We start from the raw sequence: 56,343 nt of genomic DNA on the forward strand, positions 1-56,343 counted from the left end.
TCAAGCAGGCGCAACGCGTAATCGCCTTGGCCGAAGCGCACGGCTGATCCCGCCATGTCGGACCGCGTCACGCTGACCATCAAGGACGGGATTGCCGACGTGCTCCTGTCCCGTCCGGACAAGCGCAATGCGCTCGACATGGCGATGTTCGAAGCGATTGCCGACACGATCCGGACGCTTGAGGACGCAGACGACCTGCGCTGTGTCGTCCTGTCCGGCGAAGGCGCGGACTTCTGCGCGGGGCTGGACCTTTCCTTGATGCAGGACGCGCAGGCCGTCGCGGGCAACCTGATCGAGCGGACCTACGGCGACGCGAACCTGTTCCAGTATGTCGCATGGGGTTGGCGCATGCTGCCGGTGCCAGTGATTGCGGCAGTGCGCGGCAATGCGTTCGGCGGCGGCTGCCAGATCATGCTGGGCGCCGACATCCGCATCGCCGCGCCCGATGCAGCGGTCGCGCTGATGGAAATGCGATGGGGCATCATCCCGGACATGGGGGCCTTCCCGATCATCCGGTCGCTTCTGAAAGACGACGATGCGCGTGAACTGGTCTATACCGCCAAGGTGCTGCAGGCGGACGAGGCGGTGAAAGTTGGCCTTCTCACCCGCATTGCCGACGATCCGCTGACAGAGGCGATGACGCTGGCCGGAACGATCGCGGGGCAGTCGCCAATGGCCATCCGCGCTGCCAAGCGCATGCTGAACGCCATGCACGACAAGTCCGCCGCCGAATTGCTGCACGCGGAATCGGAAGAGCAGATCGCCCTGCTTGCCGCGCTGGGGCAGCAGAAGCGCTAGCGCAAAGCGTCAGTCCGCGCCGGAAACGTACTTGCCCAGCGTATCCTGGAACTGCCGGATACGGATTTCCTGGTAGTTCGCGAGATTGACCTCGCCCGTCTTTGACGCGTGCAGCCCTTCCTGCACTTCGGGCAGGTTCTCCATGTCCTGTTCGAACACTTCGCCCAGCATTCCCAGTTCGGGCGCCTCGGTCCATTTCTGGTCGATCGACAGCTTCTTAACCGGAACGCCTGCGGGCATTGGCTGCCCCTTGGGCACGCGGGACAGGACCCGCACTTCCATCACGCAAGTGTCGGGCGTGTCGCCGGGGAACCAGCGATATACGATGTTGGGCATGTACCCGCCCCACGGCGAGAAGTTGGGAAAGACGTTGTAGACCAGCCCGTCCAGCACTTCACAATCGCTTGCCTCGGAATGGTCGTACCCGGTCTGTGCCGTGTAGGCCGCCCGCATCGCATCACCCAGCGCCTGCCGGGCGGTCATGCCTTCGGGCACGGTGATCGCCATCGGGTCCGCATCGGCGTCGTAGTTGTCCGAACTGCGCCCGTTGTATTTCACGAACTCGTCGACGATCCATTGCTCGCTGCGGGTCTCGGTGATGTGCGGGCTGACGATGCCGAAGGGCACGAGGTTCACGTTCACGTTGTCGCCCCACGTCCGGTATCCGGCATTGCAGTCGCCGGTGAAGGGCAGCAATTGCGGGTGGGTGACGATCGTGTGCCAGGCCTCCATGAAGGCTTCCATCACGATCTTCCAGTTCGCCGGAACCGCCTTGGCCACGCGGACTACGGTCGTGCATTCCTCGTGCCGCCAGCGTTTGAAATGGTCCGGCAGCGGGGCGAGATATTCCTCGATCGTCGGGCCTTCGGCGGCCTCGCGGATGAAGATGTAGCCCTGCCAGCGGGCGACTTGCGCTTGCGGCAGTGCCATCTTTTCGTCCGTCAGGTGCGGGAAGTCCCACTTGCATGGCATGGCGTCGAAACTGGCGTCCTTGTTCCAGGCAAAGCCATGGAAGGGGCAGACGAACCTGTCGGCATGGCCGTCCTCACTGCGCAGCTTGCGCCCGCGGTGAAGGCAGACGTTGTGGAACGCGCGGACCGATCCATCGTCCTGCCGGCTGACGATGTAGCTGCGACCGACGTTTTCATAGACGACGAAATCGCCGGGCTCGTGCAGGTCTTCCTCGCGCGCGGCGAACTGCCAGACGAAGGGCCACATCCGCTCCCGCTCAAGCTTTGCGAATTCCCCGGACGTATAGCGCGAAGCCTCGATCGGGTCCGAGCCGCGATAGGTATAGCTATCCTCGGTCAGGAACTCGGGCACGTCCTTTGAATCGAGCGCCATGAGCCCGTTCCAGTCCAGCCCTTCGCAGCGCGCCGTGCCATCTACGGGCATCCTCGTCTTGGCGTCCATCTCAGGTCCTCTCTCTATCCTCTCGGGACGCGGGCGCGGTCAGTCCAGCCGCACCAGCTTGCGTCCCTTCGTCCCCCCGCTGAACCCTGCCAGCGCCGCATCGGGCGTGGCGTCGAAGCCTTGGGCAATGTCCAGCCACTCGCGGATGCGGCCGCTCTTCAGGAATTCGCCCAGCCGCGCCCGCGCCTCGCCCCACAAGTCGACGTGGTCGAAATAGAAGAAGCCGCGCATGTTTACCGAGTGCATGGCAAGGTGGATGTGGTTGTAGATCGGCGCCGGCTGCGCGCCGTAATGCGCCGTGCCGCCGCAGATCATGATCTGCGAAAAATGCGCCATGTTGACGAGCGCGCTGCTGAGCAGGTCTCCGCCGACATTGTCGAAGAAGATGTTCACGCCGTCGGGACACGCCTTCGCGATCTGGCCGACAAGGTCGGGCGCCTTGTAATCGACCATCGCGTCGAAGCCCGCATCGAGCGCAGCGGCGCATTTTTCGGGCCCGCCCGCGATGCCGATCGCGCGTCCGCCGACAAGAGGAACGAGCTGCCCGACGATCGAACCGATGGCTCCAGATGCACCGGAAACGAGGATGTCATCGCCGGGCTTGGGGTGGCTGAAATGAAACAGGCCCAGCCATGCGCAAACGCCGCTCATGCCAAGCGTAACAAGGCCGCTATGCGTCTCGATCCCCTCGGGAATGACCTGCAGCGGCACGCCCATGTGGTCGGTGCCGTCAGACAGCGAATAGTCTGCCCAGTCGAGAAAGCCGGTTACCCGCGTCCCTTCCGGAAACGCGGGGTTGCGGCTTTCGACCACCGTGCCGGCAACACCGCCGCGCATGATCGTACCCGGGGCCAGCGGGTCGAACTTGCCCGGCATTCCGCGCACCCATGCGTGGTTCATCGCATCGGGTGAGAAATACTCGGCCTTTACGACCAGTTGCCCTTCGCCCGGAGACGGCTTGTCCGCCTCCGACCGTTCGAAGTGCCCCCTGACGAGAGCCATGCCCCCCACGGTGTCGTCATTAGGCTGGCCGACGCGCCATGCGCGGTTGGTATTGCTCATCTCGTTATCCTTAGGGCCCGTTATCCTCAGGGCAGTGTGTGCATCCCGCCTTCAAGCATGAAGGTCTGGCCGGTGATGTAGCTTGCTCCCTCGCTTGCAATAAAGACCGCCAGCGGACCGGCATCGCGTTCGGGTTCACCAAGACGCCGCATCGGGATCTTTTCCTTCAATGCCTCGACAAATTCGGGGCGTGCGGCCTTCCACTTGTCGAAAGCGCGGGTTTCCAACGCAGGATTGATGATGTTGACGGTGATCCCGTACTGCCCCCACTCGCGCGCGGCGGTGCGGGAAAGCGAACGGATCGCCTCTTTCGTGGCGTTGTAGCAGGTGTTGCCTTCAAACCCGATCTGACCCGAGCTCGATGCGAAGTTGATCACGCGGCCATATCCCGACTTCTTCATGTGCGGGAACGCCGCCTTCATGAACCACAGGCTGGCCGTCGCGCCGGTGCGGAAGGTATATTCCCACTCGACCTCGTCGGTATCCTCACAGGCGACGAACACGGTCGAAGGCTGGGGATCGGCCTCTGTCCCGAAACCTTGCGCGTTGTTGACGACGATGTTGACGGTGCCGAACGCCTCGACCGCCTTGTCAACGCAGGCAAAGACTTCGTCGCGGTGGCCGACATCGCAGGCAACGCCGATTGCCGTGCCGCCGGCATCGTTGATTTCCTTCGCCACGTCATCGACCGTGGACTGCGTGCGCGATGCCACGACGACTTTCGCACCTTCGCGGCCATAGGCCAGCGCAATGGCCCGCCCGATGCCGCGACCGGCGCCGGTGACGATTGCGACCTTGTCCTTGAGAACCTGACTCTCCATGCCCATCCATCTCCTGTTTCCGGCCCGGTTTCTTGTCGGCGAGCCTTGTCTTGCTGCACTACGCTAGGCTAGTGAATTGGCAGCGTAATACTAGCCTATGTTGTAGTTTAATTCAGGTTTCAGGATATACCCAAAAAGCGTGCCGACACGCCGACCGACCCTGATAAAACTGATCATCATATTGATTTGAAAGTGCTTGTTCGATGGCCGACGCAAAAGTCGCTCAAAAAATTGGGAAGACCGCGACTGACCGGCTGGGCCGAAAACTCAGCAACAACCGGCTCATGCGCCGCGCCAAGATGATGCTCTCGACACTCGATCTCGTGGCAGAGCGCGGGTACGAGGCGGTGACAGTCGATCAGCTTGCCGCAGCGGGCGGGGTCAGCAAGAAGACGATCTACGACATCTACGGCAGCAAGCAGGGTCTTGTTGCCCAAGCCGTCGCCCTGCGCCTCGATGACCTTGTCGAACGGTTCAGCGAGGAGCTGACCGGAAGCGGGCTCAACCGCCTGCTTCGCTCGGTCGACCTGACTTGCGATGCCGTGCTGCACACCCCTGCCCTGTCGCGCGCGCTGGCCCCGATGCTGGTCAAGTCGGCGGAGGAGTTTCACCTGACGTCCTTCTTCGAAAGACTGCACCGGGACGCGATCATTCGCATGAAGAAGGAACGCCAGATCCACCCATGGGTCGACATCGACTTCACCGCCCGTTCGATCATGCTCGACCAGGTCGCGGTTCAGAACATGTGGGCGGGCGGCAGTATCGACGATGACAGCTACCCCTCCTTCGCGCGGCTCAGCGTGCTGCGCATCATGACGCCGCTGGCCAAGGCCTCGGTCCGCAAGGACCTGGTGGAGGAAATCCGCCAGCTCCAGGACCAGTTGTGCTTCGCCTCCGCAGGAAGAGATGGCGGAGACGAAGCACAATCCTGAGCGCCTAGAATTCGAACCCGGCCGAAGCGCCCCAGAAGCGCGGCTCCCGCGGGACGCCGTAGTGCCAAAGGTTCGGATAGGCCGCGACGGCGAAGGCGAATGACGGCCCCCGGTCATCCAGAAGATTGCGGACGAACAGGCTGAAGTTTGCCATCGCACCACTGTCGTTCATCGGCACTTGCGCCGAGATCGAGGCGTCGAGCAGGTTCTGCGCATCGGACCGGACCCGCGGATCGTTCTGCGGCACCACGAAGGGCGTTGCCGAGAAGTCCTGCGCCAGAAGTGCCCCGTAAAGTGCGGGGTCCGGCGCGATCTGCTGGTCGTATTCGGCCAGATAGCGATAGCCCGCCGAAAGCGTGACGTCCGCCTCGCCCACCGGGATCGTGTACGATCCGTTCAGCGAAAGCGTCCACTTCGGCGCGAAGATCGGATCAACATCCGAATAGTCGAGCTGCTGCAGGAAGATTGTTGCGTCGGGACGCGTGATCGGCTGGCCGATGATGAAGCCGTTGAACTTGGAATCGGTATAGCCAACCGCCGCGCTGAAGTTCAGGCCGTCGAGAGGCTCGAACGACATGTCTGCCTCGACACCCTTGATCTTGGCACCGGCCGCATTGACCACGATCGTCTCGTTACCCTGCGCGTTGTCGGCGGTGATAACGGTGCTCTGCTGGATGTTCTTGTAGTCGGTATAGAAGCCGGCAACATTGAACGTTCCGCGCCCGTTCAGCCATTCGGTCTTGGCGCCCAGTTCAAAGCTGTCGACCGTTTCCGGATCATAGGGCGTCTGCGCAGAGAACGGCGTACCCGCACGGCCGCTGAAGCCGCCCGAACGATAACCGCGCGACCATGTGCCATAGAGCATCATGTCCGGCGTGGGGCGCCAGTCGATCGTCAGCTTGGGCGTGAACTTGCTCCAGCTTTTCTTGACGCTGTCGGACAGGATCAGCGGGAACTCGTACTCCTTCTTGTCCTTGGTATAGCGGCCGCCACCCGACAGGCGCACGTCCTGGAAAACTTCCCAGTTGAAGTCGAGGAAGGCGGCGTAGCTTTCCGAATGGCCGATCACGCCGATGCCGCCGGCAGGCGCGCCGAACACGAACGTCGACTGGTCAAGCTCGTAGTCGCTTTCGAAGTAGTACAGCCCCGCGACATAGTCGAAGCCACCGAACAGGTCGCCGGCAAAGCGCAATTCCTGGCTGAACTGTTCGTAGGTTTGCGGACGCTGTGCGATGAACAGGCCGGCGGTGCCGAAGTCGGCATAGAAGCTTTCGTCACTGTCACGATATGAAGTGATCGAATTGACCGTCACCGCGCCCAACCCGACCTCCATGTCCAGCGTGACTCCGTCCGCCTTGTAGAAGCCGCTGTGTTCGGCAACCTTGTAAGCGGTGTAGAGATCGTCGGTCAGGTTGCCGCCGCATGCGCCGGGCGGAACAAAGCCGCAGAACGCATCGCCCGGCACCATGGCCGAAGCGAAGTAAGGCTTCGAAGTCTGGTCCTGCCGCTCCAGCGTCAGCGTCGCGTCGAAAGTGGCCGACGGGTTGTAACGAACCGCCAAGCCGAAATTCTCGGAGTTGGAACTGTTCAGGCGCTGGCCCGTAAACCCGTCGCGCATGTAGCCATCGGTCTGCTGGTGAAATTCGAAGAACTTCACGCCCAGCTCGCCCTCGATGATGGGGACGTTCAGCACGCCGCGCATGCCCCACGTGCCAAAGCTTCCCACGGTCGTCTCGACCTTGGCGCCAAATTCCATCGTCGGCTTGGTGCGACGGATGCTGATGACGCCCGCGATCGTGTTGCGGCCGAACAGGGTGCCCTGCGGTCCGCGCAGCACTTCGATGGATTCGATGTCGAAGAAGTCGAGATACTGGCCCGTCGAAGTGCCGATGTAGACGCCATCGACATAGATGCCGACAGCCGGGTCGAAGCTCTTTTCCACGTCGGCAAAGGCAATGCCGCGGATGGAGATGTTGGCCGTGGCCGAACCGGTCGGCTGCTGCGTGATCAGCAGGTTGGGCGCCGTGCCCTGAAGGTCGCCGATGTCCAGCGTACCCTTGGCCTCCAGCGCAGCAGGCTGGATCGCGGTGATGGCGACAGGCGTATTCTGCAGCGTTTCGGAACGCCGCCTTGCCGTCACGATAATTGCATTAGGGTTGGCAGCAACTTGATCACCGGCTGCCGGGGGATCTTCACTTTCCTGCGCCAGGCCGGGCGTCGCCCAGGCTATCGCGGCGATCGCGGTCGTGGTGGCAAGACCGCGCAGGACGCACTTCGGGTATAAAGTCGATTGCATTGCCCTCTCCCATATTCGTCCCCCCTGAACCTGCGAGCCTTCCCTTTGGGATAGACTTGCGAGAGAACTTCAACGTGGTTTAGTTATATAACGTCACCATGGCAATCGTCGCAGGGCCGGTTCTGCACGTAATCTATCACTTCGGATAGTGGACCGACGATCAGGCATCATATGGACTTGGCCCAAATACGAATAATAAAACTATTATTTTTCAATGCCAAATTTCCGCGACCGACACGCGGACAGAGGAGAGGGCAATGACCGGCAACATTTACAACGACGTGGAAAAGGTCATCGAATTCGAAGCGGCCCGTTCCGGACCGCGCCCCGATTTTCCACCCCTTCCGGAGATTCCGGGCGGCCGTTACACCAGCGACGAATTCTTCGAGCTTGAGAACGAGTACGTCCTTCGCAAGTCATGGGTCTGCGCCGGCCGCGATGAAGACCTGCGCAATGTCGGCGACTATCGCCTGTGGGAACGGCTGGGCGTTCCGCTGCTGCTGATCCGCGGGCGGGACGAAAAACTGCGCGCCTTCTACAACACCTGCCGCCACCGCGGCGCACCCGTCGTGCGTGACGAGGCAGGCAATACCAAGCTGCTGCGCTGCCAGTACCATTCCTGGTCCTACGGCCTCGACGGGACGCTGAAAGGCGTGCCCGACGAACGCGACTTTCCCTGCCTCAACAAGGCCGATCGCGGATTGATCGAGGCAAAGTGCGAAACGTGGGGCGGCTGGGTCTTCGTGAACCTCGACCGCGATGCAGGTCCCTTGCAGGAATACCTTGGCCCGCTGGTCGACGAACTCGAATGTGTCGGCATGGAAAAGCTGCGCACCGTTCACTCGCAAGATTACGAGATGAACTGCAACTGGAAGGTCGCGATGGATGCCTTCCTGGAAGTTTATCACATCAATACCATCCACCCGACGAATGCCGGCATCATGCTGGACAGCAAGGCCGCGGCGATGGGCCTGATGGAGGGCGGACATTCCCGTATGGCCACCCGCAAGAAAATGAACGAAGGGCTGAACTTCGTCGAATACGAAGGCGCGCCCGACATCCCGACGATGCCGGACTTCTACCGGCTCAACAACGTCGCCTACATGTCATTCCCGAACCTGATCACGCCTGTGGAACCGACCGGCTTTCCGGTTCTGCTGTTCTGGCCCAAGGGCAAGAACAAGTGCACAATGCAGGCGATCTATATCGCGCCGGACTGGGGCGACGGCGAACTTCCCGATTTCTGGAACCGCTTCCTGCCGATCTTCGATGCCGTTCTGGAAGAGGACATGATGAACCTCGAACCGATCCAGAAGAGCCTGGAATCCGGCGGCTTCACCGGCATGCTCGTCAATTACCAGGAACGTCGCATCTACTGGTTCCACGAACAGGTCGACCGCCTGATCGGCAATGAGAACATCCCCGAAGGGCTGGCGGTCGAACAACTGCTGGAACCGTTCACCGAACAACCGATGGACGAGGCGGCGGAGTAAGCGGGATGAGCAAGACCCAACCGCTGTTCCAGCAAGCCTACTTCGTCAAAAGCATCGACGAGGCTGCGCAGAAATGGTCCGACAGCCTTGGCGCCGGCCCGTTCTGCATGGTTCGCCATCACCACTGCGACGAATTCACTTATCGCGGCACGAAAGAAGAGGCCGACGTCTCCTACGCCTTCGGTTATCTGGGCGACCAGATGATCCAGTTCATCGAGCAGCATGATGACAAGAATTCGATATATCGCGACATGTACCCCGATGGCGGCGAAGGCTTTCACCACATCGCCTACCTCGTCACCGACTTCGCGGCAGAGCGTCAGCGTTGGCTCGACATGGGTTATGACTTGGCGACCGAACTCTATGCCGATGAAGTGAACGCCGCCTATTTCGATACCCGTTCGCTGAACGGCGGCTTCACCGAAATCCACGGCGATCCGCCGCACATCATGGGCCTGTTCGCGCACTGGAAGCGCCTGCACGAGGCGCGCAAGGAAGGCGATCCGGCGACTTACGAGATGGAAGACCTGTCGTTCTACAAACGGGTGCCGCTACTTTGAACCAAAGTTCGCAAGGCGACGCCTTCGATTACATCGTCATCGGAGCGGGCTCGTCCGGCTGCGTCGTGGCCGAGCGTTTGAGCGCGGATGGCAAGTCGCGCGTGCTCCTGCTGGAAGCGGGCGGCGGCAACGGGTTCTGGAACCGGATGCCCAAGGGCGTCGCCAAGCTGGTCACGAACCCGAAGAAGGTCTGGCTCTACAACGTCGATCAACCGCGCGAGGAAGGCGCAGAGGGCGGCGAGTTCTGGATCCGCGGCAAGGGGCTTGGCGGCTCCTCCTCGGTCAACGGCATGATCTGGAGCCGGGGCGAACCGGCGGACTACGACGCTTGGGAACAGGAACAGGGCGCGACCGGCTGGAACGGCGCGACAATGACTGCCGCCTTTCGCGAGCTTGAAGACCATGCGGCGGGCGCATCGGACCTGCGCGGATCGGGCGGGCCTGTGCATGTCGATCCCGCCATCTACACCTACCCGCTTGCCGAACGCATGATCGAGGCGGGTGAGACCCTTGGCCTGAAGCGCGTGTCGGACCTCAACGGCGCAACCGGCCCGCGCGTCGGGCTTTACAGCCACAATATCAAGCGCGGTAAGCGACAGAGCGCCGCGGTAACGTTCCTTGATCCGGCGCGAGGACGCCCCAACCTCGACGTCATTACGGGCGTGCTTGCCAAGCGCATCGTTTTCGAGGGCAAACGCGCGGTAGGCGTGGAAGCGAGCATTGACGGCGAGGCACGCACGTTCGCTTGCCGCGGCGAAGTCATCGTTTCGGCAGGCACGCTTGAAAGCCCGCTGATCCTGCAGCGCTCAGGCATCGGAAATTCCGACACTCTGCAAAAAGCAGGGGTCGAGACCGTCGCCCACTCCCCCAACGTCGGCGAACGCATGATCGAGCATCTTTCGATCTCGATGCCCTATCGCCTCGAAAAGGGTCGCGGATCGCACAAGAGCTTTTACGGGTTCGGCCTTGCTCGAGCGATGGCACGCTATCTTCTGACCGGGTCGGGCATCATGGCGACTGGTCCATTCGAAGTCGGCGCCTTCTGCAACGTGCACCATCCTGATGGGCGGACCGACGCGCAGTTCTATCTTGGCGGATATACTTTTGCAGTCGGGGACGAAAACAACCCCGTCCCGCTCGACCAGATCGATCGGCGCCCCGGCATCACGATCTATGGGCAACTTCTCAGGCTGACGAGCGAAGGCAGCATCGCCATCACGGGGCCGGACACAGGCGACACGCCAGATATACGCCCGAACTTCCTGACGACCGAATTTGACCGCAAGAGCGCCGTCGCACTGGTCCGCAAGATGCGCGACTACATGGATGCAGATCCCATCGGTTCGATGCGCGGGGAAGAAGCGCTACCCGGCCGCGACGCTGATAGTGACGAGGCGATCCTCTCGGCCTTCCGCCGATACGCCCAGTGCGGGTTACACGCGATCGGCACCTGCCGGATGGGACGCGACGAAGACGCGGTTACCGATCCGCGTCTGAAAGTACGCGGCGTCGATGGCGTTCGTGTCGTCGATTGTTCCGTGATCCCGGGGCACGTCACCGGCAACACGAATGCGCCCGCCATGGCGATCGGGCTCGTTGCCTCGCGCCTGATCCTTGAAGATCGGCCCTGAAACAGAAGAGCCGGCGACCCGTAAGCCGCCGGCGCAAGGATCAGTACTTGTTGGACTGTCCACCGTCGATCGGCACGGTGGTGCCATTGATGAAGGGGGATTCGCCAGACAAAAGGAATGCGACCAGCGCCGCAACTTCCTCGGTCTTGCCGAAGCGCTGCATCGGGTTGTTCTTCACGAATTCCTGCCCGACTTCTTCCCAGTTGTCGCCGCCGATCTGCCGCAGCGAACCTTCTACCATGGCGGTCATGATCGCACCTGGCGCAATGGCGTTGATCTGCACGCCGTACTGGCCATACTCGACCGCGCTGTTGCGGGTCATGCCCACAACCCCGTGCTTGCTGGCAGCATAGCCTGACTGGTTGCCGATGCCGCGAATGCCGCCCACGGACGCGGTGTTGACGATCGCGCCGCTACCCTGTTCACGCATTACCTTCAGAACGTGAGACAGGCCGAAGAACACACCGTCGAGGTTGATCGAGACAACGCGGCGAAATTCCTCTGCTCCGAAGTCTTCCGTCGGGTTCTGTTTCCCTTCGATGCCCGCATTGTTGAAAAAGCCGTCGATGCGTCCGAACTTGTCCATGCAAGCCTTCACATAGGCGGCGACCTGCTCTTCCTTCGAAACATCGGCGGTCACGGCAATGGCCGGGGCGTTTGCGGACAATTCTTCAGCCAGTGCCTGCAGCTCCGCTTCCTGAAGATCGACAAGCACAAGGCTCGCGCCCTCCTTGGAAAGCCGCTCCGCAGTTCCCCGCCCGAGACCCGATGCGGCCCCCGTGATAATGACAACCTTGTCCGCGAACCTACCGTGCATGTCTAATTCCTCTGCTTTAAAGACCAGAGGTGGTAATCGCAGCCCCGCACTCCAACCTCTCCGTTCCGACAGGTTGAAGTCCAACTATCGAAGCCGGTCGGCACAGTTCGCACCAACGCCGATCGCGCAGCGCCGTGAAGATTGAGGATCGTGCTTGGTTGAGATCCCGATCCGAAGACCGGGAAGTGGCGGAGCGAGAGGGATTCGAACCCTCGATACGGGGTTACCGTATACACACTTTCCAGGCGTGCGCCTTCGACCACTCGGCCACCGCTCCGCATGCCTGACGGCAGAGGGGGCGAACTAGCGCCACGCGCGTAACAAGGCAAGGCAATCGTGACGCTTTTTGCGCCATACCCTGCCCCGCCCTGCACAAGCGACCATCAGACCACCGCAGCACCGTTGTCGAGACGGTGAAAATAGGCCGCCATCGCATCTGCCGCCTTGTCGCTGAGTTCAATGAATGCGCGGCGACGATCCTGTGGATCGCGGACGCGGTCGAGCAGGCCAGCCTCCGTCATCTGCCCGATCCAGCGCAGCGCCGTGGTCGGCGGAACGCAGGCAGCGATGCACAGGCTGGAAACGCTGACCTGCTGCCCTTCCACCTTCGCTGCGGTCAGGTCGAGCAGGATGTCCCATGCCGGATCAGCGAAAAGGTCGCCTTCGAAAAATTGCGCGCGAAGCTGACGCTGTCGCAGTATCTCGCGTACGAGGACCGGAGAGGGCAGAGAAGGAGCACCCCCCGAAACCGAAACAGCCTTCTGGCTGGGGGGTGCCATGTAGGACAGACCCGGCGAGCGGACTGCACGGGTATCATCCTCACGCTCCCCGGGAAGCAGTTCTTCGTGACTTGCGAACCCTTCCATCTTGCGCGCAAGCATCTGGACCTGTTCGGTCAGGCGGACCAGCGCCATCCGGTCCTCACCCGTCAGTTCATTGACGGTACCCACCGGCAGCCGAGCAAGTGCGCTGCCCAAGGCGAGTGCCCGCTCACTCTCGCTGGGCGAGACGAGGATCTGTGCCGAGGACTGGTCAACACATCCGAACACGCTGTCGAGTGCGTCTCCAGACGTGGACACGATCATCTCGCACCCACTGCGCGCAGGGCGCATGTCGAGGCGCGCGAGCGAGGCAAGCAGTTCCGCATCCATGATCGGTACATCGACGATAACGATGTCGCCCAGCACCAATGCGTCCCCGCCCGTCAGCCGGGCAAGCGGTTCAGCCTGTCGCAGCACGAGACCCAGTTCGAGCGCATGATCGGACAAGGATGACCGCACCGCATCGCGGCTGGCAAAAATGGAGATGCTGGCCGCGGCGGAACGCGAAGGGCGTTCGGCCGGAGCCGCATCGTCAAACCGGAACGCTTCTACAACTTGCGCCATGGACCTGTTCTCCCCTTTTCCAGACGAGGAACAAGTTGAGAACAAATTGAAAACAAGTCAAGTATGTTTCCGATCCGTTCTGGATCGAAACACGTTTCCTCAGTCCATGAAAGGATCGCGCACGAGGATCGTGTCCTCACGTTCGGGGCTGGTCGAGACCAGTGCGACCGGCGTTTCGATCAGTTCCTGCACGCGCTGGATGTACTTGATCGCCTGTGCCGGAAGGTCGGCGTAGGAACGCGCACCCGCGGTCGTTGCCTGCCAGCCGTCCATTTCCTCGTAGATCGGCTCTACCCGTGCCTGATCGCCGGCGTGGCTGGGCAGGTAGTCGAGGATCTTGCCGTCGAGACGGTAGCCGGTGCAAATCTTCACGGTCTCGAACCCGTCGAGCACGTCGAGCTTGGTCAGCGCGATGCCGGTAACGCCCGAGATCGCACAGGTCTGGCGCACCAGAACCGCATCGAACCAGCCGCAGCGGCGCTGGCGGCCGGTGACGGTGCCGAATTCATGGCCACGCTCGCCAAGGCGCTGGCCGTCGGCGTCTTCAAGTTCGGTCGGAAACGGGCCCGATCCGACGCGGGTGGTGTAGGCCTTCACGATACCCAGCACGAAGCCGGTCGAATTGGGTCCGAGGCCCGAACCGCTGGCCGCCGTGCCCGACACCGTGTTCGAACTGGTGACGAAGGGATAAGTGCCGTGGTCGACGTCGAGCAGGACGCCCTGCGCACCTTCGAACAGGATGCGCGCGCCGGCCTTGCGGACCTTCTTCAGGCGCTTCCACACCGGCTGTGCGTATTGCAGCACGAAAGGCGCGATTTCCCTGAGGTCTGCGATCAGCTGATCGCGGTCGATCGGGTCCTGCCCGAATCCTGCGCGCAGCGCGTCATGGTGAGCGCAAAGACGGTCGATCTGCGGCGCAAGATCGTCGAGGTGGTCGAGATCGCAAACGCGGATCGCACGGCGGCCGACCTTGTCTTCATAGGCAGGGCCGATGCCGCGCCCCGTGGTGCCGATCTTGCCCTTGCCTGCGGCCTGTTCGCGCAGACCATCAAGGTCGCGGTGCAGCGGCAGGATCAGCGGGCAGTTGTCGGCAATGGCAAAATTCTCGCCATTGATTTCGACGCCCTGGCCTTCAAGCTTCTCGATCTCGGCCTTCAGGGCCCAGGGGTCGAGCACGACGCCGTTGCCGATCAGCGAGAGCGTGCCGGTAACGATGCCCGAAGGCAGCAGCGAGAGCTTGTAGACCTTTTCGCCCACGACGAGCGTGTGGCCCGCGTTGTGGCCGCCCTGAAAGCGGACGACGGCGTCGGCACGGCTGGCCAGCCAGTCGACGATCTTGCCCTTGCCCTCGTCGCCCCACTGAGCGCCGATCACGGTGACGTTTGCCATGGATAGAGTCCTTCCCCCTGCCCGGTGGATCCGCTTCGCGCCCTTCGACAGGACTCGGCGCGAGGGATGGACGGTCGGAGGCAAAAAGGAACGCCTCCGGATGCGCCGCGCGCGTTAGAGGCAGGGGGCGCGTCTAGTCAAGCGGCAAGCGCATGATCGTTTCGTTCGGGAGCGGTAAAGCTTTGCCATTCTATCGAGAGCGCCATGCGTATCGCTGCCCTTACCCTCGCCCTCGGCGCGCTTGTCGCCGCCCCGCTTGCCACCTCGATCCCGGCAAAACCCGCTGCTGCGGCCACTGCAACGACGATACCGGGCGAAGTCATCGACTATGGCTCCCACCCCTTGCAGGCGATGGATTTCTATCCCGCGTCAAAGGATTTCTCGGGGCCCCGCCCGCTGATCGTCTTCGTCCACGGTGGCGCATGGGCGGGCGGCGACAAGTCCGATTCGACCGGTGCGGCAAAGATCCGGCACTACACCCAAAACGGCTATGCGCTGGCCAGCATCAATTACCGCCTGCTGCCCGAAGTCGATATCGAGGACCAGGCCCGCGACGTTGCCGCCGCCATCGCGCGGCTTCGCGACAGTTCGGCAGACCTGGGCGTCGACAAGCGGCGCATCGTGCTGATGGGGCATAGCGCGGGCGCGCACCTCGCGGCGCTGGTGGCGACCGATCCGCAGTGGCTGGACGGCGTCGACATGCGCCCCGGCGACATCGCGGGCGTCGTCTTGCTCGATGGTGCGGCCTACGACGTTCCGGTGCAGATCCGCGATGCGGGGCCGCTTCTGGGCTTTGCCTACCAGATCGCGTTCGGCAGCCGCCTCGCGCGTCAGGACCAGCTTTCCCCGACCTATCACGCGGCGGGAGAAAACGCGCGACGGTTCCTCCTCCTCCACGTCGAACGCGCCGATGCGAAGCGGCAGGCAGAGATCCTTGGCGAAGACCTCAACGCCGAGGGCACAGACGCGCAAGTCATGGCCTTTCCGGGCCGCGGGATGGAGGGGCACAACCTCATCAACGCCATGCTGGGACGCAGCGATTCCCCCGCTACCGTGCCGGTCGACGAGTGGCTGGCCGCTACGGTTGGAAAGGCGCGCTGATCGTCGCCATCGGGCCGATCTTGGCCCCGAAGGCGGCGAAACGGTTGAAATTCAAGGATCGAGGGCCAGCTAGAGAGGCGAACCCGGCGTTTCAGGCGGCAATCGCCCCTGCGCCACCTATCCACGATCCATTGGAGTCTTGATGCCTCAGCCAGTTCAGACAGCTTTTCCCACTGCAATCCTCAACGACGGTCGCGAGATGCCGCAATTCGGTTTCGGCACTTACGGTATCGACAACGACCAGGCCGAAGACAAGGTCGCCGAAGCGATCAAGCGGGGCTACCGCCTCGTCGACACCGCGTCGATCTATGACAACGAGGAGGGCGTCGGCAAAGGCGTCGGTTCGCGGCACGATGTTTTCCTGACGACCAAGATCTGGAACGACCGTCACGGTCACGCCGAGGCCAAGGCCGCCTTCCGCGAAGCGCTGGCCCGCATGGGGCGTGACGAGGTCGATCTCCTTCTCATTCACTGGCCCGCGCCGGGCAAGGACCTCTTCGTCGATACGTGGAAGGCCCTGATCGAGCTTCGCGAAGATGGCCGCGTTAAATCGATCGGCGTCGCAAACTTCATGCCCGAACATCTTGATCGCCTGATCAAGGAAACCGGTGTCACTCCGGCCGTGAACCAGATCCAGGTGCACCCGATGTGGCAGCAGCGCGAAGTGCGCGCCTACAACCGCGACAAGGGCATCATAACCCAGTCGTGGAGCCCGCTGGGCGCCGGACAGCTTCTGCGTCATCCGGTTTTGGTCGAGATTGCCGAGGAGTTGGACGTGCCCGTCGCTTCGGTCATCTTGCGCTGGCACCTTCAGCATGGCCTTGCGCCGATCCCGAAGACCGAAAATCCCGAGCGGATGAGCGACAATCTCGATGCCATGCGCGTGGTCCTGAACCGCGACCACATGGCCAGGATCGACGCGCTCGATCATCCCGAGGGCAGGCTTGGCCCGGACCCGATGGTCCACGGCAACGACGCCTGATACCAGACACGAAAAAGGGGCCGTTTCAGCGGCCCCTTTTTTCTTGTGACAAAGATATGGCGCTTCAAAGAGCGCGCGGCTCCTTGCCGTCGAGAACGTGGGTGCAACCCAGCGCCTTGGCATCGTCCGATGCCTCAAGCGCAGCAACGGTCTGCCAGCCGATCGTGCGCAAGCGCAGTGCCGCGTCGCGGTCATGGCCCAGCGGCAGGAACAGGCGTTCGATCTTCGCGCTGCCCGCGCCGCGCGCGATGAGCGGATCGGGATAGAGCGAAAAACCGGTCGCAACTTCGTCGTGGCCGCCTTCGCTGGTGATGCGATAAGTACCGCCACGCCCCAGCGCGCCGCGCACGCCGGCGGCATAGATCGTGAAGCCGAACCACGACTGGTATTCGAAACCATGACGCTCGGTCGGGTCCAGCGTCAGACGCGCGGCACCGTCGATGCGGGCTGCGATCTCTTTCAGGCCTTCGATACGCGAGGCAACGGCATCGCCCGCGTCGAGTGCGGCCAGTTTTTCGATGGCGCTGTCGAAGGGGCCGGTTGCGTAGAGCAGCGGCAGGTAAGCCTCGCCCCCTGCGGCGACGAGCGAACCGGCATCCTTGGCATCCAGTTCGCGGCGCACGGCAGGAACGGCAGTTTCGGGCAGCGGCAGGCTGCTGGTAGCCAGCGTGTCGACAAGATCTGGCAGCGTGAAGTCGACCGAGATGTCGCGCGCACCTGCGGCCTTCAGCGCCTCGATCGCCAGTGCGACCGATTCGGCGGCGGCGGCGACGGTGTCGTTGCCGATGATTTCCGCGCCCACCTGCAGGCGTTCGCGTTCAGGCTCCAGCCCGTTGCCCTTCAGGAACAGCACTTGCCCCGCGTAGGACAGGCGCAGCGGTCGGGCCGCGTCCTTAAGGCTGGTGGCGGCAATCCGGCCGACCTGCACGGTCATGTCCGACCGCAGCGCCAGTGTGCGCAGCGAGGCGGGATCGACGAAGCGGACCATGCGGTTGCGCTTCGTGCCTGCCATGCGGCTGGCGAGAGAGCGTTCGAATTCCACCATCGGTGGCTGGACCGGATCGAAGCCATGGCCTGCCAGAACATCGTTCATCGCGCGGGTCACGCGCATGGCTTCGGCCGCCAGCGGCGGCAGGCGGTCTGACAGCCCCTCGGGCAGCAGGTCGGGATCGGCCTCTTCGAACATCGCGGCTTCGCCTAGATGGCAATCGGGGGAGAGGCAAGCGCCCCTCCCCTTGATTGGGTCAGAAGGGTTGTGATTAGAAGGTCAGGGCCTTCACGGTCTTCACGCCCGGGCAATCGCACGCGGCCTTCAGGACTTCCTGCGGGATTTCCTGGTCGACCGAGAGCAGCAGCACCGCCTCACCGCCGGTTTCGCGGCGGCCAAGGTGGAACGTGCCGATGTTGATGCCCGCTTCGCCCAGAAGCGAGCCGATGCGGCCGATGAAGCCCGGTGCGTCCTCGTTCACGATGTAGAGCATGTTGCCATCGAGATCGGCTTCGATGCCGATGCCGAAGATGTCGACAAGACGCGGCTGGCTCTTGCCGAACAGCGTGCCGGCAACGGTGCGTTCACCCGCATCGGTATCGACCTTGATCCGGATCAGCGTGCTGTAGGCGCCTTCACGCTCGTTGCGGATTTCGCGAACTTCCATGCCGCGTTCCTTGGCGAGGAACGGCGCGTTGACCATGTTCACGGTGTCCGAATAGCGGCGCATCAGGCCTGCAAGCACCGCGCCGGTGATCGGCTTGATGTTGAGCGTTGCGGCATGGCCTTCGACCTCGATGCCGATACGCTTGAGATTGCCGTGCGCCAGCTGGCCGACAAGGCTGCCGAGCTTTTCGGCGAGCGCCATGTAGGGCTTGAGCTTGGGGGCTTCCTCTGCCGACAGCGACGGCATGTTGAGCGCGTTGGTGACGCCGCCGTTGACGAGGTAGTCGGAAAGCTGTTCCGCCACCTGCAGCGCGACGTTGACCTGTGCCTCGGTCGTCGAAGCGCCAAGGTGCGGGGTGCAGATGAAGTTCGGCGCGCCGAACAGGACGTTGTCCTTGGCCGGTTCCTTTTCGAACACGTCGAGAGCAGCGCCGGCAACGTGGCCGCTTTCCAGCATCTCGCGCAGCGCAGCCTCGTCGATCAGCCCGCCGCGTGCACAGTTGACGATGCGGACGCCCTTCTTCGTCTTGGCGAGATTTTCCTTCGAAAGGATGTTCTTCGTCTCTGCCGTCAGCGGGGTGTGCAGCGTGATGAAGTCGGCGCGCGACAGCAGGCCGTCCAGTTCGACCTTTTCGACACCCATTTCGACGGCGCGTTCGGCCGACAGGAACGGATCGAAGGCGATGACCTTCATCTTCAGGCCCTGTGCGCGGCTGGCGACGATCGAACCGATGTTACCTGCGCCGATGAGGCCGAGCGTCTTGCCCGTGACTTCGACGCCCATGAAGTCGTTCTTCGGCCACTCACCCGCCTGCGTGCGCGTGTTCGCGGCCGGGATCTGGCGAGCGAGCGCCATCATCATCGCGATCGCGTGTTCGGCCGTCGTGATCGAGTTGCCGAACGGCGTGTTCATTACGACAACGCCCTTGGACGAAGCGTAGGGGATATCGACGTTGTCGACGCCGATACCGGCGCGGCCGATGACCTTGAGGTTGGTCGCGGCGTCGAGCACTTCCTTCGTCACCTTCGTGGACGAGCGGATGGCAAGGCCGTCATAGTCGCCGATGCGGGCGATCAGCTGTTCGGGGGTCTCGCCGGTGATGACGTCGACGTCGCAGCCGTTCTCTTCGAAGATACGCGCGGCGTTGGGGTCCATCTTGTCGGAAATAAGAACGCGGGGCTTGCTCATGGTAGCCTCCTTCAATCTTGGAAATTTGCAGGGTGATCCGGCGGGAACGGAGTCCCGCCGGTCAGAACAGGATCAGGCCGAAAGCTGGGAATATGCCCAGTCGAGCCACGGGCCGAGAGCCTCGATGTCCGCCGTGTTCACGGTCGCGCCGCACCAGATACGCAGGCCCGCCGGGGCATCGCGGTAACCCGCAACGTCGTAGGCAGCGCCTTCGTCCTCGAGCAGCTTGGCGAACTTCTTGATGAAGTCCGTGTCCGCGCCCGCAACGGTCAGGCAGACCGAGGTGTTCGAACGGATCGAGGCATCGGCAACGAGATGGCCCAGCCACTCACGCTCTTCCACGATTCTATTCAGTGCGGCGGCATTGGCATCGGCACGGGCGCGCATTGCATCTGCACCGCCAAGGCCCTTGCCCCATTCCAGCGCGAGGATCGCGTCCTCGACCGCCAGCATAGACGGGGTGTTGATCGTCTCGCCCTTGAAGACGCCCCCGATCAGCTTGCCACCCTTCGTAAGGCGGAAGACCTTCGGCAGCGGCCACGCAGGGGTGTAGCTTTCCAGGCGTTCGACGGCGCGGGGGCCGAGGATGAGCACGCCGTGCGCACCTTCACCGCCCAAAACCTTCTGCCAGGAGAAGGTGGCGACATCGATCTTGGTCCAGTCGATCTTCTGCGCGAAGACCGCACTGGTCGCGTCGGCGAAGGAGAGGCCTTCGCGGTCGTCGGCGATCCAGTCGGCGTTCGGAACGCGGGCGCCCGAAGTCGTGCCGTTCCAGGTAAAGAGAACGTCGTTCGACCAGTCGACCTGCGAGAGGTCGGGGATTTCGCCATAGGGCGCTTCCATCACGGTCGGGTCGACCTTGAGCTGCTTCACGGCATCCGTGACCCAGCCCGAACCGAAGCTTTCCCACGCCAGCGTCGTCACCGGGCGCGCGCCCAGCATCGTCCACATCGCCATTTCGAACGCGCCGGTATCCGAACCCGGCACGATGCCGATGCGGTGCGTTTCGGGCAGCTCCAGCAGTTCGCGCATCAGGTCGATGCAGTACTGCAGGCGTGCCTTGCCGATCTTGGAGCGATGCGAGCGCCCAAGCGATGCGGTGTCGAGTTTTTCGGGAGTCCAAACCGGGGGCTTGGCGCAGGGACCGGACGAGAAGTAGGGACGCTCCGGCAGCGTCGGCTTTGTATCAGTCATTTAAGACTCTCCTTGCAGAGAGCACGCGCGGCGTTGGGACCGCGTGGCCCGTCGGCCGCTCTAAAGATGGCGCGCGCGGTGTCAATCGATCTTTGGGCCCATTCACGCAACTTTCGAAAAAGATTGGACGATTTCGTGAAGGGATATGTACGCCAAGCCATTTGGCGGCGGCGGCATGGACCCGTAGAGTGCATATATGTCGAACCGAATCCGACGCCGCCCGTTCCTCCGCCTGCCGCGCCGCAGCACCGCCGTGGCGGTTCCGGTGTTTGCACTGATGCTCGCGGCCTGCGCATCGGACCGCCCTGCCCCGCAGCGCACGACGACCAGCGCGCCCATCGCGCGCCCCGTCACGACGGCAGAGGCGCGGATGTGCCGACGCGAACTGGCCGAACAGGGCGCGGACTTCGTGCCGCTGGATGACTTGCTGACAGGTGGCGGCTGTTCCAGCACCAATGCGGTTACGCTGTTCCACCTTGCCGGCGACAGCAGCCGCTTTGAAGTTACGAACGCCAAGCGGATCGCCTGCCCGCTGTCGCAGACTGTGGCATCATGGGCTCGCTATGGTGTGGACCGCGCCGCGCGTCAGATGCTGGGCAGCGGGATCGTGCGGATCGAGACTTTCGGATCGTACAACTGTCGCAACGTCGCCGGATCGTCACGCCGGTCGGCCCATTCGAACGCCAACGCGCTCGACGTGTCGGGCTTCGTGTTGGCAGATGGCCGCCGCATCACGGTGAAGGACGACTGGGACGGCGGGACCGAGATGGAACGCCGCTTCCTCCGCGTTGTCCAGGCCAGCGCCTGCAAGCGGTTCGGCACCGTCCTCGGCCCCGAATACAACGCCGCGCACGAAGATCACTTCCACCTCGAACTGGGCGAAGGCAGCTTCTGCCGCTGACCGGCTTGCCACTGGCGGCCGATTGCCCTACCTCGCCCACGTCATCCGGGGAGTAGCCACCTGCGCCATGTAGCGCAGGCCCGCCGTCGACATACTGGGCCGAGAGGCTCCGGCGCGTGGGGATTTAATTCCGGCGAGACTGCGTGACACCGAACCTCCTGTCCGGCCGGGCGGGGGTGCGGTGTTGCTCATGTCTGCTGCGAATGCCCGGCCCGGAGAATTTTTGCATGGAAGCCCTCTTCACCTCCACCGCCGTCGTCGCGCTGGCCGAGATCGGCGACAAAACGATGCTGCTCGCCATGTTGCTGGCGGCCAGGTATCGCCAGCCATTGCCCATCGCCTTTGGCATCCTGCTGGCGACATTGGCCAACCATTTCCTTGCCGCGCTGATCGGCGCGCAGGCAGCCGCATGGTTCGATGGCGAGCTGTTCCGCTATCTCGTCGCGGCGGGGTTTGTCGTCATGGGACTGTGGACGCTGATCCCCGACAAGTTCGAAGAAGACGACAAGCCTAAGTCCCGCGGCGGGGCTTTCCTGACCACGCTGGTCGCATTCTTCCTTGTCGAAATCGGCGACAAGACGCAGGTCGCGACGATCGCGCTGGGTGCGCGCTTCTCCGACGCGGTCATGGTCACCATCGGGACGACGATCGGCATGATGCTGGCCAATGCTCCGGTCCTGTGGCTGGGTGACAGGCTGGCGAACCGGCTGCCGCTGGCGAAGATCCGGATTGCGGCGGCGCTGCTGTTCGTCGTGGTCGGCCTGTGGCTGGCGGCGGAAACGGCGGGTCTGCTGGGCTGAGCAAACAGGGTTTGCCCGCCGCGACAAGGACACATTGTCGCGGCGGGCCCCCACCAGGTCCCAACCGGACCTTCTGCAGTATCAGTGCAACCAGTCGCCCATCGATGCTTCGAGGCGCAGGCGAACAGCCTCTGCCGCGTGGCGTGCGCCAAGCTTTTCCATCATGTTGCCGCGGTGGATTTCCACGGTGCGCGGGCTGATATCGAGTTCGCGGGCAATCGCCTTGTTCGAACAGCCCTGCGCCAGCCGGTCGAGCACTTCGCGTTCGCGGTTCGACAGCATCGAAATCCGCGTACGCGCGTCGAGCGACCGTTTGCGATATTCCGCCTGTGTCGCCGCCTCGCGAGAGACGCGTTCGATCGCCAGTTCCAGTGCCGGGGGGTGCAGCGGTTTCGACAGGTAATCGAACGCACCCGCGCGCATGGCGGCGACCACGTGGTCGATACAGGGGCGATTGGCCATGGCGATGACCGGCAGCCAGGCCCCGCGTTCGGCCATGGCATCCACCAGACCCGCGATCCCGCCCGCTTCCGGATCGTCATGCGCAAGGACGATGCCCTGACGCGGCATGTGCGATGTCAGTTCGAAGGCATCGTCATAGACTTCGGCGTGGTGCCCCATTTCGAACACGGCACGGGCGAATTGCGCCCGGTTGCGCGGATCGACGTCGACGATGTGAATGATGCTGCGCTTTTCCATGTCCGGGACGATGCCCCGGAAAACTGCGTAAGCGCCATTAAGGACGATTCCGAAACGGAGGGAATGATTGCGTTAACCACCTGAAACAGCGGAAAACTCTCATCGAAAAGCCGCCGTTTCGGACCAAGGGCACGAAGCCCTTTACCTTTTCCTCACTCCGGATCGTCGATTTCGTCCAGGGAATAGGACGGCAGCGAATGGAACGCGGTGCGTAGTGCCTCGCTCCACCCCGTCGAGATCGACTGGAAGAACGGATCGCTGGCATGGATGCGGCGTTCGTGCAGCGGATCGAAATTGTCCCGCTCTATCACCATGAGGTCAAGCGGCATGCCGACCGACAGGTTCGCCGCCAGCGTCGAATCCATCGACACCATCAGCAGCTTCACCGCGTCTTCGAAATCCATGTCGCGGTTGTAGGCACGGATGATGATCGGGCGGCCATATTTCGTCTCACCGATCTGGAAGAAGGGCGTGTCCATCGAAGCTTCAATGAAGTTGCCTTCGGGGTAGATCAGGAACAGGCGCGGCTCCATCCCCGCGATCTGGCCCGCCACGATGATCGATGCGGTGAACTTGGGCCCGCCCGACATGTGGTCGTTCGATTCCTGCCGCTTGCGGATCGTTTCGGACAGAAGGTCGCCGATCATCGAGGCGACGCGGAACATCGTGGGTGCGCGCAGGATCGAGGGTTCGCGGTCTTCCGGCGCCTTGGTGCGTTCTTCCAGCAGGCTGATAACCGCCTGCGTCGTGGCGAGGTTGCCCGCCGTCATCACCGCGATCACCCGCTCGCCCGGAACGGACCAGCTATGCATCTTGCGGAACACGGAGATGTTGTCGACGCCCGAATTGGTGCGGGTGTCGCTCATCAGCACCAGCCCCTTGTCCAGCATCATGCCGACGCAATAGGTCACGAATGTCGCCCTTTCATGGCAAGTCCGGGCGGTGGGCAGTCCAGTTGCCGCACCGCGAATCCAGCCCGCTTAGCGCAAATGCGCCCTATTGTTCCACTGTCTGCTGCGAAACTTCGAGTTCGACGCTCATCCGGTCGCTCGTCCCACCGAAGCTGATGCCGGTAATCGGCGCGGCTTCGGAATAGTCCTTGCCGGTCGCGACGCGGACATAGCGGGCATCGGGGCTGATCCCGTTGGAGATGTCGAAACCGACCCAACCCAGGTCCTTGATGAACGCTTCGGCCCAAGCGTGCCCTGCTTCCTGCATGACGCGGTCTTCCATCATCAGGTAGCCCGAGACATAGCGCGCAGGAATGCCGAGATGGCGCGCGCAGCCGATGAAGATATGCGCGTGGTCCTGGCAAACGCCGTGCCCGGCCTCTGCCGCTTCCTCTGCCGTCGTCTCGCTAGTGGTGCGGCCGGTTTCGTAACGCACGGTATCCAGCACCTTGGCCGACAGTTCGTGCAGCATGCCCAGCCGGTCGTCGCTGTCGGCCATGCCGGACACGATCGCCTTCATGGCAGAGCCGGGCTTCGTCATCTTCGACTGGCCTGCGAAGTGCCAGATCGGCAAGTGACCTGCATGGCGGCCGATGATGCCGGAATTGTCGTCCGTGTCGACAAGTCCGCGGCATTCGATCTTCACTTGCTGGATGCCGGGTTCGACGCAGACCAGGGTGGTCGTGTTGCAGTTGTGGTCCTCGTACTCCAGCTCGCGGTGCGCGCCTTCCATGTCCATCTGCCATTCGATGACGGACTGCCCGCTCGTGCTCTTGGGCGTGAGGCGCAGGCGTTGCAGCGCGTGGACGACCGGCTCTTCGAAATCGTACCGGGTGCGATGGGTGATTGCGATGCGCATGGGCAGCTCCGGTCAGTCGGTAAAGCGGTAGTCGGTTTCGACGGCGCGGGCGATGTCGTTGTTGCAGGCGATGAAGTCGCTCAGAAACTCGTGAAGGCCCATGTCGATGACAAGGTCGATGTCCTTGTCCTGCAGCTTGAGGTCGGCATTGCGCATGACCTCGTGCGCGTGGACTTCCTCGCCATATTGCAGCGCGAGGCTGTGCAGGTTGGACCTGATCTTCGAATAGCAGAACGAGAGCGAGCGCGGAAAACGCCCGTCGAGGATCAGGAAATCGGCAATGCCGCGCGCGTCCAGCTGGCCTGCATTCAGCCAGCGATAGGCCCGTTCCGCCCCCAGCGAGCGCAGGATCGTCTCCCACTGCACGTTGTCGAGGCTGGACCCCACGTAGGACAGCGAAGGCAGCAGGACGTAGTACTTTACGTCGAGAATGCGGGCGGTGTTGTCTGCACGTTCGATGAAGCTGCCGATGCGTGCGAAGTTGTAAATGTCGTTGCGCAGCATCGACCCGTCCATCGCGCCGCGCACCAGCGTCGATTCCCGCTTCACGGTATTGATCGCGTCGGCAAGGCCGGACTGGTTGACGGGGCGGGCCAGCAGGTCGTTGAGCTGGAGATAGCTCTCGTTCACCGCTTCCCAAAGCTCGCTGGTGATGACGTTGCGGGCCGAGCGCGCATTGCTGCGCACCGCGCCGATCAGCGAGCGGATCGAGTTCGGATTGTCGCGGTCGCGCAGGATGTGGTTCCACACCTGGATCCCGGCGTAAGTGCCGTGCTGTTCCTGGTAGGAATCGCGCATCCCCGCGGTTTCGATGACCGAGCGCCATTCCTCTTCGGCGGTAAGGTGATCGCGGGTGAGCGCCATGCGGAAGCCGGTGTCGAGCAGGCGGGCAAGGTTCTCCGCCCGCTCGAGATAGCGGAACATCCAGAAGACGGCGTTGGCTGAGCGTCCGAGCATCGTCCTTACTCCTCCAGCACCCAGCTGTCTTTCGTACCGCCGCCCTGGCTGGAATTCACCACCAGGCTGCCGCGTTTCAGCGCGACGCGGGTGAGGCCGCCGGGGGTAATTTCGATACCGTTGGGGCTCATCAGCACGAAGGGACGCAAGTCGACATGGCGCGGGGCGAGACCTTTCTTGGTCAGGATCGGAACGGTCGAGAGCGAGAGCGTGGGCTGCGCGATGTAATTGTGCGGATTGGCCTTCAGCTTCTCGGTGAACTTTGCGATTTCACGCTTCGACGAAGTCGGCCCGATCAGCATGCCGTAGCCGCCCGAACCGTGCACTTCCTTGACGACAAGATCGGCAATGTTGTCGAGGACGTACTTGAGCGCATCCTCCTCCATGCAGCGATAAGTCTCGACATTGGGAAGCAGCGGCTTCTCGCCGGTATAGAACTCGACGATTTCGGGCATGAAGGAATAGAGCGCCTTGTCGTCGGCGATGCCGGTGCCCGGCGCATTGGCGATCGTGATGCCGCCGGCGCGATAGACGTCCATGATGCCGGGGACGCCCAGCATGGAATCGGCGCGGAAGGTCAGCGGATCGAGGAAGTCGTCGTCGACACGGCGATAGAGCACGTCGACAGGCTTGAAACCGCGGGTCGTGCGCATCTGCACGCGCCCGCCGATCACGCGAAGATCCGATGCCTCCACCAGTTCGGCGCCCATCTGGTCGGCGAGAAAGGCGTGTTCGTAATATGCCGAATTGTAGATGCCGGGCGTCAGCACCGCGACGACGGGGCGACCTTCGCAGGCCGGCGGCGCGCAGGCGGCAAGGCTGCGTGCAAGGCGGCGCGGATAGTTCGACACAGGCGCGACCTTCACCCGCGTGAACAGTTCGGGGAACATCGCCATCATCGTTTCGCGGTTTTCCAACATGTAGGAAACGCCGCTGGGCGTGCGGGCATTGTCTTCCAGCACGTGGAAGTCGTTGGGGCCGGTGCGCACGAGGTCGATGCCGGTGATGTGGGTGTAAACGCCACCGGGCGGGGTGAACCCGCTCATGTGCGGAAGGTATGCCGGATTGCCGCGCAGCAGCCATTCAGGCACGCGGCCCGCCTTGATGATTTCCTGCCGGTGGTAAAGATCGTGCAAGAAAGCGTTGAGCGCCCTCACCCGCTGTTCGATCCCGCGTGACAGGCGGCGCCATTCTTGCGCGGTGACGATGCGCGGCACCGGATCGAAGGGGATCAGCCGTTCCTCGGCATCGTCCTGACCATAGACGTTGAAGGTGATGCCGGTTTTGCGAAAGAACGCCTCGGCTTCCTGGTGCTTGCGCTTCAGACCTTGCGGGTCCTGTTCGTCGTACCAGTCCCGGTATCCTTCGTAGGCAGCGCGTACCCCTCCTTCGGCGTCGATCATCTCGTCGAAATTGTCGGGGCTATGTGCGCTCATGCCGGGTCCGTTTGTTGTGTTTCGGGAATGTCGGGATTGTCGAGATCGCAGGGCGGGTCGGCCAGTACGCTTGCCACCGCCTCGATCGCGGCGGGGTGCCATGCAAAACCCATGTGCGTGCAGCGAACATGCATCGCGAGATCGCGTTCGCCCGGGCGGCCGCAGGCGCAGTGGCGATGGACGATGCCGTCCTGCGCGCTCCACAAGGCGACGGTCGGGACGGCAGGCTTGGCCGCGAAATCCTCACCCACCGGCGGTTCGTCGACCGGGTGGCCGACCAGCCAGTGATAGATGCGCCATGCGTTGTTGCCGTGCATGTCGCCGGAAAAGGGCGAACCCATCGTCACGACCATTTCGACATGGTCGGGAAGCTGCTTCGCCACTTCACGCGCGAAGACGCCGCCAAGGCTCCATCCCACCAGCGTGATCTTGCGCCCCTCGGCGCGGGACACGCGTTCGATACGGGAAAGGAGCCGGTCAAACCGGTCTTCGCTCGCCCCGAGATTCCAGCCAAGCCCCCAGTCGGTTACCGAGTGCCCAGCCTTGTTCAGCGCGTCGCGCATCGCGGCCATACGCCACGGGTGCGATCCAAAGCCGGGCAGCAACATGACCGAGCGCGGGTTCGATACTTGGGCAATCTGTGGCTTGCCATGGATCGCGGAATAGAGGTGCGGAAAGGCGAGCGAGGCGAATTCGGAAATCAGCAGGCGCGAAGGCGGCGTCGACACGCCATCGGGCTGCGGGCGCGAGGCCAGCGAATGACGGCGGCGAAATTCGGCAAGCAGGAGGCTGAACCCCCGGCCCGGCTTTTTCGGCCCCTTCGCCTTTTCCGAAGCGACTGATGAAGTACCCTCCGCATCAGGCAGCCGAGCTTCGACCACGGCGCTAACGCCGCGTTTCGAAACCTTGCTGTCTTGCGTGGTCGCCATGGTCATCCCGTCAGTCTTAGCAAAAGCCTTCGCAGGTGCAAAACGATTGAATTGCAGTTGCGAAATTGCCGCCCTGTTCTCCCAACGCGCCGGATTGGCAGTAGTTTCCGCTTTTCCCGATCAGCCAATCCCAATCAGCTTGGGCACTCCCCCGTGCGCTTGCTGGTCACGTGCATCTTCATGGCCATGCGTCCGCCCGGCAGGTTCGCCGATGTCATGTCCATCGCCATGTCCATTTCCGAACTGGTTTCGGTGCCGGTGCCGCTCATCGTCATCGTGCCGCTGGCGTCGGGATTGTCACAAATCATCTTGCCGGCGAACTTGCCGCCATCGACCTTGAAACTGTCGACCGTGCAGCCTTCCTGCTGCGCCTTGGCCAGTTCCTCGAAGCCTTTCTCCGCCTCGTCCGGCGTCAGGCAGCGGCTGGTCGTGCGCGACAGCGATGCACGCATCATGTCCTTCATCTGCTGCGCCTGGGCGGCGGGAACGCCCGGAATTTCAAGCTCCACCAGTTCGGCGGTCGAAGTGTACTGGCCGGGCTTGGGAAGGATCGCCTTCTTCATCTCGGCGGCGATCTCGTCCTCGCTCATGCCCTCGGGCGCGACCATCGCTTCTTCCGCAACGGTTTCGTCTGCCTGCTCTGCGGGTTCATCCGAACCGCAGGCAGCCAGCGCAAACGGCGCAAGGCACAGGACAGCAAGCCTCGATGCGGGGCGGATATGCATTTGGTTCTCTCCGAAGGACTGGACAGTCGTTGACGGTGGGCACGCTAGACCACGGCCCCGCGATTGCAACAGTCGTTGGAGGGGCCCGCGCCGGTGCGAGCGCCCGAAGCGCCGGATCTACAGGTGTCCCGGCCCCGGTGAAACGATCGGCTTCTGCTGGATCATCAGCGTTTCCGCTTCACGCGACCGCGACATCGAGATCACGTGGTCGACGCCCGCGATGGTCACCGCGATCGTGCCCTGTTCGGTCACCTCGATGAAGCCCTTGTTCTTGAGGTACCAGACGTGAAACTCGAAGTGGTCCTCGGAACAGCCGAGCATTTCCTGCAGCAGCCAGCCGATCACACCTGCATCGGAGGCATGTTCGCGGCGGCGCTTGTATAGGAACGACAGGATCTTGGCGTGCGTCTCCGCATCGGAAAGCGCCGACTTCTCGTCGATGGCAAGCTCATCGCTTTGCGGGAATTCGTAGGCAGGGCCCGCACCGCGGTTGTAGGTGCGGTCATAGGCAGCGCGCTTTTCGGGATCGCGCAGGACGCCATATGCCTCGATCGTTTCGGCAAAGCGGTCCGGATCGGCGGTGGCCGCATTGTCCGGATGATACATCTTGGCAAAGTAGTGGTACGCAAGTTCAAGTATTCTTGCGTCGCAATCGGGATTTACTTTCAGGACCTTGTAGTAATCCGTGTATTGGTGCCCATTCTCCATGGCCTGAAAACCCCCTTGGCACCCATCGACGATTGGCGAAAAATCGACGGATGCGCTGCCCCACCAGCCCCGTCAACCACAACGGGAAGCGTCACGCCTAACGCACAGTAATTGTCACTTTGTTAAGGCCGTTTGTCAAAGCGCCCGGCGCGGATTTCCCGAAGGTGTGGGCAAGTTCGTGCCAACGCCTTGCAACCGTGCACGCGCCGCGCCTGCCCGCGATTGCATCTGGCCCTACCCGTTCCCATATTCGCGCTCATGGCAGAACTCGTGATCCGTCGCGGCCTTGAAGAGCCGGATACTTCAGAAGGCTTCGTCCCCCACAAACCGCAGCGCCCCGAAAAATCCATGCCGGGCAAGCGCTTCGAGCTTGTTTCCGACTACCAGCCCGCCGGCGACCAGCCGACCGCGATCGCCGAACTGGTCGAGGCGGCGAAGGAGGACGAGAAGACGCAGGTCCTGCTTGGCGTCACCGGTTCGGGCAAGACGTTCACGATGGCCAAGGTGATCGAGGAGATGCAGCGCCCCGCGCTCATCCTCGCGCCGAACAAGATCCTCGCCGCGCAGCTCTATGGCGAATTCAAGAGCTTCTTTCCGAATAACGCGGTCGAATATTTCGTATCCTACTACGATTATTACCAGCCCGAGGCATATGTCCCGCGGTCCGACACCTATATCGAGAAGGAAAGCTCGGTAAACGAGGCGATCGACCGGATGCGCCACTCGGCCACGCGCGCCTTGCTCGAACGCGACGACGTCATCATCGTCGCCTCGGTCTCGTGCCTCTACGGTATCGGCTCGGTCGAGACCTATTCGGCCATGATCTTCGACATCAAGAAGGACGAGACCGCCGACCAGCGCGAGATCATCAGAAAGCTCGTCGCGCTCCAGTACAAGCGCAACGATGCTGCGTTCGCCCGCGGCAATTTCCGCGTGCGCGGCGACAGTCTCGAAATCTTCCCCTCGCACTATGAAGACATGGCCTGGCGCATCTCGTTCTTCGGTGACGAGATCGAGGAGATCAGCGAGTTCGACCCGCTGACCGGCAAGAAGGGCGCCTCGCTCGACAAGGTGCGTATCTACGCCAATTCGCACTACGTGACGCCCGGCCCGACGATGAAACAGGCGAGCGAGGCAATCCGGTTCGAACTGTCGGAGCGGCTGAAGGAGCTCGAGGCCGAGGGCAAGCTGCTGGAACACCAGCGGCTGGAACAGCGCACCAACTTCGATCTCGAGATGATCGCCGCCACCGGCAGCTGCGCAGGGATCGAGAACTATTCGCGCTTCCTGACCGGCCGTCTTCCGGGTGAGCCGCCGCCGACCCTGTTCGAATACCTGCCCGACAATGCCCTGTTGTTCGTCGACGAAAGCCACCAGACGGTGCCGCAGATCGGCGCGATGGCGCGGGGCGACCATCGGCGCAAGCTGACGCTGGCCGAATACGGGTTCCGCCTGCCCAGCTGTATCGACAACCGCCCGCTGCGCTTCAACGAATGGGACGCGATGCGCCCGCAGACCATCGCCGTGTCCGCCACCCCCGGCGGGTGGGAGATGGAGCAGACCGGCGGCGTCTTTGCCGAACAGGTCATCCGCCCCACCGGCCTGATCGACCCGCCGGTCGAGATCAAGCCGGTCGAGGACCAGGTCCAGGACTGCATCAACGAATGCAAGGCCACCGCAGCCAAGGGTTATCGCACTCTCGTCACCACGCTGACCAAGCGCATGGCCGAGGACCTGACCGAATTCATGCACGAGGCGGGCGTTCGCGTACGCTACATGCACTCCGACGTCGAAACGCTGGAGCGTATCGAGCTGATCCGCGACCTGCGGCTTGGCGTCTATGACGTGCTGGTCGGCATCAACCTGCTGCGCGAAGGGCTCGACATTCCCGAATGTGGGCTGGTCTGCATTCTCGATGCCGACAAGGAAGGCTTTCTGCGCAGCGAAACGTCGCTGATCCAGACCATCGGCCGCGCCGCGCGCAACGTCGACGGGCGGGTCATCCTCTACGCCGATCGCATGACCGGTTCGATGGAGCGGGCGATCGCCGAAACCGACCGCCGCCGCGCCAAGCAGGAGGAATACAACCTCGAACACGGCATCACGCCGCAGACGATCAAGCGCAACATCCACGACATCGTCGCCGACACCGCCAGCAAGGACGGCGTCACCGTCGACACCGGCGATGACGAGCGTAACAACCTCGTCGGACATAACCTGCGCGCCTATATCGAGGACCTCGAAGCCCGCATGCGCGCGGCTGCCGCCGACCTCGAGTTCGAGGAAGCGGGACGGCTGCGCGACGAGATCCGAAGGCTGGAGAACGAGGAACTCGGCCTGCCCGATGGCGAGAAGAAAGCTCCGATTGTCGGACGCAGCAACGAGGGCAAGCCGGGGACGCGCAAGACGCGCTATGGCAAAGTGCAGAAGAAGTGGAAGCGTTAAGCCGGTTGCCGGGCCGTGAAGAGCTTGGCATATCGGCGCCATGCGATTTCGTCTGAAACCGGTTTGCACCGCGCCCGCACTGGCCCTGGCCCTCGGCATCCTTGCCGCCCCTGCCACCATTTCCGCCGCCGACAAGGACGGTGAAACGGCCGCAAAGCCTGTCACCGATTATACGCCGCTATCGTCGGAACGGCAGCTTTCGGGGACCTTCGGGGGCCAGCGGATCGACTATACCGCGCGCGTTGCCGAAACCGTCCTGAAGGCCGAAGACGGCACGCCCAAGGCCGCGATCGTCACCACCAGCTATGTCGCCAAGGGCAATGACCGCAATCGCCCCGTGACCTTCCTGTTTAACGGCGGGCCGGGTTCGGCCTCACTCTGGCTGCAGATGGGGGCATTCGGGCCCAAGCGCGTCGACACGCCGTCCGATGCCACTGACGACGGTGCGCCGCCCTTCCCCATCGTCGACAATCCGGATTCGCTGCTCGACGTCAGCGACCTGGTCTTCATCGACCCCGTCGGCACCGGTTTCTCGCACACCATCGGCGAGACCGAGGGTAAGGAATACTGGGGCATGCAGCAGGACGCGAAGTCCGTTGCCGACGTCATTCGCAAGTGGCTGACCGAAAATGGCCGCTGGAACAGCCCAAAGTATCTGGGCGGCGAAAGCTACGGCACGACCCGCTCGGCCCTCGTTGCATCCGAACTGGAAGGCGGTTGGAACGATGTTGCGCTGAACGGCGTGATCCTGATCTCGACCATCCTCGATTTCCCGACCGTCTGGGGCGGCGGCGAGGACGGGAACGAGCTGACCTACCCGATGTACATTCCCTCGATGGCAGTGACTGCAGCCTATCACGGCAAGCGCAGTGCCGGATCGCCCGCAGACGTTGCCGAAGAGGCGCGCCAGTGGGCGCTTGGCCCCTACATGACCGCGCTTCTCAAGGGGCAGGATCTGCCCGCCGACGAACGAGCGAAAATCCGGGCAGAGATGTCGCGCCTGACGGGGCTGTCCGAGGAATATATCGAACGTGCGAACCTGCGCGTCACGCCGGGCCGGTTCTACAAGGAACTGCTGCGTGATCGCGGTCAGGTCGTGGGCCGGTTCGATTCCCGCTATCTCGGCGAGGATTTTGACGACGCGGGCGAAACGCCCGACAACGATCCGTCGGGCTACGGCATCGACGGGGCCTATACGACAGCCGCGAACGACTGGCTGCGCCGGTCGCTCGGCTTTGACACTGAACGCAACTACGTGCCGCTGGGCGGGGTCAATACGTGGGACTGGCGACCCGAGGGCGAAGGCAGTGTCGCACCCTACCTCAACGTCGCGCCGAAGCTGGCGAAAGCGATGCGCGAAAATTCGCAGATGCGCGTTTTCGTCGGACAGGGCTGGTACGATTTCGCAACGCCCTTCTTCGGGGCGGAATATTCGATGAACCGACCCGGCTTTCCGCAGGACCGCATCGTCTGGGAATACTATGACGCGGGCCACATGATGTACCTGCGCGACGAGGACAGGGCGAAGCTTTCTCGCGACGTACGGGCGTTCATAAAGGCGCGATAGGACTACCACCGCGCGCGGGGCGGTGTTAGCGCATCACGCCATGATCCGGTCGCTTTCCCGAACCGCCGCGATGGCGGCCATCGTCCTTGCCGCAAGTGCCTGTTCTTCGAACTCCGAACCGGAGGCGACGCCGAACGAGCCGGTGACCAAGTTCGCCCTGCCGCATCATGACGAGGCGGAACTGGAGATCGAGCGCAAGATCACCGAGGCCATGCCCGGCAAGATCGATCCGCCTGACGCGACATGGCGCGAAACGAAGTCGGGCGCGATCTATGGCGAGCCGGACAAGAAGCCGCTGATCGAGATGGTCTGCAACGACGGTATGGTCGACGTGACGCGCAACGTCGCGTCGGACGACGGGGCCAAGGCGCTGTTCGCCTTCGTCGGCTATCGCGGGATCCTGCGGCTCAAGGTCGAGAACGACGGCGCGGCTTGGCACGGCAGCCTGCGCAGCGACGATCCGCTCTGGATCGCAGTGACCGGCGGGCCCTTTTACGCCACGGTCGCAGGCGGCGGCAAAGTGATCTCTCCCGCAAGCTCGATCGCCTCGTCGGTCATCACCGGCTGCAAGCCGGAAGCCGACGCGACGATCAAGGGCGCGGCGGTCGATACCGACGAGACCGCCTGACGCGCGTTACAGCTTGCCGAACTTTTCCTCGTAACCGGCGGTATCGTCCTCGGCCAGGAACTTGGCCTGCGTGCGCCAGTCATCGCGATTGATGCGACCCTTGAAGCGGCCCAGCTGCTCGTCGATTTTCTGAACGTCGTCGTCGCTCCACGCCGCGATCTGGTCGAAGCGCGAAATACCCATGTCGCCCAGCATGGCGACCAGCTTCGGCCCCAGCCCCTTGATGCGTGAAAGATCGTCCAGACCTTCGCCGGGATGATCGGCGGCATCGATCTTGACCGCGGCGGCCACGGCCTGCGCATCGCGCGCCGTGTCGGGCATGTGGTCTTCCTCCGCCTTGGCAGCGGCAGCGTGCATTTCCTCGTCATGCTCAAGCGCGGCAGCGGCCACGGCCGTGCCAACCCCTGCCAGCCCCTCGGGCGTGGCGGGCGGTTCGTGTTCGTGCGTGACGGCAGAGGCGGCGGGCGCGGAATCGATCAGCGCCTGGTTGCGCTTGGCAGGGCCCACGCCTTCGTCCAGCACGTCGGGACGGTGGCTGCGCACGCGTTCCTTTTTCGGGCGGGCGAGCAGCCACAGCGCGATGATAACGGCCAGGATCGCGACGATCGCGAAGGCCACCCAGTTCGCCTGGATCAGTTCCACCATTTCAGCTTTCCTCTTCTAATCTTTCCGCCCGGCGAGCGGCGCGCATTCTGACGAGGTTGCGGAACCTCACCCTGCGCGAAAACCACAGCATCGCCAGCGACAGGACCGCGCCATAGACGATCAGCAGCGCGACGAGCAATTCGATCCACAGCGGCATGTCTGCCTCCTACCCTGCGTCCGGCGTGTCGACCGGCGTCGGCACTTGCGGCATGATCGAGATGACCGAGAACTCGATACGGCGATTGGCCGGATCGGTGGGATCAAGCCCTTCGACAGGACGAGCCGAACCATAGCCTTCGGCCCGTAGCGAGGCGCGCGGCAGACCGCGTTCGACCAGCGCATCGCGCACGGCATCGGCGCGTTCGCGGCTGAGCCGCAGGTTCACTTGCGCATCGCCCACGGAATCGGAATGGCCGGCAACCGCGATGATTGAGCCGCGGCAGGGCTTAAGCGCCTCTGCCACTTCGTCGAGCAGGAGTTCGCTGCTTTCCTCGATCTTCGCGCTGCTCTGCGCAAAGCGGATGACGCGAACGGATAGCAGTGCCTCGACATCGCGCTGGCAGTGGTAGGGGCCGGGTTCGACGACATCCTCGGTCTCTGCCGGCATGCGGTCGCCCTTTGCCCAGTGGACGCCGCCCACGCCCCGTATCGCGGCAATCGCGCGGGCGACACGGCCACGGGTGTCATCGTCGAGCGTGTCCCCACCGCTCAATTCCGGGTGCCTCGTCGGCCAGCCCTGATCGGTGCGGAAATCGGCGACGATACCGCTACCGCCTTCACGTTCGATCGCGGCCTCAGCCTGTGTCTCCAGCCGGGCAATCGTATTCTCGCTCGTCATGTCGGACCCGATCAGCGCGACAACCACGACGCAGGCCGCGCCGATCAGCACCTTGAGCCACGAGGGGAGCGAGAGAATTGCGTTCATGCGTCAGGTCGATAGCGAAGCTAACCGGCTGGCGGAAGAGTGCCTGCGTCCTTCTTGCCCGCCTGACGGAAGAGAACGCGGTCCTCTTCGCCGAAACCGCGCTTCCAGATGACGTAGCCGTAAGTGGCGAGGATGGCGGGGATGCCGATGGCCAGTTCCATCCATTCGGGCAGGAACGTGAAGGCAAACCCGACGACCACCGCGGGTGCAACCGCCCAGACCAGCGGCCAGCGGAAGTTGTTGATCCGCTCACCCAAGATACCCGCCAGCACGCGCGACTTGGTGAAGCTGGCAAAGGCAAGCGCGAGGCACAGCGAGAGCGAGGCGCCTGCTGCCTGGAACAGTTCGCTGAACCCCAGTTCCTTGATCGTGAAGATCACGCCGACCGTCAGCAGCCCCTGCAACGTGATCGTCGCAAACGAGATCGCGAGGTTCTTGAGCCTTGCAAGATAGATCAGCGCCGCTTCGGAAACGACCGCGGTCGATGCGACGACTTCCGCGGCCAGCAGGAAGGCCAGCGCGCCGTTGCCATAGATGAACTGCGGCCCGACCAGGCCCAGAACGCCCTCACCCGGAATGCCCAGCGCCAGCCCGATGCCGGTCTGCGCGGCGATGATCCAGAAGCCCGCCTGACAGACCTGCCGGGCGATCGCGGCATAGTCCTTTTCCTTCAGCTTGCGCACGATGACGGGGCCGAGGATCGGCTCGAAACTGGTCTTCAGCTTCTGCGGCAGGCTCGCCACCTGTACCGCGACGTAATAGATGCCGACTGTCGCCGGGCTGACGAAAATGCCCAGGATCGCGATGTCGAGGCGGCGGGTGCCCCACTCGATCGCGTCGGCCAGCGCGAGCGGGAAATTGTCACGCGCAATCGCGGCAAGGTGGATCAGGTGCGGCTTCCACCCGTGCGGCCAGCCGTAACTGCGCAGCAGCGGGATAAGCGCCGTCAGCATCGCCGCGATGACCGAGAACAGGTATGACAGCGCCAGCCCGCCCTCGCGCGTCGCGGGAATAAGGTAGAACACGCCCGCCATGATCGAGAGCGACCAAGGCTCCACGATCGAACGGCTGCGCACAGTGGCGGCAATGTTGTAGCGATAGGCGAGCGCGGCCAGCATCACTTCGGTTTGCGCCAGCATTACGATCGCGATGGGAAGGTAGAAATCCCACTGGCTGTTCGTGCCGTTGGGGAACATCGGCGCGGGGAACACGAACAGGACTGCGGCGAACAGCGAGCTGGTGATCAGCGAAAGCAGCAACCCGTCGGTGATGACGTGGGTCTCGTCCCGCTTCTCGTTATGCAGTTCCTTGGCAAGCCCGCGCTTGAGGCCCAGCGTCGCGATCTGGCCCGCGATCTCGATGACGATCAGCGCCGAGGCAAAGCGGCCCAGCTGGTCCGCGCCGTAAAGGCGGCCCGCGATGAACAGGAACGGCAGGCGCGCGGCAAGGCGCAGCAGGAAGCCGAGGAAGTTGGTCCTGCCCCCCTTGGCAAGAGCCGCAAGGTCCTGTCCCGGCTGTCCGGAATTATCCGGCGCGGGCTGGCCACCCGATGCGGGCGGCGCGGGGTTTGTCACCGGGGCTGCTCCGCAATCTCGTCAGGCACTTCCTGCTTGAGCGGGCGCGCCAGCAGCGCATCGACCATTTGCGAGGCAGTCACCTTGCCTTCCAGCAGCGCGCAGACTGCGCCGGTGATCGGCATTTCGATGCCCATGTCCTGCGCAATGCCCTGAAGCACGGGCGCAGTATGCGCGCCTTCGGCCACGGTGCGGCGATTGGCCATCAGGCCGACCGGGTCTTCACCCTGCCCCAGCGCGGTGCCGAGCGAGAAGTTGCGGCTGGAAGTCGAGGAACAGGTCAGCACTAGGTCGCCCAACCCGCAAAGGCCCGAAAGCGTTTCGGCCTGCGCGCCGCGGGCAAGACCGAAGCGTAGCATCTCGGCAAATCCGCGCGCGATCAGCGAGGCGCGGGCGTTCTGGCCAAGCTCCATCCCGTCGACCACGCCGCAAGCAATGGCGAGGACGTTCTTCACCGATCCGCCGATCTCTGCCCCGACAATGTCGTCCGAATAATAGGGGCGGAATTCGGTACGGGCGACGGCTTCGGACAGTCGCTCCCACTGCTCTTCCCCGCCTTCACAGGCGAGCGTAATGGCAGTCGGCAGGCCCGCGGCAACTTCGTGCGCGAACGTCGGGCCGGACAGCACGGCAAGCGTGGCGTTGGGGCAGGCATCGCGAGCGACTTCGGCCATCAGGCGGTTCGTGCCCTTCTCGATCCCCTTGCAGCACAGCACGAGATCACCCGAAAATTCCGGAAGGCCCGACATGACGCGGCCAAGATGCTGGGCCGGTGTGACGGCAAGCAGCACGTCGAGATCGGCGAAATCGGCAAGATCGCTGCTGGCGCGGACCTTTTCGGACAAGTGCGCGCTGGGCAGGTAAGTCGCGTTGCGGTGTTCGTCGTTGATACCGGAGACGACGTCTTCCTCGAACGCCCAGATCAGGACATCGCGTCCGTCGCTGGCCAGCATCTGCGCAAGGGCGGTGCCCCATGCGCCAGCGCCGATCACGCCGACGGTCGATATCTTGCTCATGCTTTCACTCCTGCTCCGCGTGCGGGTTCTGCATCGGGGTCGAGCGGCCAGCGCGGCCGCGCCGCGACGTCCAGCGGATCGCCGCCTTCGGCCACCAGCCCTGCGGCCAGCCGTTCCTGCCCTGCCCATGCGATCATTGCGGCATTATCGGTACAAAGCTTCATCGGCGGTGCAACGAAGCCGAGGCCGTTTTCCGCAGCAAGTCCTTCAAGCGCAGCACGAAGCGACTTGTTCGCCGCGACCCCGCCGGCAACGACCAGCGAACCGACTTCGCCCGCATTGGCCAGAGCGCGGGTCGTGCGGTCGATCACGCAATCGAGCGCGGCCTGCTGGAAACTGGCGGCGATGTCGGCCTTTTCGTACTGGCCGCTTTCAAATGCGCGCAGCACCGCGCTTTTCAGTCCCGCGAACGAGAAATGTGGTTCGGGCGAACCTTTCAGCGGACGCGGCAGCGGCACGGCTTTCGGGTCGCCATCTGCCGCCAGCCGCTCAACCGCAGGGCCGCCCGGATAGCCGAGGCCGAGGATCTTGGCGGTCTTGTCGAACGCCTCGCCCAGCGCGTCGTCGATCGTCGTCGCAAGCCGCCGGTATTCGCCGACGCCGCGCACTTCCAGGATCTGGCAGTGCCCGCCGCTCGCCAGCAGCAGCAGATAGGGGAAGGACAACTCGCGATCGGCAAGACGCGGGCTCAGCGCATGGCCTTCGAGGTGATTGATCGCGATCAGCGGCCTGTCGCCCGCCATGGCCAGCGCCTTGCCGGTGACGAGACCGACCATGACCCCGCCGATCAGGCCCGGCCCTGCCGTGGCGGCAATCCCGTCCAGATCGGCCAGTTCCATGTCCGCCTCGGCCAGCACCTGTTCCACCATCGGGCCCAGCACTTCGACATGCGCGCGGGCCGCGATTTCGGGCACGACGCCGCCGAATGGGCGGTGCGCTTCGTCCTGCGAGGCGATGGCCTGCGCAACGATTGTGCCATCGGCGGCCACGACCGCAGCCGCGCTTTCGTCGCAGCTCGACTCGATACCGAGGACGAGCGGACGCGAAAACTGTGAAACCATGGGATTTGTGGCACTCATGGCGGGTTTCCCTGAACGCTTTGCGCCGCTAGCACAACCCGCGATGCCCGACGTCATACAAAACCCGCTGCCCGCCCCCGAACGCCCGCTTCGCCTCGGCACGCGCCGTTCGCCGCTCGCCATGGCGCAGGCCCACGAGGCTCGCGACCGCCTGTGCAAGGCGCACGGGTGGAACGAGGACGCGGTCGAGATCGTCCCCGTGCTCGCCAGCGGCGACAAGGTGCAGGACCGCCCGCTTGCCGAGATCGGCGGCAAGGCGCTCTGGACCAAAGAGCTCGACGGCTGGCTGATCGAGGGGAAGATCGACTTCTCGGTCCACTCGATGAAGGACGTGGAGACGATCCGCCCCGAACAGATCGCGATTGCCGCGCTGCTGCCGCGCGCCGATGTGCGCGACGTGCTGGTGGGCGCAAGCTCGGTCGCCGCAATTCCGCCAGGCGCGCGTGTCGGCACCAGCGCCCCGCGCCGTGCCGCGCAGATGCTCAGCCTGCGCCCCGATCTCACCGTCGTCGGCTTTCGCGGCAACGTCGCGACGCGGCTGGCCAAGCTGCAGGCGGGCGAGGCCGACGTGACTTTGCTGGCCGCAGCAGGACTGGAGCGGCTCGGCGAAACGGGTGTTGGTCACGCGCTCGAAGCTTCCGAATGGCTGCCCGCCCCTGCACAGGGCGCGATCGGCATCGAATGCCGCGCCGACGACGCTTTCGTAAAGCAGGCGCTGTCGGCCATCGACCACGCGCCGACCCGCGCGCAGATCATGGCTGAGCGCGAACTTCTGCTGGCGCTCGGCGGCAATTGCCACAGCCCCATCGCGGTGTGGACGCGCGGCGAGAGCGAATTGACGATGACCGCGCGCCTCTACAGCCCCGACGGACTGGTGAAGGTGGAAGGCCAAGCCACTTTTGCCGCCGACTCCGACGGCGCGAGCGTGCTTGCCCGCCGCCTCCTCGCCGATGCGCCCGAGGCTGTTGCCGTCCACTTCGCAGGTCCGCCGGCTTGAAGCCTGTCCTCACCATCCGCCCCGCACCCGGCGATGCCCGGACGGTGGCGCTGGCGAGGGAAATGGGCCTCGAGGTTGCAAGCCACCCGCTTTTCGCGGTCGAGCCCGTGGCATGGGACTGCCCCGATGCAGGCATGTTCGACGCGATCCTGATCGGCAGCGCCAATGTCCTGCGCCACGGCGGCGATTGCATCGGCAAACTGACCGCGCTCCCCGCATGGTGCGTCGGCGAAGCTACTGCCAATGCCGCGCGCAAGGCGGGTTTCACGGTCGCGGGCACCGGCACGGGCGGCTTGCAGTCGGTGGTCCCAATGGCCGAGGCGGCAGGGCACCGCCGCCTGCTGCGCGTGAGCGGGGAGGCGCATGTCCCGCTTGACCTGCCCGACGGGATGATCGCCGACACCCGCACCGCATATCGCGTCGCGGCCTACCCCATCCCGCCCGAACTGGCGGACAAGCTGCGCGAACCTTGCGTCGTCCTGCTTCATTCGGGTGAGGCTGCGGCCCATTTCGCGGCCGAAGTCGACCGGCTGGGCATCGCGCGCAGCACTATCGCGCTCGCCTGTCTTGCGCCGCGCATCGCGGACAGCGCGGGTTCAGGGTGGATGTGTCTATCCACCGCGCCGTTCACCGACGATGGGGCACTGCTGGCCTTGGCCAAGCAAATGTGCCAAGCCTGAAGCTGAAAAACTAACCAGAGATGTAATGGAAGCGACAACCCCCAACGCGACCTCGGATTCGGATCGTACCGGCAGCACCAAACGCATGCGCTCGATGGCGACTGCCGTCCTCGTCGCGTTCAGCGTCGGCTGCGCGCTCGCCTTCTATTTGGCGTGGAGTTACGGCTTCACGTCTTCTGAAGAGGCACCCGCCGAAAGCGTGCAGACAGCCGCCGCGCTTCCCGGCGATGCCGAAATGGCCGCCGCGGTGCCCACCACCATCCCGACGACCGCGAACGAGACAACGATGGGCATGCGCCTCGAAGATCTCGAACGCCGGTTGAACCGGCTGGACCTGCAGGCAGAGGCCGCATCGGGCCACGCCGCCCGCGCCGAAGGGCTGCTCGTCGCTTTCGCCGCCCGCCGCCTGATCGAACGCGGCGCGCCTCTCGGCTATCTCGAAAACCAGCTGCAGCTGCGCTTCGGCAATGCCCAGCCGAACGCGGTTCGCACGATCATCAACGGTTCGCGCAATCCGGTCACGCTCGACGCCCTGCGGCTGGAGCTTGAGGAAATCGCCAACGAAGCGGTGAACGAGCCGGACAATGCCACCGGCTGGGAACGCGTGAAGGCCGAAGCCTCGCGCCTCTTCGTGCTGCGCAAGTCGAGCGCGCCTTCGCCGCAGCCGGAACTGCGCGTCGACCGTGCCCGCACCCTGCTCGACGATGGCCGCGTCGAAGCCGCCGCCGCGCTGGTCGAACGCCTGCCCAATCGCGAACGCGTGGAACCATGGCTGGCCGAGGCCCGCCGCTATACAGCGATGCACGATGCGCTTGACCTGATCGAAACCGCGGCCCTTCTTGAACCGCGCCAGCTTATCGACGGCGAAGGACAGCCAGTGCGCCAGGGCAGCCCTGCTGCACCCTCGCCGACGCCTTCGCCCGAACAGACGGCTGCTGCCGAATAATCAGTCCTGAAGCAGGGCGGGAAGCGCGCCGGATACGCCGCGCGCTTCGTCCATGAAGAACGTCTTCAGCGGCGCGAACTTCTCGATCGCGCTCATCCCTGCGCGGCGCACCATGCTGGCGGTCTTGCCCGGAACGCCGAAGATCCACGTCAGCCCGTCGGTCGCCAGCGCCACGCTGAAATCGTCGAGCGCGCGCCAGTCCTGATACCGCTTCAACAGCTGCGCATCGCCCGGCTCCAGCCCCAGCCGCATGCCATCGCCCAGCACTTCGGCCAGCGCCGCGGCATCGCGCAGGCCAAGGTTCAGCCCCTGCCCCGCGATCGGGTGAATGCCGTGCGCCGCATCGCCGACGAGCGCCAGCCGGTCCGCGATGATCGTCGGCGCGTGATGGAAGCCCAGCGGGAAGGACGTGCGCTGACCGTCGAGCGCGATTTCGCCCAGCACGCCGCCCATGCGCTTCTGCGCTTCGGCCACGAAAGCCCGTTCGCCCAGCTTCAGCCAGGCATCGGCGTCCTTTTCGGCGACGGTCCAGACCAGTGCGGTGCGGTGGCGGCCCTGATCGTCGTCGAGCATCGGCAGAAGGGCGAAAGGCCCTGCCGGATAGAAGATTTCCCATGCGACATTACCGTGCGGCTTTTCATGGGTCAGCCCGCAGATCAGCGCGCGGTGGCGATAGTCCCACTTGGCGACCGTCAGCCCTGCCTCTTCGCGCGTCGGCGAACGGCGGCCTTCGGCGGCGACCAGCAGGCTGCCTTCGAAGCGGGCACCGTCCTCGCGGATGGCGGCCACGCCGAATTCGTCGCGTTCGCGCGCGACGATGCGGCTCTTGGGGTGGAAAGCGATTTCAGGCCGTTCCTTCGCGGCTTCGAACAGCGCGATGCGAAGCTGGCGATTGGCGAACATGCGGCCCAGCGAGCCTTCGCCCGGTTCGGGGCGGAAGTGCAGTTCGCCCGGCTTCAACTGGTCCGACACCGCGATCGCGTCGATCGGGCAGCCGTATTTCTCCAGCCGGTCGGCGATGCCGATGTTGGTGAACAAGTTCCAGCTCGCGGTAGAAATGGCAGAGGCGCGACCGTCGAAACCCGCGGCCATCTGCGCCTCGGGATCGGCGGCGTCGAGGACGTGGCTGGTAATGCCCAGTTCCGCCAGCGCGAGCGCGAGGCTCATCCCCACGAGCCCGCCGCCAAGGATCACCACGTCGCGCCGTTCAAACTCGATCTCGCCGCTCACCCGATAATCTCCGCCTGTTTGCCGTTAAGGCCCTGATCGCGCTCTTCTGGACAGCATGGACTGCCGCCCTTAAACGCTTCACGCACCAGATGGCGGTGCGGCGCCTGCCATGCAAGCCCCGCCTGCCCGCAAGCGAACCGGACACGATGCCCCGCGCCTTCAATCCCGCATTTCCGCACAGCCGCACTATCGCCGCCTTTCTGCTGGCGATCCTTGCGGCAATCGCTGCACTTCCGGCGCTGGCCAACAATATCGAGACTCGGCTTGTCGTCGAGGGTCCGGTCGCGCCGGGCAAGACGGTAACGCTCGCCATCGCGCAGGAACCGAAGCCCACGTGGCACGGATACTGGCTCAATCCGGGCGATGCCGGTTTCGGTATGGACACGACATGGACGCTGCCTGACGGCTGGTCGGCGGGCGAACCGGAGTATCCCGTCCCCGAACCGCTCGTCATCGGCACGTTGATGAACCACGTCTATGAAGGGCCTTATGCCATCCTCGTGCCGCTGACGGTGGCAGCCGATGCGAAGGCGGGCGAGACGGTTGAGATCGGGCTGGAAGCCAACTGGCTGGCTTGCACGGACGAGATCTGCGTTCCCGAAAGAGGCACTTTCACAGCGCAAGTGGCGATAGCCGAGGCAGACAGCGAGCCGCCGCACGATGCCCAGTTCGACGAATGGCGCGCGCATCTTCCCGCGCCCTTGGCCGAGAAAGGCCGCTATGCCGTCGATGGTGAAACGCTGCGCATCGCGGTTCCGGTGGCGCCGGGCGCGGACGTCACTTCGCCGCACCTGTTTCCCGCTGCCGACGGCTTCGCCGAATTTGTCGCGCCGCAAAGCTTTTCGCGTAACGGCAACTGGCTGATTGTCGAAACTGTCGCCGACGACGACGCAGCCGCGGGCGAGCCTTACGAGGCCGTCCTGCGCCTTGGCGACGGCACCGGCCTTGCGGTCACGCTGGAATCTGGCGACGTGCCTGCTGCGGGCGAGCCGATCGCGGGCCTTACCGCATCGAGCGGCGCGCTGCCGGGGCTCGCTTGGTTACTGCTGCTGGCATTTGCGGGCGGCGTGATCCTCAACGTCATGCCCTGCGTCTTCCCGATCCTAAGCCTCAAGGCGATCTCGCTGGCCAAGGCGAACGAACAAGGCGCGCACAAAGACGCGCTGGCCTATACCGCAGGCGTCATGGTCGCGGTCCTGCTGCTGGGCGCGGTTCTACTGGGCCTGCGCGCAGCGGGCGAGGAAGTGGGCTGGGCCTTCCAGTTGCAGGAACCCGCGACAATTGTCCTGCTGCTCATCCTTGCCAGCGCGATCACTGCCAACCTTGCTGGCCTGTTCGAAATGATGCTGCCCGTCGGCCGCTCCAGCCACGGCAGCGGCGCTTTCCTGACGGGGCTTCTGGCCGCCTTCGTCGCAACCCCGTGCACCGGCCCGTTCATGGCCGCCGCAATGGGTGCAGCGCTGCTGCTGCCCGTGACCGATGCCATGCTGTTGTTCGCAGCGCTCGGCCTTGGCCTTGCCTTCCCGTTCCTGCTGATCGGCTTCGTGCCGCCCATCCGGCGCCTGCTGCCCAAGCCCGGTGCATGGATGAACACCTTCCGCCGCGTGATGGCCGTGCCGATGGGGCTGACCGCGCTGGCGCTCGTCTGGCTGACGTGGCGCATCGGCGGGGTCACGCTGCTCGCGCTCGGCCTTGTTGCGACCGCGCTGGTCCTGATGCTGCTCTTCGAAACAGGGCGCAGGCAGAAGCTGGGTCTCTATGCCAAGGGTGCAGTCCTTGCCGCATTCGCGCTGGCACTGGTCGCCACCGCCATTGCCGCGTCGATGAAAACCGACGCGCCGGTGGTCGAGGATGAGCTTGGCGCGACCAACTATAGCGAAGCCGCGCTGGCCGAGGCGCGCGCCAGCGGCAAGCCGGTCTTCGCCTATTTCACCGCCGACTGGTGCGTAACCTGCAAGGTGAACGAGGCGACCGCGATCAACCGCGAGGACACCAAACTGGCCTTCGAAAAGGCCGGTGTCGTCGTCATCCGCGGCGACTGGACGCGGCGCGATGCGACGATCACGCGCTATCTGGAAAGCCAGGGCGCGGCCGGCGTGCCGCTCTATGTCTGGTACGCACCAGGTAAGGACGGCGAAGTCCTGCCCCAGATCCTGACCGTCGACACTCTCACCGCGCTGGCGACTGGCGACTAGGTGCGAGACTATCATTTGTCATAATGATGGGAACCCGATCACGCCCTCGCGGTTTTCGATAGTGAATGGGCGATCGATGTCGGTCGTATGTAGATATTAACCAAGTGGCTCTAGGATCGGACTGACTGGGTCACAGGGATGCAAAGACGCATGGCAGACTGGGGCTACGAGAAAACGGACTTTGAGGCGGCGGGAGCTACTCCCATCGTGCTGCTTGTCGAGGATGAGATGATCATCGCTTTCGACATGGCAGACCAGCTCGCCTGCAGCGGTTTCACCGTTGACGGTCCCTATCCCAGCAATGCCAAGGCACTCGCCGCTCTCAATGGCGACAAGCCGAATGTCGCTATCCTCGACGTGCAGCTTACCGATGGTGACGTCTATCCCGTCGCCGACAAACTTCGCGATCTGGGCGTTCCGATCGTATTCCACTCGGGCCACGCCGATCCGCAGGAACTGCGCCGCGATTATCCCGAAGCCATCGTCTGCACCAAGCCCTGCCCCAATGGCCAGCTTGAAGACGCGATCCGGCAGGTTCTCCAGGCGCACGCCTGATCGGTGGGACTGCTGTCCCCCGCCCCATTTCCCGACCATTGCCATGAGCCTGTGCTGCCCCTAATCCCTTGGGGCAATGGCGCACCGCTTCGTGCGCGCAGGGGAACACGGGCGCGCGATGGCCTTGATCACGATTTTGAACGGACCGAACCTCAACCTGCTCGGCAAGCGCGAGCCGGAGATCTACGGCCACGCCACGCTCGACGACGTGAAGACGCTCTGCGCCGCAAGGTGCGAGGCCCTGGGCCACGAAATGCGCTTCCTGCAATCGAACGCAGAGCATGAGCTGATCGACTGGATCCACGAAGCGCGAAACGAGGCGGCGGCCATCGTCATCAATCCCGCGGCCTTCACCCATACCTCGGTCGCGCTGCGCGATGCGCTTTCGGCTTTCGAAGGCCCGATTGCGGAGATCCACATCTCGAACGTCCACGCGCGCGAGGAATTTCGCCATCACAGCTATATCTCCGCCATTGCCGACACCGTGATCTGCGGGGCAGGCATCGCGGGCTACGGCTTTGCGATAGAGGCTGTCGCCGCGAAGATCTGAACCGCCGCGAACCTTCTGTCGCGCGTGGTTTTCGCACCATCGCAGCAGGCGGAACCAAACGATTGCAGAACCGTCGATCGGTCAAAGGGGCAGCGCAACCGACGCGCCTCAAGACACTCGAAAAACAGGATTTATCATGCAACGTTTTCAGGACAAGACCGTCATCGTCACGGGCGCCGGTTCAGGCATCGGCAAGGCCACGGCCAAGCGCTTTATCGACGAAGGCGCGACGGTCGCCATGTTCGGCTACAGCGACAAGGTTGAAAAGGCCGCCAAGGACTTCCCCGAAGGCAAGGCGATCCCCGTTCGCGTCGATGTACGGAATTCGGAAAACGTGAAGGCCGCAGTCGACATGATCGCGGAAAAGACCGGCCGCATCGACGTTCTGTGCAACAATGCCGGGGTCGCGGTGATGGGCGAACCGCAGGAACACTCCGACGAAGACTGGCACAAGGTGCTCGACACCAATGTCGACGGGATGTTCTTCTGCTCGCGCGCGGCAATCCCGCATCTGGAAAAGACCAAGGGCAGCATCGTCAACACCAGTTCGGTGTCCGGCATCGGCGGCGACTGGGGAATGGTTGCCTACAACACCTCCAAGGGCGGCGTTTCGAACATGACCCGCGCCCTTGCGCTCGACCTTGGCAAGAAGGGCATTCGCGTCAACGCGGTCGCCCCCTCGCTGACCGACACGAGCCTTGCCGAGGGCATCATGGAAAACAAGGACAAGCTGGCAAAGTTTGAAGAGCGCATGCCGCTCGACCCGCCCGAACAGCCCGAGGATATCGCGGCAGTCATCACTTTCCTGGCCAGCGACGATGCACGGATGGTGACAGGCGCGGTCCTGCCCGTCGACGGCGGCGTGACCGCCTCGAACGGCCAGCCGCCCATCGGTTGATCCAAACCACCACTTGAAGACAGCGCCCGCGAGGATTTCGCGGGCGTTTTCGTATGCACCGCACAGGGATAGGTCCGATCCGGTCCCACCTCGACTAACCGGCTGCGCCCACCTGCTCCTAGAATGACTTTCGACGAGGCAGGGGACCGACAGGAATGGGCGCACCGCGCGGCTTGGCAATCATCATCATCGCTCTGGCACTGGCCGGATCTCCACCCGCGCTGGGTCAGACAATCACGCGTGCGATTCCGCTTGAAGAAATCGGCTTTGGCGACGGCGTGGAATTTTCCGGCCGGGACGGAAAGCGCGCACTGCACTTCCCGATCGGCGATCCCGCCGATGTCGAAAGCGTGGTCCTCACCCTTCCGTTCGAGACAAACACCGCGCTTCCCGCCGACCGGCAGGTAACGCTGCGCGTTTCAGGCCGCGCGATTGCGACGCGGCGGTTTGCCGACAGGGAAACGGGTGTCTGGCGGGTGCCGGTGCCGCGTTCTCTGTTGCGCGACCACTATCTTGTCGCCGATCTCGAATATTCAGGATCGCGTATCGACGCACAGTGCGTGGACAGCCGCATCGGGGGTGACTGGCTCCATTTCGGAGGGAGAGCCGAAGCACAGATCGTCTATCACCCGTCCGCAATTGCCAGCCCAGCCCGCGCCTTGGGTCATGCGCCGGGGCCACTTGTCATCGAACTGCCCAAGCAGGCTAGCGAAGCGCAAGTCGCGGGTGCCATCCTCTTGTCCGCTACGCGGCCGGCACGCTTCGGCACCGCTGCCGCAGTCGGTGCCTGGCGCGAAACGCGGGTGATCTTCGATGGCAATGCGGTTGAGCCGCTGAAGGTAGTCGAAGCCGCCCGGCCCGCATTCGTTGTCGGCGATCCACTTGCCGCACCGCGGCTCTTCGCAAACGTGGCCGACTATCGGGGCGGCGCACTGCCCACGGTCGCCGCCGCGCTTGGCAAAGCGGGCGCCGGCAATCGCGCTGCCATCGCCCTTGGCAGTCTCGATGCGGACCTTACCCCGCGCCTGGTATCCGACCGAGGGGGTGGACCGTCCCCCTCCCCGCTGCCCGCGTCCCCTCGGGTCGGGCGCTCTCCGGGCTCGTTGCCGATCTCGCGCTCGCCGACGATGGGGGAGAAGCCCCTGCCATCGTCACGGTCGCGCTGAACGGTCTCCTGCTCGCAAGCCGGCCAGCGATGCCCGGAGAGCGCAGCCGTCTGGCGGTCGCCATCCCCGACGGACTGGCGACGACCGACAATCGCATCGACGTCAGCGTCCTGCGGCAGGAACGCGGCGGGGACTGCGACACATTGCCGATCCGGCAGGAAGCGCGTCTGCTGGGATCAAGCCACGCGGTTCTGGCCAAGGCGAGCGAAGTTGCCGATTTCCACGACTTGCCCGCCGCATTTGCGGGCGGGGTCACGCTGGTGCTGCCCTCTCGGCCAGACACCGCAAAAGTCGCCTCGGTCGCCGGACTTCTGGGCGGCATGCTTTCGGCGACAACGCCGCTTGCGGTGCAGTTCGGTGGTGCGATGCCGGAAGGCGCCATGGTCTGGCTGTCGGATTTCGCACCGCCCGGCACGCTTCCGCGTCTGAACCCCGCATCGAAAACGCGGATCAAGGGCGTCGACGGAACCCCGATGGTCTCCGCGGAAACGCTGGCCGATGCCTCTGTCGTGCAACTGCTTTCGCAAGGGGGTCGCCCGATCCTCTGGATCCGCCCCGGACGTGACTTTGCAAGACTGGCAGGAATGCCCTCCTCCGCACGGCTCGGGTACGGAGACATCGCGCTCTACGACGGATCGGGCCGCCTGTTCGCCATGCATTCCGAGCGGGAGAAGCTGGTCGACATAGAAACCGAAGGCGACGTCGACCTTGCCGACTGGATGCGCGAACACCGCATCTGGCTGGTGCTGGGCGCATGGCTGTTGGTTTCCGCGCTATTCGCGTGGCTGCTGCGCCAGACTTACCTTTCACGCGATCGCGGGGGTGACGGCGATGGGTGACATTTCGAACACCGATGCCTGGACCGGCGATCATCTTGTCGATCAGGGCATCATTTCGCTGCCCGAACTGGACGAAGCGTGGGCGCTGTCGCGAAGCTGGCAGATGCCGCTGCCCGACGTGCTCCTCGCGCGCAGTTCGGTCGATAGCCGCACGCTCTATCGCTCGCTCGCCGACCGCTTCGGGCTTGACCATGTCGATCTGATCGACAACCCTCCCGACCTTTCCCTGCTCAATGAAAGCGATGCAGAAGAATACATGCGCGAACTGGCCGTGCCGTGGCGCGTGCGCGATACGTTCAAAGGCAAGCGGCTGACCATCGCGACCGCGCGCCCCGGTCCGCAGGCCATGCTCCACATCCGCCGCCGTTGGGGCAGCGATGTCGACGTCGTCATCACCTCGCGCCGCGCCTTGCGACAGGCTGTGCAGCAGGCCTTTTCGCAAAGCTGGACCCGCCGCGCCGTCTACGACCTTGATGACCGCGATCCGGTGATGAGCGCGCGGACGGTGTTCACCCCGGTCCAGCTTCTCGTGCTGTGGGCAGTGGCCAGCGCCTGCGCCACCGGCGCGGTGCTTGCGCCCATCGTGACGCTGATCGTGCTGAACGCGCTGATGAGCGTGTTCTACCTCGGCAATTTCGCATTCAAGGGACTGGCGATCTGGGCCGGCGGCGTGGACCTCGTGGCACAGCGGCGGGAGATCGACGCGGCAATCGGTCTGCTCTCGGACGAGGACTTGCCCGTCTACACGATCCTCGTGCCGCTGTTCCGCGAACCCGACGTTCTGCCGATCCTGGCCGGGGCGCTGCGGCGGCTCGACTATCCGGCGGCCAAGCTCGACATCAAGATCGTGCTGGAAGAAGGCGACACCCCGACGATCGAGGCCGCCCGCGCGTTGAAGCTGGAAGAAATCTTCGAGATCGTCCTCGTCCCGCCCTCGCACCCGCAGACGAAGCCCAAGGCCTGCAACTACGCCTTCCGCCTCGCCCGCGGCGAATTCTGCGTGATCTACGATGCGGAGGACAAGCCGGAACCGGACCAGTTGAAGCGCGTCGTCGCCGCATTCGCGCGTGCACCGAAGAACGTGGCCTGCGTGCAGTGTCGCCTCAACTACTACAACCGGGACGAAAACTGGCTGACGCGGCTTTTCACGCTCGACTATTCGCTGTGGTTCGATCTCATGCTGCCCGGGCTGGAGCGAATGGGCGTGCCTATCCCGCTGGGCGGAACATCGAACCATTTCCGCGCCGAAGTCCTGCGCGAACTGCACGCATGGGACCCGTTCAACGTGACCGAGGATGCGGACCTCGGCATTCGCATGACACAGAAGGGCTATCGCACCAAGCTGGTGGAATCGACCACGTTCGAGGAAGCGAACGTCAGCATCGGCAACTGGATCCGTCAGCGTTCGCGCTGGATCAAGGGATACATGCAGACCCTGCTGGTCCACTTGCGCCGTCCAGGTGATTTTGCGCGGCAAGTCGGTCCGCTGGGCGTGCTGGGCTTCGTCATGTTCATTGGCGGCACGATGACATCGGGGCTGATCAACCCTATCTTCTGGGCGGTCTTCATCGTCTGGGCCATGACGCAGGCGGCGGGGTTCGACATCTTCTTCCCGCCGGTCCTGCTCTACCTGTCGCTGTTCAACCTGCTGGTCGGCAACGGGATGCTGATCTTCCTGATGATGCTGGCCCCGTTCCGACGCAACTGGCTGGAACTGACGGCGTGGGCACCGACGGTGATCGCGTACTGGGTGCTGATGTCGATCGCGGCGTGGAAAGGGCTGTTCCAGCTGATTACGCGGCCGTTCTATTGGGAAAAGACGACGCACGGGTTGTCGAAAATGACCGCCGCCGAACGTGCCCGCGCGCAAGGCCACGGGGACGCGGCATGAACGCGCAAACATGGCCGCTGGAACAGGTCCGTGCGCGCATGGCGATGCCGGTGTCGACAGTGCCGTGGCAGGCCCGCAGGTCTCTGACGCTCCCCGTCCTTGCACTGACTTCCGCGCTGTTGTGCCTGTTGCTGTGGCTGCAGGACGCCGGCTACGTTTCGCAGGCTTCGCTGGAGCTTTGGGGGCAGGCGCTGCTGGCATCGGACGGGGCGGTTGCCGCGCCCTCGATCATCGCTGCCTCTCCGCCCCTCCCCTATTTCGCGACGATCGTCGGCGAACTGGCCATGCCGTCCTTCGGCATGCGCATCCTGCCGCTTGTCACCGCGCTGTTCTTTGCCCTGATGGTTGCAGGATGGCTGCGCACGTTCCAGTCCGCGGGCCTGTCGTGGGGCGTTTCGATCGGCGCAGCGGTGCTGCTGGCATCGAATCCGGCACTGGTGCGCAGTATTGCCGAAAGCCCCTGTTGGGCAAGCCTTCATGCCGGATTGTCGATGCTGGCTGTCGGCCTGTTCAACCTGCGGCGCGATCACCGGATTACCGACGTGATACTCGTCGCGCTGTCGTTGCCGCTGATCCTGATGTCGCAGCCGGTGGGACTGGTCTTCGTGGTTGCCGCCGTGCCGTTCATCGCACTTTGCGTGCCAGAGGCGCAGATGCGTCGATCGGTTACCGGCGTGATGATGACGCTGCTGTTTCCGGCGACTTTCGTGCTGGGCGGGTTTGCCTACGTGAACTGGATCTTCAATGGCGATGCCTTCGCCTTCCTTGGCCACTTTGCCGATATTCCGATCACGCCGCCCCTGCCGCTTGCCGCGCTGCTGCTGGCGCTGGCCGGCATGGTGGCAAGCGCACCGATCCTGCCCGCCATCGTCGTTCGCACGCGCAGACAGGTCGGCGTGCGGCGCGCCTCGCTGGCAATCGGCGGTTTCGCGCTGGCCTGCGCGGGGCTATGCTGGCTGACCCAGACAATGCCCGAACCGGTGCAGCTTGCCGCCCTGGCAGTCCCGCTGGCAATGGCCGCCGCAACGCGCTGGCCGCGCAATCGGGTGCGTTCGGAAATGCTGGTCATCGGCATGCTTATGCTCGGCTGGGCCGGCGGCGCGGTTATCGTGTGGCAGGCCCGCGACGTGGAAAGCGCGAATCTGCGCGCCGTGCTGACGGGCCGACCGACCGTTGCCGTCGATGCCGAACTTGCCGCGCTGGGTCTTGCTCTACAGGGCCATGACGACATCCTGTTCGACGCGGCAGCAGCCCCGTCCGCCATCGCCCACCGCGGCAGCGCCGAAGGCATCTCCGCCGCAAGTTCCATCCGTTTCCGCCTTGCCGGAATGCGGCAAGACGCGCGGGCACATATCCAGGTCGTGCGGGATACCCGCTCACCGCGCGGGGCCGATGCCATGGGACGCACGTTCCCCGATCTCCATGAACGCGGCCTGCCCGGTTACCGCATCCTGCACGAAGGGCCGCATTGGCGCGCATGGATCAGGGAGGACCAGCCATGAACCAGCTTTCCATCGTTTCCGCTATCGAGCCCGGCAGCAACGAGGGGCCGCGCGTCCTGATCGTCGACGACGATCCCGATTCCGCCGAGATCACGGCCCGCATGCTGGGCGAAGGCGGCAATTTCCGCGTCCGCTGTGTCGAAAGTGCCGAGGAAGCCTATGTTGCGCTTTCGCTGGTCGGCGCCAGCGCAGAGGAAGAGCGGCTGGCCTACGACATCGTGATCATGGACATCATGATGCCGCAGGTCGACGGGATCGAGGCTACCGCCGCGATCCGCACCACGCGGCGCGGGGCTTTCGTGCCGATCCTGATGCTGTCGGGCCGCCGCGATCTCGATGCCTTGGGACAGGCCTTCATGGCAGGGGCCAGCGACTTCGTGACCAAGCCGATAGAGCCGGTCGAGCTACAGGCCCGCGTCCGCACCCTCCTGCGCCTGAAGCGCGAACAGGAACGCCGGCAGGCCCGCGAACGGCAACTGGTGGAAAGCAACCGCGAACTTCAGCAATCGGTGATCGACGGCACCCTGATCGACCGCGCGACGGGAATGCCTTCACGCGCGTGGGCCGAAATGACCTTGCGGGAATGTCGCACGAACGGCGTCCCACTGGCCGCCGCCATGGTGCAGATCGACGAACTGGACGCCTATATCGCGTTTCACGGCATGCGCGGGGCCGAACGCCTGCACGCCGACATCATGCGCCGGTTGCAGTCCGTCCCCGCGCCGCTGGGCGCGACTTTGGCCGCATGGGACGAAGGGCGCTTCATCGTTCTGCTGCCGGGCACGAAGGACACCGCGCGGATCGCCGCGCTATGCGCCGGACTGCAACGCGCGGTTGAATATCCGGCAATGCCCCATGGCAATGCCCTGCATCATGACCGTGTCCGCGTCTCCACCGCCAATGGCTGGCGCCCTGCCGCGCAGGCGGCGGAACTGCCGTCTGCCCTGATCGCCAGCCTTGCGGATGAAAGCTTTCGCGGCCGGCGAAGCGTAGAGAACGCCTGATACGAAAAAGGCCGGGTCTCCACGTGGAAGCCCGGCCCTTTCATTTCCGGTTCGCGGCGTCAGAACTCGCTGGCGTCGCGGTATTCGATCGGCAGGTCGATCGCCTTCAGCTGATCGTCGATCTTCGAACGATCGCCGACGACGATGATCGTCAGGTTATCCGGCGACAGGTACTCGGCCGCCGCCCCGTCGATCGCGGCGGCATCGATGCCGCGGTAGATCGTGGGAAGCTGCTTCTGATAATCTGCCGGACGGCCCAGACGACCGTTCGCCAGCAGCGCGCCCAGCACCTGGCCGTTGGTTTGGAAGCTGTTGGGCAGGCCCCGAATGTTGCCATCGGTCACGCGCTGCAGTTCGACCTCGTCGACTCCGCGCGAACCATCTGCAAATTCCTCGACCCGGTCGAAGATCAGTTCGATGGAATCGGCAGTCCGGTCCGTCTGGACGGGCGTGTAGATGTAGAACGTGCGCGGTCCGACATCGCCTGACGAGACCGAGCTGCGCACGCCGTAAGTCCAACCCTTGTCTTCGCGAAGGTCGCTGTTGAGACGCGAGAGGAAGCCAGAACCCACAACCTCGTTCGCGATGTCCAGCGCTTCCATTCCCTGCGTCGTGCCGTCGAGCGGTAGGACGCGGGCAAGCAGCAGGTAGGACTGGGGCGAGTTGGGACGGTCGATCACGACGATCCGGCTCTTCGCCTCGGGCACTGCGGCGTCGAGGGTCTTGACCGGGACCGCGCTATCCGGTGCGGCCCAGTTCCCGAACGCAGCCTCCAGCGCGGGCCTGAGCTGTTCCATCGTGACATCGCCGACGACCGTGATCGCGGCATTGTCAGGGCGCAGCCACGTATCGTGCACGGTTTCTAGCGCCGCCGGTGTCAGCGGCTCGATCGCGGAGACGAGGCCGGCCGAACCGACCGAACCGTAGGGGTGGTCCTCGCCATAGATCAGCGGGCCGATCGCGCGGGATGCGATGCTGCCCGGCGTGGCCTGCTGCTGCGCGATGGCGGCAAGGCGCTGGTCCTTCACACGCGCGACCTCGGCTTCTTCGAAGGCGGGGTTGCGCACGATGTCGGAGAACAGGTCGAGCGAAGGGGCAAGGTTTGCGGTCAGCGCGGTGAGATAGACCGCGCTGGTGTCCGTCGTCGTACCCGCGTTGATCGAAGCGCCCAGCCGCTCCTGCTCGGTCGCAATGTCGAGGGTGGAGCGGGTCTCGGTCCCTTCGTCCAGCAAGCTCATCATAAGCGACTGCGTGCCGGCATTTGCGCTGCCATCGGCGGCGTTACCCGCGTCGAACGTGATCGCCATGCTGACCTTCGGGATCGAGGTGCGGCGCGCCAGCGTGACGGGGATGCCGTTCGACAGCGTCGTGGTCTCGACCGTCGGGAAGACAAGTTCGCCGACCGGCGCGACCGGCGGATATTCGCGCGGTGGACCTTGGTCGATCGCGGGGACCGGCGCCTTGGCATCGGGCGCAGGCGGGGGAACCGTCCCTTCATCGCCCCAGCCGCCCATCAGCGCGCCGTCCTCGGTGCGCTCACCCGGCTTTACCACCAGCGTATAGCTGGGACGCGAAAGCCACGTGCTCATCGCGGCCTGCACTTCGGCGGGGGTAAGCGCGGCGATTTCGGCAAGGTCTTCCTTGTAGGTCGCCGGATCGCCCGAATAGAGCAGCCCTTCGGCCAGCGTCGAACCCTTGCCGCCAAACCCGCCGACCGCTTCGAGCGAACCGATCTGCGACGAGACCTGCTGTGTCGCGGCGCGGGTCAGTTCGTCCTTGGTCGGACCTTCGGCCATGAGCTGCGCGATCACTTCGTCGAGGCGCTTTTCCGCCGCGGCGACGTCCACGCCCGGCTTCACGTCCATCGTCGCCTGCAGGAACGAGGAATTTTCGAACGGCAGCATGTAGGCCGAAACGCTGACGGCAAGCTGTTCGTCCCGCACGAGGATATTGTCGAGCCGCGAAGAGCTGAGCCCGCCCAGCACCGACATGCCCATGTCAAGTTCGGCAGCCTGCGCGTGATTGAGGCCCGGACCGCTCCACACCTTGTAGATGCGCGTTACCGGCACCTGATCGGTCATTTCCTCGCGCACCGGCGCGGCCAGCGTCACCAGCGGGGCGGCGGGCTGCACGACTTCGGGGCCGCGCGGAATGTTGCCGAACCACTTTTCGACCATCGGGCGCGCCGTGGCCGCGTCGATATCGCCGGTCAGCGCCAGAACGACATTGTTGGGCGCATAGTTGTCCGTAAACCAGTTGCGCACGTCGGTCAGGCTGGCCGCATCAAGATCGGCCATCGAGCCGATCGTCGCGTGGCGATAGGGGTGGCC

General features: G+C 64.0%; 51 protein-coding genes, 1 tRNA gene and 1 riboswitch (2 of these 53 cut by a window edge). Of the genes, 25 read left to right on the forward strand and 27 right to left on the reverse strand.

Annotation, left to right across the window (positions count from 1 at the left end):
• Positions 1 to 47, forward strand: the 3' portion of a protein-coding gene (locus KIH45_RS04930; protein WP_213174898.1) for an HpcH/HpaI aldolase/citrate lyase family protein. The gene continues 844 nt to the left of window position 1, outside the view; the window shows 47 of its 891 coding nt (coding positions 845-891); the start codon falls outside the window, past its left edge; its stop codon occupies positions 45 to 47.
• Positions 48 to 54: 7 nt separating this feature from the next.
• Positions 55 to 798, forward strand: coding sequence for a crotonase/enoyl-CoA hydratase family protein (locus KIH45_RS04935; RefSeq protein WP_213174899.1), 744 nt, complete (start codon positions 55 to 57; stop codon positions 796 to 798).
• Positions 799 to 807: 9 nt separating this feature from the next.
• On the opposite strand, the gene KIH45_RS04940 is transcribed toward KIH45_RS04935, so the two are convergent.
• The 3 genes from KIH45_RS04940 to KIH45_RS04950 are packed head-to-tail and all read right to left on the reverse strand — an operon-like array spanning position 808 to position 4,094.
• Positions 808 to 2,211 (reverse strand): aromatic ring-hydroxylating oxygenase subunit alpha, encoded by a 1,404-nt coding sequence (locus KIH45_RS04940; protein ID WP_213174900.1) that lies wholly within the window; start codon positions 2,209 to 2,211, stop codon positions 808 to 810.
• A 39-nt stretch (positions 2,212 to 2,250) separates the two neighbouring features.
• Positions 2,251 to 3,273 carry an MDR family NADP-dependent oxidoreductase gene (locus tag KIH45_RS04945; RefSeq protein WP_225899681.1) on the reverse strand — a complete coding sequence of 341 codons (1,023 nt, stop codon included), beginning with the start codon at positions 3,271 to 3,273 and terminating at the stop codon, positions 2,251 to 2,253.
• Between the two features lie 26 nt (positions 3,274 to 3,299).
• Positions 3,300 to 4,094 carry an SDR family NAD(P)-dependent oxidoreductase gene (locus tag KIH45_RS04950; RefSeq protein ID WP_213174901.1) on the reverse strand — a complete coding sequence of 265 codons (795 nt, stop codon included), beginning with the start codon at positions 4,092 to 4,094 and terminating at the stop codon, positions 3,300 to 3,302.
• A gap of 203 nt (positions 4,095 to 4,297) precedes the next feature.
• Between KIH45_RS04950 and KIH45_RS04955 the strand changes: the two genes are divergently transcribed.
• Complete coding sequence (locus KIH45_RS04955; protein WP_213174902.1) at positions 4,298 to 5,026, forward strand: TetR/AcrR family transcriptional regulator; 729 nt, start codon at positions 4,298 to 4,300, stop codon at positions 5,024 to 5,026.
• 4 nt (positions 5,027 to 5,030) lie between these two features.
• On the opposite strand, the gene KIH45_RS04960 is transcribed toward KIH45_RS04955, so the two are convergent.
• The gene (locus tag KIH45_RS04960) at positions 5,031 to 7,322 is read right to left on the reverse strand and encodes a TonB-dependent receptor (RefSeq protein ID WP_213174903.1); all 2,292 of its coding nucleotides are present in this window, start codon (positions 7,320 to 7,322) and stop codon (positions 5,031 to 5,033) included.
• Positions 7,323 to 7,579: 257 nt separating this feature from the next.
• Between KIH45_RS04960 and KIH45_RS04965 the strand changes: the two genes are divergently transcribed.
• From KIH45_RS04965 to KIH45_RS04975, 3 genes are read left to right on the forward strand one after another with little or no spacing between them, the layout of a single operon-like run.
• Positions 7,580 to 8,815 carry an aromatic ring-hydroxylating oxygenase subunit alpha gene (locus KIH45_RS04965; RefSeq protein WP_213174904.1) on the forward strand — a complete coding sequence of 412 codons (1,236 nt, stop codon included), beginning with the start codon at positions 7,580 to 7,582 and terminating at the stop codon, positions 8,813 to 8,815.
• Positions 8,816 to 8,820: 5 nt separating this feature from the next.
• Complete coding sequence (locus KIH45_RS04970) at positions 8,821 to 9,375, forward strand: VOC family protein (RefSeq protein ID WP_213174905.1); 555 nt, start codon at positions 8,821 to 8,823, stop codon at positions 9,373 to 9,375.
• Entirely contained in the window at positions 9,372 to 11,006 is a 1,635-nt protein-coding gene (locus KIH45_RS04975; RefSeq protein WP_213174906.1) for a GMC family oxidoreductase, read from the forward strand. The genes KIH45_RS04970 and KIH45_RS04975 overlap by 4 nt, the downstream gene beginning before the upstream one ends.
• Before the next feature lie 40 nt (positions 11,007 to 11,046).
• Here KIH45_RS04975 and KIH45_RS04980 read toward each other — a convergent pair whose 3' ends face one another.
• The 4 genes from KIH45_RS04980 to KIH45_RS04995 form a co-directional block, all read right to left on the reverse strand.
• Entirely contained in the window at positions 11,047 to 11,823 is a 777-nt protein-coding gene (locus KIH45_RS04980; protein WP_213174907.1) for a glucose 1-dehydrogenase, read from the reverse strand.
• A 186-nt stretch (positions 11,824 to 12,009) separates the two neighbouring features.
• Positions 12,010 to 12,100 (reverse strand) — tRNA-Ser (locus KIH45_RS04985).
• Between the two features lie 106 nt (positions 12,101 to 12,206).
• Positions 12,207 to 13,208 (reverse strand): winged helix DNA-binding protein, encoded by a 1,002-nt coding sequence (locus KIH45_RS04990; protein WP_213174908.1) that lies wholly within the window; start codon positions 13,206 to 13,208, stop codon positions 12,207 to 12,209.
• A gap of 99 nt (positions 13,209 to 13,307) precedes the next feature.
• Complete coding sequence (locus tag KIH45_RS04995) at positions 13,308 to 14,597, reverse strand: adenylosuccinate synthase (protein WP_213174909.1); 1,290 nt, start codon at positions 14,595 to 14,597, stop codon at positions 13,308 to 13,310.
• Between the two features lie 204 nt (positions 14,598 to 14,801).
• On the opposite strand from KIH45_RS04995, the gene KIH45_RS05000 reads away from it, so the two are divergent.
• Positions 14,802 to 15,698 carry an alpha/beta hydrolase gene (locus tag KIH45_RS05000; protein ID WP_213174910.1) on the forward strand — a complete coding sequence of 299 codons (897 nt, stop codon included), beginning with the start codon at positions 14,802 to 14,804 and terminating at the stop codon, positions 15,696 to 15,698.
• A gap of 142 nt (positions 15,699 to 15,840) precedes the next feature.
• Complete coding sequence (locus tag KIH45_RS05005; RefSeq protein WP_213174911.1) at positions 15,841 to 16,680, forward strand: aldo/keto reductase; 840 nt, start codon at positions 15,841 to 15,843, stop codon at positions 16,678 to 16,680.
• A gap of 64 nt (positions 16,681 to 16,744) precedes the next feature.
• Here the strand turns inward: KIH45_RS05005 and KIH45_RS05010 are convergent, their stop codons facing one another.
• The 3 genes from KIH45_RS05010 to KIH45_RS05020 all read right to left on the reverse strand — a co-directional run bounded on the left by KIH45_RS05010 (position 16,745) and on the right by KIH45_RS05020 (position 20,717).
• Positions 16,745 to 17,866 carry an ATP phosphoribosyltransferase regulatory subunit gene (locus KIH45_RS05010; protein ID WP_213174912.1) on the reverse strand — a complete coding sequence of 374 codons (1,122 nt, stop codon included), beginning with the start codon at positions 17,864 to 17,866 and terminating at the stop codon, positions 16,745 to 16,747.
• Positions 17,867 to 17,939: 73 nt separating this feature from the next.
• The gene (gene serA / locus KIH45_RS05015; RefSeq protein ID WP_213174913.1) at positions 17,940 to 19,523 is read right to left on the reverse strand and encodes a phosphoglycerate dehydrogenase; all 1,584 of its coding nucleotides are present in this window, start codon (positions 19,521 to 19,523) and stop codon (positions 17,940 to 17,942) included.
• 72 nt (positions 19,524 to 19,595) lie between these two features.
• Positions 19,596 to 20,717: a phosphoserine transaminase gene (locus KIH45_RS05020; protein ID WP_213174914.1), complete on the reverse strand. Its 1,122-nt coding sequence runs from the start codon at positions 20,715 to 20,717 to the stop codon at positions 19,596 to 19,598.
• A 196-nt stretch (positions 20,718 to 20,913) separates the two neighbouring features.
• Here KIH45_RS05020 and KIH45_RS05025 point away from each other — a divergent pair, with 196 nt between their 5' ends.
• Together KIH45_RS05025 and KIH45_RS05030 are read left to right on the forward strand one after the other, a co-directional pair.
• Complete coding sequence (locus KIH45_RS05025) at positions 20,914 to 21,618, forward strand: extensin-like domain-containing protein (protein ID WP_213174915.1); 705 nt, start codon at positions 20,914 to 20,916, stop codon at positions 21,616 to 21,618.
• A gap of 34 nt (positions 21,619 to 21,652) precedes the next feature.
• Positions 21,653 to 21,841: riboswitch (yybP-ykoY riboswitch) on the forward strand.
• 4 nt (positions 21,842 to 21,845) lie between these two features.
• On the forward strand, positions 21,846 to 22,418 hold the full coding sequence (locus tag KIH45_RS05030) for a TMEM165/GDT1 family protein (protein WP_213174916.1): 573 nt from the start codon (positions 21,846 to 21,848) through the stop codon (positions 22,416 to 22,418).
• Between the two features lie 81 nt (positions 22,419 to 22,499).
• On the opposite strand, the gene KIH45_RS05035 is transcribed toward KIH45_RS05030, so the two are convergent.
• The 8 genes from KIH45_RS05035 to KIH45_RS05070 form a co-directional block, all read right to left on the reverse strand.
• On the reverse strand, positions 22,500 to 23,117 hold the full coding sequence (locus KIH45_RS05035; protein WP_213174917.1) for a response regulator transcription factor: 618 nt from the start codon (positions 23,115 to 23,117) through the stop codon (positions 22,500 to 22,502).
• A gap of 152 nt (positions 23,118 to 23,269) precedes the next feature.
• Positions 23,270 to 24,028, reverse strand: coding sequence for a proteasome-type protease (locus KIH45_RS05040; RefSeq protein ID WP_213174918.1), 759 nt, complete (start codon positions 24,026 to 24,028; stop codon positions 23,270 to 23,272).
• A gap of 85 nt (positions 24,029 to 24,113) precedes the next feature.
• On the reverse strand, positions 24,114 to 24,926 hold the full coding sequence (locus KIH45_RS05045) for a transglutaminase family protein (protein WP_213174919.1): 813 nt from the start codon (positions 24,924 to 24,926) through the stop codon (positions 24,114 to 24,116).
• 12 nt (positions 24,927 to 24,938) lie between these two features.
• The gene (locus tag KIH45_RS05050; RefSeq protein WP_213174920.1) at positions 24,939 to 25,883 is read right to left on the reverse strand and encodes an alpha-E domain-containing protein; all 945 of its coding nucleotides are present in this window, start codon (positions 25,881 to 25,883) and stop codon (positions 24,939 to 24,941) included.
• A 5-nt stretch (positions 25,884 to 25,888) separates the two neighbouring features.
• Positions 25,889 to 27,319: a circularly permuted type 2 ATP-grasp protein gene (locus KIH45_RS05055; protein WP_213174921.1), complete on the reverse strand. Its 1,431-nt coding sequence runs from the start codon at positions 27,317 to 27,319 to the stop codon at positions 25,889 to 25,891.
• Complete coding sequence (locus KIH45_RS05060) at positions 27,316 to 28,248, reverse strand: alpha/beta hydrolase family protein (protein ID WP_213174922.1); 933 nt, start codon at positions 28,246 to 28,248, stop codon at positions 27,316 to 27,318. The genes KIH45_RS05055 and KIH45_RS05060 overlap by 4 nt, the downstream gene beginning before the upstream one ends.
• A gap of 134 nt (positions 28,249 to 28,382) precedes the next feature.
• Positions 28,383 to 28,973 (reverse strand): DUF3617 domain-containing protein, encoded by a 591-nt coding sequence (locus tag KIH45_RS05065; protein ID WP_213174923.1) that lies wholly within the window; start codon positions 28,971 to 28,973, stop codon positions 28,383 to 28,385.
• Positions 28,974 to 29,090: 117 nt separating this feature from the next.
• The gene (locus KIH45_RS05070) at positions 29,091 to 29,681 is read right to left on the reverse strand and encodes a DnaJ domain-containing protein (RefSeq protein ID WP_213174924.1); all 591 of its coding nucleotides are present in this window, start codon (positions 29,679 to 29,681) and stop codon (positions 29,091 to 29,093) included.
• A 258-nt stretch (positions 29,682 to 29,939) separates the two neighbouring features.
• Between KIH45_RS05070 and uvrB the strand changes: the two genes are divergently transcribed.
• From uvrB to KIH45_RS05085, 3 genes are all read left to right on the forward strand, one after another.
• Positions 29,940 to 32,126 carry an excinuclease ABC subunit UvrB gene (gene uvrB / locus KIH45_RS05075; RefSeq protein ID WP_213174925.1) on the forward strand — a complete coding sequence of 729 codons (2,187 nt, stop codon included), beginning with the start codon at positions 29,940 to 29,942 and terminating at the stop codon, positions 32,124 to 32,126.
• 40 nt (positions 32,127 to 32,166) lie between these two features.
• Positions 32,167 to 33,693, forward strand: coding sequence for a S10 family peptidase (locus tag KIH45_RS05080; RefSeq protein WP_213174926.1), 1,527 nt, complete (start codon positions 32,167 to 32,169; stop codon positions 33,691 to 33,693).
• Between the two features lie 70 nt (positions 33,694 to 33,763).
• Positions 33,764 to 34,321: a hypothetical protein gene (locus tag KIH45_RS05085; RefSeq protein ID WP_213174927.1), complete on the forward strand. Its 558-nt coding sequence runs from the start codon at positions 33,764 to 33,766 to the stop codon at positions 34,319 to 34,321.
• A gap of 6 nt (positions 34,322 to 34,327) precedes the next feature.
• Here KIH45_RS05085 and KIH45_RS05090 read toward each other — a convergent pair whose 3' ends face one another.
• The 6 genes from KIH45_RS05090 to tsaD are packed head-to-tail and all read right to left on the reverse strand — an operon-like array spanning position 34,328 to position 39,542.
• Positions 34,328 to 34,966, reverse strand: coding sequence for a hypothetical protein (locus tag KIH45_RS05090; protein ID WP_213174928.1), 639 nt, complete (start codon positions 34,964 to 34,966; stop codon positions 34,328 to 34,330).
• Position 34,967: 1 nt separating this feature from the next.
• Positions 34,968 to 35,123, reverse strand: a complete 156-nt coding sequence (locus KIH45_RS05095; RefSeq protein ID WP_213174929.1) for a hypothetical protein — start codon at positions 35,121 to 35,123, stop codon at positions 34,968 to 34,970.
• Between the two features lie 9 nt (positions 35,124 to 35,132).
• A complete protein-coding gene (locus KIH45_RS05100; protein WP_213174930.1) occupies positions 35,133 to 35,891 on the reverse strand; it encodes an OmpA family protein in 759 nt (252 codons plus the stop codon).
• Between the two features lie 20 nt (positions 35,892 to 35,911).
• Positions 35,912 to 37,465, reverse strand: a complete 1,554-nt coding sequence (locus KIH45_RS05105) for a lipopolysaccharide biosynthesis protein (RefSeq protein WP_213174931.1) — start codon at positions 37,463 to 37,465, stop codon at positions 35,912 to 35,914.
• Positions 37,462 to 38,481 carry an NAD(P)H-dependent glycerol-3-phosphate dehydrogenase gene (locus KIH45_RS05110; protein WP_213174932.1) on the reverse strand — a complete coding sequence of 340 codons (1,020 nt, stop codon included), beginning with the start codon at positions 38,479 to 38,481 and terminating at the stop codon, positions 37,462 to 37,464. The genes KIH45_RS05105 and KIH45_RS05110 overlap by 4 nt, the downstream gene beginning before the upstream one ends.
• Positions 38,478 to 39,542, reverse strand: coding sequence for a tRNA (adenosine(37)-N6)-threonylcarbamoyltransferase complex transferase subunit TsaD (gene tsaD, locus KIH45_RS05115; RefSeq protein WP_213174933.1), 1,065 nt, complete (start codon positions 39,540 to 39,542; stop codon positions 38,478 to 38,480). Before tsaD ends, KIH45_RS05110 begins: the two co-directional genes overlap by 4 nt.
• Before the next feature lie 61 nt (positions 39,543 to 39,603).
• Between tsaD and hemC the strand changes: the two genes are divergently transcribed.
• The 3 genes from hemC to KIH45_RS05130 are packed head-to-tail and all read left to right on the forward strand — an operon-like array spanning position 39,604 to position 42,183.
• Positions 39,604 to 40,557: a hydroxymethylbilane synthase gene (gene hemC / locus KIH45_RS05120; RefSeq protein WP_213174934.1), complete on the forward strand. Its 954-nt coding sequence runs from the start codon at positions 39,604 to 39,606 to the stop codon at positions 40,555 to 40,557.
• Positions 40,554 to 41,237: a uroporphyrinogen-III synthase gene (locus KIH45_RS05125; protein ID WP_213174935.1), complete on the forward strand. Its 684-nt coding sequence runs from the start codon at positions 40,554 to 40,556 to the stop codon at positions 41,235 to 41,237. The genes hemC and KIH45_RS05125 overlap by 4 nt, the downstream gene beginning before the upstream one ends.
• Positions 41,238 to 41,262: 25 nt before the next feature.
• Positions 41,263 to 42,183: a hypothetical protein gene (locus tag KIH45_RS05130; RefSeq protein ID WP_213174936.1), complete on the forward strand. Its 921-nt coding sequence runs from the start codon at positions 41,263 to 41,265 to the stop codon at positions 42,181 to 42,183.
• Here KIH45_RS05130 and KIH45_RS05135 read toward each other — a convergent pair whose 3' ends face one another.
• On the reverse strand, positions 42,184 to 43,413 hold the full coding sequence (locus KIH45_RS05135) for a UbiH/UbiF/VisC/COQ6 family ubiquinone biosynthesis hydroxylase (RefSeq protein WP_213174937.1): 1,230 nt from the start codon (positions 43,411 to 43,413) through the stop codon (positions 42,184 to 42,186).
• Between the two features lie 146 nt (positions 43,414 to 43,559).
• Between KIH45_RS05135 and KIH45_RS05140 the strand changes: the two genes are divergently transcribed.
• From KIH45_RS05140 to KIH45_RS05180, 9 genes are all read left to right on the forward strand, one after another.
• Complete coding sequence (locus tag KIH45_RS05140; protein ID WP_213174938.1) at positions 43,560 to 45,608, forward strand: protein-disulfide reductase DsbD family protein; 2,049 nt, start codon at positions 43,560 to 43,562, stop codon at positions 45,606 to 45,608.
• 150 nt (positions 45,609 to 45,758) lie between these two features.
• Positions 45,759 to 46,163: a response regulator gene (locus KIH45_RS05145; RefSeq protein ID WP_213174939.1), complete on the forward strand. Its 405-nt coding sequence runs from the start codon at positions 45,759 to 45,761 to the stop codon at positions 46,161 to 46,163.
• A gap of 76 nt (positions 46,164 to 46,239) precedes the next feature.
• A complete protein-coding gene (gene aroQ / locus KIH45_RS05150) occupies positions 46,240 to 46,713 on the forward strand; it encodes a type II 3-dehydroquinate dehydratase (protein ID WP_225899682.1) in 474 nt (157 codons plus the stop codon).
• A gap of 136 nt (positions 46,714 to 46,849) precedes the next feature.
• Entirely contained in the window at positions 46,850 to 47,611 is a 762-nt protein-coding gene (budC, locus tag KIH45_RS05155) for a meso-2,3-butanediol dehydrogenase (protein ID WP_213174940.1), read from the forward strand.
• Between the two features lie 155 nt (positions 47,612 to 47,766).
• Positions 47,767 to 48,777 carry a hypothetical protein gene (locus KIH45_RS05160; protein ID WP_213174941.1) on the forward strand — a complete coding sequence of 337 codons (1,011 nt, stop codon included), beginning with the start codon at positions 47,767 to 47,769 and terminating at the stop codon, positions 48,775 to 48,777.
• Positions 48,778 to 48,806: 29 nt separating this feature from the next.
• Positions 48,807 to 49,616: a hypothetical protein gene (locus tag KIH45_RS05165; RefSeq protein ID WP_213174942.1), complete on the forward strand. Its 810-nt coding sequence runs from the start codon at positions 48,807 to 48,809 to the stop codon at positions 49,614 to 49,616.
• A complete protein-coding gene (locus KIH45_RS05170; RefSeq protein ID WP_213174943.1) occupies positions 49,609 to 51,507 on the forward strand; it encodes a glycosyltransferase family 2 protein in 1,899 nt (632 codons plus the stop codon). The genes KIH45_RS05165 and KIH45_RS05170 overlap by 8 nt, the downstream gene beginning before the upstream one ends.
• Positions 51,504 to 53,009, forward strand: a complete 1,506-nt coding sequence (locus KIH45_RS05175; protein WP_213174944.1) for a hypothetical protein — start codon at positions 51,504 to 51,506, stop codon at positions 53,007 to 53,009. The genes KIH45_RS05170 and KIH45_RS05175 overlap by 4 nt, the downstream gene beginning before the upstream one ends.
• The gene (locus tag KIH45_RS05180) at positions 53,006 to 54,013 is read left to right on the forward strand and encodes a response regulator (protein WP_213174945.1); all 1,008 of its coding nucleotides are present in this window, start codon (positions 53,006 to 53,008) and stop codon (positions 54,011 to 54,013) included. The genes KIH45_RS05175 and KIH45_RS05180 overlap by 4 nt, the downstream gene beginning before the upstream one ends.
• 59 nt (positions 54,014 to 54,072) lie before the next feature.
• Here the strand turns inward: KIH45_RS05180 and KIH45_RS05185 are convergent, their stop codons facing one another.
• Positions 54,073 to 56,343 carry the 3' portion of a M16 family metallopeptidase gene (locus KIH45_RS05185; RefSeq protein ID WP_213174946.1) on the reverse strand. 597 nt of this gene lie beyond the right edge of the window, so 2,271 of the gene's 2,868 nt are visible here — the last part of the coding sequence; the start codon falls outside the window, past its right edge — the gene reads right to left on this strand; it ends in the stop codon at positions 54,073 to 54,075.

The organism is Croceicoccus gelatinilyticus (assembly GCF_018398395.1).
Lineage (GTDB): Bacteria > Pseudomonadota > Alphaproteobacteria > Sphingomonadales > Sphingomonadaceae > Croceicoccus > Croceicoccus gelatinilyticus.

What these genes read in the sequence shown, in the direction of transcription:
- KIH45_RS04960 (WP_213174903.1), bottom strand. Translation starts at nt 7,322, where the DNA reads ATGCAATCGACTTTATACCCGAAGTGCGTCCTGCGCGGTCTTGCCACC.
- KIH45_RS05110 (WP_213174932.1), bottom strand. Translation starts at nt 38,481, where the DNA reads ATGAGCAAGATATCGACCGTCGGCGTGATCGGCGCTGGCGCATGGGGC.
- KIH45_RS05030 (WP_213174916.1), top strand. Translation starts at nt 21,846, where the DNA reads ATGGAAGCCCTCTTCACCTCCACCGCCGTCGTCGCGCTGGCCGAGATC.
- KIH45_RS04940 (WP_213174900.1), bottom strand. Translation starts at nt 2,211, where the DNA reads ATGGACGCCAAGACGAGGATGCCCGTAGATGGCACGGCGCGCTGCGAA.
- KIH45_RS05050 (WP_213174920.1), bottom strand. Translation starts at nt 25,883, where the DNA reads ATGCTCGGACGCTCAGCCAACGCCGTCTTCTGGATGTTCCGCTATCTC.
- KIH45_RS04955 (WP_213174902.1), top strand. Translation starts at nt 4,298, where the DNA reads ATGGCCGACGCAAAAGTCGCTCAAAAAATTGGGAAGACCGCGACTGAC.
- aroQ (WP_225899682.1), top strand. Translation starts at nt 46,240, where the DNA reads ATGGCGCACCGCTTCGTGCGCGCAGGGGAACACGGGCGCGCGATGGCC.
- KIH45_RS05005 (WP_213174911.1), top strand. Translation starts at nt 15,841, where the DNA reads ATGCCTCAGCCAGTTCAGACAGCTTTTCCCACTGCAATCCTCAACGAC.
- uvrB (WP_213174925.1), top strand. Translation starts at nt 29,940, where the DNA reads ATGGCAGAACTCGTGATCCGTCGCGGCCTTGAAGAGCCGGATACTTCA.
- KIH45_RS04945 (WP_225899681.1), bottom strand. Translation starts at nt 3,273, where the DNA reads ATGAGCAATACCAACCGCGCATGGCGCGTCGGCCAGCCTAATGACGAC.
- KIH45_RS05085 (WP_213174927.1), top strand. Translation starts at nt 33,764, where the DNA reads ATGGCGGCCATCGTCCTTGCCGCAAGTGCCTGTTCTTCGAACTCCGAA.
- KIH45_RS05065 (WP_213174923.1), bottom strand. Translation starts at nt 28,973, where the DNA reads ATGCATATCCGCCCCGCATCGAGGCTTGCTGTCCTGTGCCTTGCGCCG.
- KIH45_RS05160 (WP_213174941.1), top strand. Translation starts at nt 47,767, where the DNA reads ATGGGCGCACCGCGCGGCTTGGCAATCATCATCATCGCTCTGGCACTG.
- KIH45_RS04990 (WP_213174908.1), bottom strand. Translation starts at nt 13,208, where the DNA reads ATGGCGCAAGTTGTAGAAGCGTTCCGGTTTGACGATGCGGCTCCGGCC.
- KIH45_RS04995 (WP_213174909.1), bottom strand. Translation starts at nt 14,597, where the DNA reads ATGGCAAACGTCACCGTGATCGGCGCTCAGTGGGGCGACGAGGGCAAG.
- hemC (WP_213174934.1), top strand. Translation starts at nt 39,604, where the DNA reads ATGCCCGACGTCATACAAAACCCGCTGCCCGCCCCCGAACGCCCGCTT.
- KIH45_RS04980 (WP_213174907.1), bottom strand. Translation starts at nt 11,823, where the DNA reads ATGCACGGTAGGTTCGCGGACAAGGTTGTCATTATCACGGGGGCCGCA.
- KIH45_RS04965 (WP_213174904.1), top strand. Translation starts at nt 7,580, where the DNA reads ATGACCGGCAACATTTACAACGACGTGGAAAAGGTCATCGAATTCGAA.
- KIH45_RS05095 (WP_213174929.1), bottom strand. Translation starts at nt 35,123, where the DNA reads ATGCCGCTGTGGATCGAATTGCTCGTCGCGCTGCTGATCGTCTATGGC.
- KIH45_RS04970 (WP_213174905.1), top strand. Translation starts at nt 8,821, where the DNA reads ATGAGCAAGACCCAACCGCTGTTCCAGCAAGCCTACTTCGTCAAAAGC.
- KIH45_RS05165 (WP_213174942.1), top strand. Translation starts at nt 48,807, where the DNA reads ATGCCCGGAGAGCGCAGCCGTCTGGCGGTCGCCATCCCCGACGGACTG.
- budC (WP_213174940.1), top strand. Translation starts at nt 46,850, where the DNA reads ATGCAACGTTTTCAGGACAAGACCGTCATCGTCACGGGCGCCGGTTCA.
- KIH45_RS05100 (WP_213174930.1), bottom strand. Translation starts at nt 35,891, where the DNA reads ATGAACGCAATTCTCTCGCTCCCCTCGTGGCTCAAGGTGCTGATCGGC.
- KIH45_RS05035 (WP_213174917.1), bottom strand. Translation starts at nt 23,117, where the DNA reads ATGGAAAAGCGCAGCATCATTCACATCGTCGACGTCGATCCGCGCAAC.
- KIH45_RS05045 (WP_213174919.1), bottom strand. Translation starts at nt 24,926, where the DNA reads ATGCGCATCGCAATCACCCATCGCACCCGGTACGATTTCGAAGAGCCG.
- KIH45_RS05180 (WP_213174945.1), top strand. Translation starts at nt 53,006, where the DNA reads ATGAACCAGCTTTCCATCGTTTCCGCTATCGAGCCCGGCAGCAACGAG.
- KIH45_RS05055 (WP_213174921.1), bottom strand. Translation starts at nt 27,319, where the DNA reads ATGAGCGCACATAGCCCCGACAATTTCGACGAGATGATCGACGCCGAA.
- KIH45_RS05090 (WP_213174928.1), bottom strand. Translation starts at nt 34,966, where the DNA reads ATGGTGGAACTGATCCAGGCGAACTGGGTGGCCTTCGCGATCGTCGCG.
- KIH45_RS05175 (WP_213174944.1), top strand. Translation starts at nt 51,504, where the DNA reads ATGAACGCGCAAACATGGCCGCTGGAACAGGTCCGTGCGCGCATGGCG.
- KIH45_RS05080 (WP_213174926.1), top strand. Translation starts at nt 32,167, where the DNA reads ATGCGATTTCGTCTGAAACCGGTTTGCACCGCGCCCGCACTGGCCCTG.
- KIH45_RS05070 (WP_213174924.1), bottom strand. Translation starts at nt 29,681, where the DNA reads ATGGAGAATGGGCACCAATACACGGATTACTACAAGGTCCTGAAAGTA.
- KIH45_RS04935 (WP_213174899.1), top strand. Translation starts at nt 55, where the DNA reads ATGTCGGACCGCGTCACGCTGACCATCAAGGACGGGATTGCCGACGTG.
- KIH45_RS04950 (WP_213174901.1), bottom strand. Translation starts at nt 4,094, where the DNA reads ATGGAGAGTCAGGTTCTCAAGGACAAGGTCGCAATCGTCACCGGCGCC.
- KIH45_RS05170 (WP_213174943.1), top strand. Translation starts at nt 49,609, where the DNA reads ATGGGTGACATTTCGAACACCGATGCCTGGACCGGCGATCATCTTGTC.
- KIH45_RS05020 (WP_213174914.1), bottom strand. Translation starts at nt 20,717, where the DNA reads ATGACTGATACAAAGCCGACGCTGCCGGAGCGTCCCTACTTCTCGTCC.
- KIH45_RS05060 (WP_213174922.1), bottom strand. Translation starts at nt 28,248, where the DNA reads ATGGCGACCACGCAAGACAGCAAGGTTTCGAAACGCGGCGTTAGCGCC.
- KIH45_RS05010 (WP_213174912.1), bottom strand. Translation starts at nt 17,866, where the DNA reads ATGTTCGAAGAGGCCGATCCCGACCTGCTGCCCGAGGGGCTGTCAGAC.
- KIH45_RS05025 (WP_213174915.1), top strand. Translation starts at nt 20,914, where the DNA reads ATGTCGAACCGAATCCGACGCCGCCCGTTCCTCCGCCTGCCGCGCCGC.
- KIH45_RS05140 (WP_213174938.1), top strand. Translation starts at nt 43,560, where the DNA reads ATGCCCCGCGCCTTCAATCCCGCATTTCCGCACAGCCGCACTATCGCC.
- KIH45_RS05145 (WP_213174939.1), top strand. Translation starts at nt 45,759, where the DNA reads ATGGCAGACTGGGGCTACGAGAAAACGGACTTTGAGGCGGCGGGAGCT.
- serA (WP_213174913.1), bottom strand. Translation starts at nt 19,523, where the DNA reads ATGAGCAAGCCCCGCGTTCTTATTTCCGACAAGATGGACCCCAACGCC.
- KIH45_RS05130 (WP_213174936.1), top strand. Translation starts at nt 41,263, where the DNA reads ATGGAAGCGACAACCCCCAACGCGACCTCGGATTCGGATCGTACCGGC.
- tsaD (WP_213174933.1), bottom strand. Translation starts at nt 39,542, where the DNA reads ATGGTTTCACAGTTTTCGCGTCCGCTCGTCCTCGGTATCGAGTCGAGC.
- KIH45_RS05000 (WP_213174910.1), top strand. Translation starts at nt 14,802, where the DNA reads ATGCGTATCGCTGCCCTTACCCTCGCCCTCGGCGCGCTTGTCGCCGCC.